This window comes from Bradyrhizobium sp. P5_C12 (assembly GCF_054049735.1).
The window spans coordinates 1-56,047 of sequence record NZ_JBFULU010000028.1 but is presented as its reverse complement, the minus strand read 5'-3'; the positions used below and the strand labels follow the sequence as shown (position 1 = coordinate 56,047).

The 56,047-nt window shown below is 65.0% G+C and carries 55 protein-coding genes and 1 pseudogene (1 of these 56 cut by a window edge); 30 read left to right on the top strand and 26 right to left on the bottom strand.

The annotated features are described in order from the left end of the window. The 3 genes from ACXJMY_RS23725 to ACXJMY_RS23715 all read left to right on the top strand — a co-directional run. Positions 1–170, top strand: the final stretch of a protein-coding gene (locus ACXJMY_RS23725; RefSeq protein WP_456621764.1) for an ABC transporter permease. It extends 1,009 nt beyond the left edge of the window; only the last 170 of its 1,179 coding nucleotides appear in the window; the start codon falls outside the window, past its left edge; the stop codon is at positions 168–170. Between the two features lie 3 nt (positions 171–173). Further along, entirely contained in the window at positions 174–1,811 is a 1,638-nt protein-coding gene (locus ACXJMY_RS23720) for an ABC transporter ATP-binding protein (protein WP_456621763.1), read from the top strand. Positions 1,812–2,212: 401 nt separating this feature from the next. Further along, positions 2,213–2,953, top strand: a complete 741-nt coding sequence (locus ACXJMY_RS23715; RefSeq protein WP_456621762.1) for a Crp/Fnr family transcriptional regulator — start codon at positions 2,213–2,215, stop codon at positions 2,951–2,953. 41 nt (positions 2,954–2,994) lie between these two features. Here ACXJMY_RS23715 and ACXJMY_RS23710 read toward each other — a convergent pair whose 3' ends face one another. After that, entirely contained in the window at positions 2,995–3,849 is an 855-nt protein-coding gene (locus ACXJMY_RS23710) for a C40 family peptidase (RefSeq protein ID WP_456621761.1), read from the bottom strand. After that, positions 3,842–5,218 (bottom strand): leucyl aminopeptidase family protein, encoded by a 1,377-nt coding sequence (locus tag ACXJMY_RS23705; RefSeq protein WP_456621760.1) that lies wholly within the window; start codon positions 5,216–5,218, stop codon positions 3,842–3,844. The genes ACXJMY_RS23710 and ACXJMY_RS23705 overlap by 8 nt, the downstream gene beginning before the upstream one ends. Positions 5,219–5,438: 220 nt before the next feature. Between ACXJMY_RS23705 and ACXJMY_RS23700 the strand changes: the two genes are divergently transcribed. The 3 genes from ACXJMY_RS23700 (at position 5,439) to ACXJMY_RS23690 (ending at position 8,329) form a co-directional block, all read left to right on the top strand. Then, the gene (locus ACXJMY_RS23700; RefSeq protein ID WP_183247077.1) at positions 5,439–5,642 is read left to right on the top strand and encodes a hypothetical protein; all 204 of its coding nucleotides are present in this window, start codon (positions 5,439–5,441) and stop codon (positions 5,640–5,642) included. 275 nt (positions 5,643–5,917) lie between these two features. Then, positions 5,918–7,420, top strand: coding sequence for a metallophosphoesterase family protein (locus tag ACXJMY_RS23695; RefSeq protein WP_456621759.1), 1,503 nt, complete (start codon positions 5,918–5,920; stop codon positions 7,418–7,420). A 93-nt stretch (positions 7,421–7,513) separates the two neighbouring features. Further along, positions 7,514–8,329, top strand: coding sequence for a tetratricopeptide repeat protein (locus tag ACXJMY_RS23690; protein WP_456621758.1), 816 nt, complete (start codon positions 7,514–7,516; stop codon positions 8,327–8,329). A gap of 62 nt (positions 8,330–8,391) precedes the next feature. On the opposite strand, the gene ACXJMY_RS23685 is transcribed toward ACXJMY_RS23690, so the two are convergent. The 10 genes from ACXJMY_RS23685 to ACXJMY_RS23640 all read right to left on the bottom strand — a co-directional run bounded on the left by ACXJMY_RS23685 (position 8,392) and on the right by ACXJMY_RS23640 (position 17,329). Then, a complete protein-coding gene (locus ACXJMY_RS23685) occupies positions 8,392–9,366 on the bottom strand; it encodes a type II secretion system F family protein (RefSeq protein ID WP_456621757.1) in 975 nt (324 codons plus the stop codon). A 9-nt stretch (positions 9,367–9,375) separates the two neighbouring features. Continuing rightward, the gene (locus ACXJMY_RS23680) at positions 9,376–10,353 is read right to left on the bottom strand and encodes a type II secretion system F family protein (RefSeq protein WP_456621756.1); all 978 of its coding nucleotides are present in this window, start codon (positions 10,351–10,353) and stop codon (positions 9,376–9,378) included. Positions 10,354–10,369: 16 nt separating this feature from the next. Then, on the bottom strand, positions 10,370–11,839 hold the full coding sequence (locus tag ACXJMY_RS23675; protein WP_456621755.1) for a CpaF family protein: 1,470 nt from the start codon (positions 11,837–11,839) through the stop codon (positions 10,370–10,372). Positions 11,840–11,860: 21 nt separating this feature from the next. Beyond that, positions 11,861–13,129, bottom strand: coding sequence for an AAA family ATPase (locus ACXJMY_RS23670; protein WP_456621754.1), 1,269 nt, complete (start codon positions 13,127–13,129; stop codon positions 11,861–11,863). Next, complete coding sequence (locus ACXJMY_RS23665; RefSeq protein ID WP_456621753.1) at positions 13,126–13,860, bottom strand: CpaD family pilus assembly protein; 735 nt, start codon at positions 13,858–13,860, stop codon at positions 13,126–13,128. Before ACXJMY_RS23665 ends, ACXJMY_RS23670 begins: the two co-directional genes overlap by 4 nt. Before the next feature lie 20 nt (positions 13,861–13,880). After that, a complete protein-coding gene (locus tag ACXJMY_RS23660) occupies positions 13,881–15,356 on the bottom strand; it encodes a type II and III secretion system protein family protein (protein WP_456621801.1) in 1,476 nt (491 codons plus the stop codon). An 11-nt stretch (positions 15,357–15,367) separates the two neighbouring features. Next, a complete protein-coding gene (cpaB, locus tag ACXJMY_RS23655; protein ID WP_456621752.1) occupies positions 15,368–16,171 on the bottom strand; it encodes a Flp pilus assembly protein CpaB in 804 nt (267 codons plus the stop codon). A 127-nt stretch (positions 16,172–16,298) separates the two neighbouring features. Beyond that, on the bottom strand, positions 16,299–16,823 hold the full coding sequence (locus ACXJMY_RS23650) for an A24 family peptidase (protein ID WP_456621751.1): 525 nt from the start codon (positions 16,821–16,823) through the stop codon (positions 16,299–16,301). Positions 16,824–16,946: 123 nt separating this feature from the next. Beyond that, positions 16,947–17,087, bottom strand: a complete 141-nt coding sequence (locus ACXJMY_RS23645) for a hypothetical protein (protein ID WP_456621804.1) — start codon at positions 17,085–17,087, stop codon at positions 16,947–16,949. Between the two features lie 77 nt (positions 17,088–17,164). Further along, positions 17,165–17,329, bottom strand: coding sequence for a Flp family type IVb pilin (locus ACXJMY_RS23640; RefSeq protein WP_008131913.1), 165 nt, complete (start codon positions 17,327–17,329; stop codon positions 17,165–17,167). A 269-nt stretch (positions 17,330–17,598) separates the two neighbouring features. Here ACXJMY_RS23640 and ACXJMY_RS23635 point away from each other — a divergent pair, with 269 nt between their 5' ends. Further along, a complete protein-coding gene (locus ACXJMY_RS23635) occupies positions 17,599–18,426 on the top strand; it encodes a sterol desaturase family protein (RefSeq protein ID WP_456621750.1) in 828 nt (275 codons plus the stop codon). A 148-nt stretch (positions 18,427–18,574) separates the two neighbouring features. After that, positions 18,575–19,066: a pilus assembly protein N-terminal domain-containing protein gene (locus ACXJMY_RS23630; RefSeq protein ID WP_456621749.1), complete on the top strand. Its 492-nt coding sequence runs from the start codon at positions 18,575–18,577 to the stop codon at positions 19,064–19,066. Positions 19,067–19,183: 117 nt separating this feature from the next. On the opposite strand, the gene ACXJMY_RS23625 is transcribed toward ACXJMY_RS23630, so the two are convergent. The 3 genes from ACXJMY_RS23625 to ACXJMY_RS23615 all read right to left on the bottom strand — a co-directional run bounded on the left by ACXJMY_RS23625 (position 19,184) and on the right by ACXJMY_RS23615 (position 21,578). Then, positions 19,184–19,396, bottom strand: a complete 213-nt coding sequence (locus ACXJMY_RS23625) for a cold-shock protein (protein ID WP_007599788.1) — start codon at positions 19,394–19,396, stop codon at positions 19,184–19,186. 271 nt (positions 19,397–19,667) lie between these two features. Continuing rightward, a complete protein-coding gene (gene infA, locus ACXJMY_RS23620) occupies positions 19,668–19,955 on the bottom strand; it encodes a translation initiation factor IF-1 (RefSeq protein ID WP_456621748.1) in 288 nt (95 codons plus the stop codon). Positions 19,956–19,979: 24 nt separating this feature from the next. Continuing rightward, positions 19,980–21,578, bottom strand: coding sequence for a DEAD/DEAH box helicase (locus ACXJMY_RS23615; protein WP_456621747.1), 1,599 nt, complete (start codon positions 21,576–21,578; stop codon positions 19,980–19,982). A gap of 504 nt (positions 21,579–22,082) precedes the next feature. Here ACXJMY_RS23615 and urtA point away from each other — a divergent pair. The 16 genes from urtA (at position 22,083) to ACXJMY_RS23535 (ending at position 37,328) form a co-directional block, all read left to right on the top strand. Then, on the top strand, positions 22,083–23,405 hold the full coding sequence (urtA, locus tag ACXJMY_RS23610) for an urea ABC transporter substrate-binding protein (RefSeq protein ID WP_456621746.1): 1,323 nt from the start codon (positions 22,083–22,085) through the stop codon (positions 23,403–23,405). An 85-nt stretch (positions 23,406–23,490) separates the two neighbouring features. Then, a complete protein-coding gene (urtB, locus tag ACXJMY_RS23605) occupies positions 23,491–25,098 on the top strand; it encodes an urea ABC transporter permease subunit UrtB (protein ID WP_456621745.1) in 1,608 nt (535 codons plus the stop codon). Next, positions 25,095–26,264 carry an urea ABC transporter permease subunit UrtC gene (gene urtC / locus ACXJMY_RS23600; RefSeq protein WP_456621744.1) on the top strand — a complete coding sequence of 390 codons (1,170 nt, stop codon included), beginning with the start codon at positions 25,095–25,097 and terminating at the stop codon, positions 26,262–26,264. Before urtB ends, urtC begins: the two co-directional genes overlap by 4 nt. 6 nt (positions 26,265–26,270) lie before the next feature. Continuing rightward, a complete protein-coding gene (gene urtD / locus ACXJMY_RS23595; protein WP_456621743.1) occupies positions 26,271–27,032 on the top strand; it encodes an urea ABC transporter ATP-binding protein UrtD in 762 nt (253 codons plus the stop codon). A 3-nt stretch (positions 27,033–27,035) separates the two neighbouring features. Further along, positions 27,036–27,731: an urea ABC transporter ATP-binding subunit UrtE gene (urtE, locus tag ACXJMY_RS23590; RefSeq protein WP_456621742.1), complete on the top strand. Its 696-nt coding sequence runs from the start codon at positions 27,036–27,038 to the stop codon at positions 27,729–27,731. 34 nt (positions 27,732–27,765) lie between these two features. Next, the gene (locus ACXJMY_RS23585) at positions 27,766–28,596 is read left to right on the top strand and encodes an urease accessory protein UreD (RefSeq protein WP_456621741.1); all 831 of its coding nucleotides are present in this window, start codon (positions 27,766–27,768) and stop codon (positions 28,594–28,596) included. A gap of 24 nt (positions 28,597–28,620) precedes the next feature. After that, positions 28,621–28,923: an urease subunit gamma gene (locus tag ACXJMY_RS23580; protein ID WP_195802235.1), complete on the top strand. Its 303-nt coding sequence runs from the start codon at positions 28,621–28,623 to the stop codon at positions 28,921–28,923. Positions 28,924–29,035: 112 nt separating this feature from the next. Then, on the top strand, positions 29,036–29,341 hold the full coding sequence (locus tag ACXJMY_RS23575) for an urease subunit beta (RefSeq protein ID WP_456621740.1): 306 nt from the start codon (positions 29,036–29,038) through the stop codon (positions 29,339–29,341). A 12-nt stretch (positions 29,342–29,353) separates the two neighbouring features. Further along, entirely contained in the window at positions 29,354–30,481 is a 1,128-nt protein-coding gene (locus ACXJMY_RS23570) for a patatin-like phospholipase family protein (RefSeq protein ID WP_456621739.1), read from the top strand. A gap of 14 nt (positions 30,482–30,495) precedes the next feature. Continuing rightward, entirely contained in the window at positions 30,496–31,035 is a 540-nt protein-coding gene (locus ACXJMY_RS23565) for an HD domain-containing protein (protein WP_456621738.1), read from the top strand. Between the two features lie 37 nt (positions 31,036–31,072). Continuing rightward, on the top strand, positions 31,073–32,788 hold the full coding sequence (gene ureC, locus ACXJMY_RS23560) for an urease subunit alpha (RefSeq protein ID WP_456621737.1): 1,716 nt from the start codon (positions 31,073–31,075) through the stop codon (positions 32,786–32,788). Positions 32,789–32,929: 141 nt separating this feature from the next. After that, positions 32,930–33,229 carry a putative quinol monooxygenase gene (locus ACXJMY_RS23555; protein WP_148755265.1) on the top strand — a complete coding sequence of 100 codons (300 nt, stop codon included), beginning with the start codon at positions 32,930–32,932 and terminating at the stop codon, positions 33,227–33,229. 15 nt (positions 33,230–33,244) lie between these two features. Beyond that, positions 33,245–33,880, top strand: a complete 636-nt coding sequence (locus tag ACXJMY_RS23550; protein ID WP_456621736.1) for an urease accessory protein UreE — start codon at positions 33,245–33,247, stop codon at positions 33,878–33,880. Then, on the top strand, positions 33,861–34,589 hold the full coding sequence (locus ACXJMY_RS23545; protein WP_456621800.1) for an urease accessory protein UreF: 729 nt from the start codon (positions 33,861–33,863) through the stop codon (positions 34,587–34,589). Before ACXJMY_RS23550 ends, ACXJMY_RS23545 begins: the two co-directional genes overlap by 20 nt. Before the next feature lie 159 nt (positions 34,590–34,748). Then, a complete protein-coding gene (ureG, locus tag ACXJMY_RS23540) occupies positions 34,749–35,372 on the top strand; it encodes an urease accessory protein UreG (RefSeq protein ID WP_456621735.1) in 624 nt (207 codons plus the stop codon). Positions 35,373–35,669: 297 nt separating this feature from the next. After that, the gene (locus tag ACXJMY_RS23535) at positions 35,670–37,328 is read left to right on the top strand and encodes a CHASE domain-containing protein (protein ID WP_456621734.1); all 1,659 of its coding nucleotides are present in this window, start codon (positions 35,670–35,672) and stop codon (positions 37,326–37,328) included. 12 nt (positions 37,329–37,340) lie between these two features. Here the strand turns inward: ACXJMY_RS23535 and ACXJMY_RS23530 are convergent, their stop codons facing one another. The 3 genes from ACXJMY_RS23530 to ACXJMY_RS23520 all read right to left on the bottom strand — a co-directional run bounded on the left by ACXJMY_RS23530 (position 37,341) and on the right by ACXJMY_RS23520 (position 39,700). After that, entirely contained in the window at positions 37,341–37,700 is a 360-nt protein-coding gene (locus ACXJMY_RS23530) for a RidA family protein (protein ID WP_456621733.1), read from the bottom strand. 109 nt (positions 37,701–37,809) lie between these two features. Beyond that, complete coding sequence (locus tag ACXJMY_RS23525) at positions 37,810–38,418, bottom strand: TetR/AcrR family transcriptional regulator (RefSeq protein WP_456621799.1); 609 nt, start codon at positions 38,416–38,418, stop codon at positions 37,810–37,812. A gap of 139 nt (positions 38,419–38,557) precedes the next feature. After that, positions 38,558–39,700 carry an OpgC domain-containing protein gene (locus tag ACXJMY_RS23520; RefSeq protein ID WP_456621732.1) on the bottom strand — a complete coding sequence of 381 codons (1,143 nt, stop codon included), beginning with the start codon at positions 39,698–39,700 and terminating at the stop codon, positions 38,558–38,560. Positions 39,701–40,056: 356 nt separating this feature from the next. On the opposite strand from ACXJMY_RS23520, the gene ACXJMY_RS23515 reads away from it, so the two are divergent. The 3 genes from ACXJMY_RS23515 to ACXJMY_RS23505 are packed head-to-tail and all read left to right on the top strand — an operon-like array spanning position 40,057 to position 43,787. Next, positions 40,057–42,384, top strand: coding sequence for a TonB-dependent siderophore receptor (locus ACXJMY_RS23515; RefSeq protein WP_456621731.1), 2,328 nt, complete (start codon positions 40,057–40,059; stop codon positions 42,382–42,384). 9 nt (positions 42,385–42,393) lie between these two features. Then, the gene (locus ACXJMY_RS23510) at positions 42,394–43,608 is read left to right on the top strand and encodes a PepSY-associated TM helix domain-containing protein (RefSeq protein WP_456621730.1); all 1,215 of its coding nucleotides are present in this window, start codon (positions 42,394–42,396) and stop codon (positions 43,606–43,608) included. Then, positions 43,605–43,787, top strand: coding sequence for a hypothetical protein (locus ACXJMY_RS23505; RefSeq protein ID WP_456621729.1), 183 nt, complete (start codon positions 43,605–43,607; stop codon positions 43,785–43,787). The genes ACXJMY_RS23510 and ACXJMY_RS23505 overlap by 4 nt, the downstream gene beginning before the upstream one ends. Before the next feature lies 1 nt (position 43,788). Here the strand turns inward: ACXJMY_RS23505 and ACXJMY_RS23500 are convergent, their stop codons facing one another. From ACXJMY_RS23500 to ACXJMY_RS23490, 3 genes are all read right to left on the bottom strand, one after another. Beyond that, complete coding sequence (locus ACXJMY_RS23500; protein WP_456621728.1) at positions 43,789–44,244, bottom strand: hypothetical protein; 456 nt, start codon at positions 44,242–44,244, stop codon at positions 43,789–43,791. Positions 44,245–44,323: 79 nt separating this feature from the next. After that, positions 44,324–44,695, bottom strand: a complete 372-nt coding sequence (locus ACXJMY_RS23495; protein ID WP_456621727.1) for a DUF883 family protein — start codon at positions 44,693–44,695, stop codon at positions 44,324–44,326. Positions 44,696–44,771: 76 nt separating this feature from the next. Beyond that, positions 44,772–45,884, bottom strand: coding sequence for an AI-2E family transporter (locus tag ACXJMY_RS23490; protein WP_456621726.1), 1,113 nt, complete (start codon positions 45,882–45,884; stop codon positions 44,772–44,774). 208 nt (positions 45,885–46,092) lie between these two features. Here ACXJMY_RS23490 and ACXJMY_RS23485 point away from each other — a divergent pair, with 208 nt between their 5' ends. After that, on the top strand, positions 46,093–46,848 hold the full coding sequence (locus ACXJMY_RS23485) for a L,D-transpeptidase (protein ID WP_456621725.1): 756 nt from the start codon (positions 46,093–46,095) through the stop codon (positions 46,846–46,848). A gap of 8 nt (positions 46,849–46,856) precedes the next feature. Further along, a complete protein-coding gene (locus ACXJMY_RS23480) occupies positions 46,857–47,507 on the top strand; it encodes a DUF2865 domain-containing protein (protein WP_456621724.1) in 651 nt (216 codons plus the stop codon). Positions 47,508–47,623: 116 nt separating this feature from the next. Here the strand turns inward: ACXJMY_RS23480 and ACXJMY_RS23475 are convergent, their stop codons facing one another. Both ACXJMY_RS23475 and ACXJMY_RS23470 read right to left on the bottom strand, forming a co-directional pair. Continuing rightward, positions 47,624–49,717: a methyl-accepting chemotaxis protein gene (locus tag ACXJMY_RS23475; protein WP_456621723.1), complete on the bottom strand. Its 2,094-nt coding sequence runs from the start codon at positions 49,715–49,717 to the stop codon at positions 47,624–47,626. 395 nt (positions 49,718–50,112) lie between these two features. After that, a complete protein-coding gene (locus ACXJMY_RS23470) occupies positions 50,113–52,206 on the bottom strand; it encodes a methyl-accepting chemotaxis protein (protein ID WP_456621722.1) in 2,094 nt (697 codons plus the stop codon). A 273-nt stretch (positions 52,207–52,479) separates the two neighbouring features. Here ACXJMY_RS23470 and ACXJMY_RS23465 point away from each other — a divergent pair, with 273 nt between their 5' ends. After that, positions 52,480–52,635: a Thivi_2564 family membrane protein gene (locus ACXJMY_RS23465; RefSeq protein ID WP_254116026.1), complete on the top strand. Its 156-nt coding sequence runs from the start codon at positions 52,480–52,482 to the stop codon at positions 52,633–52,635. A gap of 199 nt (positions 52,636–52,834) precedes the next feature. Here ACXJMY_RS23465 and ACXJMY_RS23460 read toward each other — a convergent pair whose 3' ends face one another. The 3 genes and pseudogenes from ACXJMY_RS23460 to ACXJMY_RS23450 all read right to left on the bottom strand — a co-directional run. After that, positions 52,835–53,035 (bottom strand): CsbD family protein, encoded by a 201-nt coding sequence (locus ACXJMY_RS23460; RefSeq protein ID WP_456621721.1) that lies wholly within the window; start codon positions 53,033–53,035, stop codon positions 52,835–52,837. 268 nt (positions 53,036–53,303) lie between these two features. Continuing rightward, positions 53,304–55,469, bottom strand: coding sequence for a malate synthase G (locus ACXJMY_RS23455; protein ID WP_456621720.1), 2,166 nt, complete (start codon positions 55,467–55,469; stop codon positions 53,304–53,306). Between the two features lie 377 nt (positions 55,470–55,846). Further along, positions 55,847–56,047: pseudogene (locus tag ACXJMY_RS23450) on the bottom strand (adenylyl-sulfate kinase); the annotation flags it as partial.

Here is a 56,047-nt window from a genome sequence, read left to right as displayed (position 1 = left end):
CGCCCGGCTCGCCGTCGCTCGGCGAGTTGCTGTCGCAGGGCAAGTCCAACGTGCAGGCGCCCTGGCTCGGCTTCTCCGGTTTCTTCTCGGTCGCGATCATGCTGTCGCTTCTGATCTTCATCGGCGAAGCGGTGCGCGACGCCTTCGATCCGCGCAAAACCTTCAGGTAGCAGATGGACGCGATCAACCAGCCCCTGCTCAGCGTGCGCGACCTCTCGGTGGCCTTCCACCAGGGCGGCGCCACGACGCTTGCGGTCGACAAGGTCTCGTTCCAGATCAAGCGCGGCGAGTGCGTGGCGCTGGTCGGTGAATCCGGGTCCGGGAAGTCGGTCAGCGCGCTCTCGATCCTGAAGCTGCTGCCCTATCCGAACGCCTCGCATCCCTCGGGGAGCATCCGTTTCAAGGGGCGCGAGCTGATCGACCAGTCCGAACAGCAGATGCGCGGGATTCGCGGCAGCGACATCTCCATCATCTTCCAGGAGCCGATGACCTCGCTCAATCCGCTGCACACGATCGAGGCGCAGATCGGCGAGATCATCCAGCTGCACAATCCGACCAGCAATGCAGAGGTGCGCAAGCGGACGCTGGAATTGCTGACGCAGGTCGGTATTCCCGAGCCCGAGACGCGACTGAACAGCTACCCGCACCAGCTGTCCGGCGGCCAGCGCCAGCGCGTGATGATCGCGATGGCGCTCGCCAACGAGCCGGATCTGTTGATCGCGGACGAGCCTACCACCGCGCTCGACGTCACCGTGCAGGCGCAGATCCTGACGCTGCTCGCCGAAATCCGCGCCCGGCTCGGCATGAGCCTGCTCTTCATCACCCACGACCTCGGCATCGTGCGCCGCATCGCCGATACCGTCTGTGTCATGAAGGGCGGCGAGATCGTCGAGCAGGGGCCGGTCGAGCAGGTCTTCACCAGCCCGAAGCATCCCTATACGCGCGACCTGCTCGCCGCGGAGCCGAAGCCCGATCCGGCGCCGCCGCAGCCGGATGCGCCATTGGTGATGTCGGCCAATGATCTGAAAGTGTGGTTTCCGATCAGGCGCGGGCTGATGCGCAAGACGGTCGGCCACATCAAGGCCGTCGACGGTGTCAGCGTCGCCGTGCGCAAGGGCGAGACGCTCGGCGTCGTCGGCGAATCCGGTTCCGGCAAGACCACGCTGGGGCTGGCGCTGCTGCGGCTGATCTCGTCGAACGGGCGCATCGTGTTCCTGGGGAAGGACATCCAGGGCCTGCGCTTCAAGGAGATGCGTCCGTTCCGGCGCGACATGCAGATCGTGTTCCAGGATCCGTTCGGCTCGCTGAGCCCGCGCATGTCGGTCGCCGACATCATCGCGGAGGGCCTCTCCGTGCATCAGCCAAAACTGTCGCGCGAGGAGCGTGAGGCGCGCGTCGTCAAGGCGATCGAGGATGTCGGGCTGAAGCCGGACACCCGTTATCGCTATCCGCACGAGTTCTCGGGCGGCCAGCGCCAGCGCATCAGCATCGCGCGCGCGGTGGTGCTGGAGCCGGATTTCGTCGTGCTGGACGAGCCGACCAGCGCGCTCGACATGCTGATCCAGGCACAGATGGTCGATCTCCTGCGCGAGCTCCAGCGCAAGCGCGAGCTCACCTACATGTTTATCTCGCACGATCTGCGCGTCGTCGCCTCGCTCGCCAGCCATCTCATCGTGATGCGCGGCGGCAAGGTGGTCGAGGAAGGCCAGGCGGCCGAGCTCTTCAAGAACCCGAAGACCGACTACACGCGCGCGCTGTTCGCGGCGGCGTTCCGGCTGGAGACGGCGGGCAATGGATCGGTGGCGACGTAGGTCTGCCAGACCCTAAGCGGCAGAGCGCCGTCGCAGCAGGAACGAGATTTACGAGAATCTACCATCATTCGTGGCATGTGCGTGCCGATAAACTTGCGGGACGCCTCTATGGGAACCGGCGGATCCAAGGAGCCATGAACGGAACTCTCGCGGCGCCAGGCTGTACGGTGTTACCCATACCTGTTTTGCAATTGTTAATTCCGAACTGGGATTGCATCTATTTCCCGATTGAACGCGAGCGGAAATTACGCCTCGCAGTTTTGCTGTTGAGAGCGAGGGCGTTTTGTTGGTTGACGCGACCTTTGTGCGCGCAGCGAAGACAGATCCAGTCTCATGCTAAAGCCGCCGTTTCGTGCTGCTGGGAATGAGGAAGACGGATGCTTCGCGGCGGGTCACACGCAATGACGCGCGTCGGTGCAATTGGTAATCGCCTTTTGGCAGCGCTGCCGCCTGCGGATCTGGATCTGCTGGCGCCTGGGCTCGAGACGGTCGCGCTGCATGAGGACGCGGTGATCTCGCGGGAAGGCGACGAGGTCGATTGCGTCTTGTTCCCTCATAGCGGTGCCATCTCGCTGATGATCGACCTGGCGGACGGCCGGACCGTTGCGACCGCCGTCGTCGGTCGCGAGGGAGCGCTCGGTACCCTTTCTGTGCTCGGACCGTCAGCTTCGGCCCTTACCGGGATCGTCCGTGCGGCGGGCGTCGCCTCGCGCATCCCGGCGCCGCGATTTCTCGCCGCATATAACCGAAGCTCCGCGATCCGGCACGCGATCCAGATTCACATCAGGGCGATGCTGGTCCAGCTCCAGCGCGGCGGAGCCTGCAACGCCGTGCATCCGGTGCAAGCCCGGATGGCACGCTGGCTGCTCCAAATTTGCGATCGGACCGACGACGACGTCCTCCCGCTCACCCAGGAGGCGCTCTCGCAGATTCTAGGTGTGCGACGATCGACAGTGACGCTTCTGATGCGCAATCTGCGCGCGTCCGGGGCGATCAGGTCTGATCGCCGCGGCCACATCGAGATCGATCGAACCCGGCTCGCCGCRGCGGCGTGCGAATGTCACGACACCATGCGTCACGAAGTTGAGCGGATATTCTCGACGAAATACGGCACGATTTCGCGCAATGATCGTGCTGGGTGATGCAGCGGGTAATGCGCGCGCCCCGGAATGACAGCATGGGGCTACAGCCGCTTGACCGCAGCGACCTCGCTGCCGGCCGCCTTGATCCGCGCAAGCGCCGGTTCGATCGGCTCGATTACGGTTGCCATGTGATGCGCGTTGGCGTGGACCATGGTGTCGGCGTCGCGGACGATGGCGACGTGGCCTTTCCAGAAGATCAGATCGCCGCGCCGCAAGCTGCTTCGCTCACGCGGCTCCAGCGCGCGGCCCAGTCCCGCCTGCTGCATGTCGCTGTCGCGCGGGCACCCGACGCCCGCGGCGGTCAGCGACACTTGGACCAGGCCCGAGCAATCGATGCCAAGACTGCTCTTGCCGCCCCAGAGATAGGGCGTGCCGACGAAGCGCTCGGCGACCGCGACGAAGTCCGGCGCGCGGTGATCGAGCGGCGCGAGATGCGTCTTCGGCAGATACATGCCGTCATGCGTCACGGCGAAGCTGCCGTCCTCGCGCGCCACTGCCAGCCTGGATCCCAGCACGAGCGTGTCAGCCGGCGGCAGCTTGATCGAGGGGCCGGGGAAGGCAAAGGTGCGGAGCGCGCTGACCATGTGTGTCGGCGCGGCCGAGGGGCGCGTCAGGCCTGCGTCCGGAAGCCAGCCGACATAGCCGTCGCTGGCCAACTGGCCCCAGGCCCAGCCTTCGCCGTTGCGGTCGTAAACCGTCACGCGCTCGCCGCGTAGCGCCTCGGTCATCAGCATCGCGCTCGAGGACGGCTGCTCCCGCACCGGCGCGATCGGCTCGACCAATTCGAATTCCTCGCCGGTGACGAAGCGATCCGCCTGCACCTTGCCTTCGAGATATTTCGCGGCGAGGTCGCCCCGCGCCGGCGTCAGCCTTGGATCGTGTCCTGGATCATGCATAGCGCTCGCTCAGCAATGTGTAGAGGGCGCGTGCGGCCTGGCACTCGCCGCCTTCGGGCCGCGCGGGTTTTGCCGATGGCGTCCAGCCGTAGATGTCGACATGCAGCCAGCTCCTGGCCTGCTCGACGAAGCGTTGCAGGAACAGCGCGCAGGTGATCGAGCCCGCAAACCCGCCGGAGGGCGCATTGGTGATGGTGGCCGTCTTGGAGTCCAGCCACGCATCGTAAGCCGGCCACAGCGGCATGCGCCACAACGGATCGTTCTCCTTCATCGCGCAGCGCGCGACGTCGGCGGCAAGCGTCTCATCATTGGTGTAAAAGGGCGGTAAATCCGGCCCCAGCGCAACGCGGGCGGCGCCGGTCAGCGTGCCCAGATCGATCAGCAGGTCCGGCTTCTCCTCGTCGGCCAGCGCCAGCGCGTCCGCAAGCACCAGCCGCCCCTCCGCGTCGGTGTTGCCGATCTCGACGGTGACGCCTTTGCGCGAGGTAAAGATGTCGAGCGGGCGGAAGGCGTTGCCGGAGACGGCATTCTCCACCGCCGGGATCAGCACGCGCAGCCGGACCTTCAGCTTCGCATCCATCACCATGCGCGCCAGCGCCAGCACATTGGCGGCGCCACCCATGTCCTTCTTCATGATCAGCATGCCGCTCGAGGGCTTCAGATCGAGCCCGCCGGTGTCGAAGCAGACGCCCTTGCCGACCAGCGTCACCTTGGGATGCGAGGGATCGCCCCAACCGATGTCGATCAGGCGCGGGGCGCGGTCCGAGGCCATGCCGACCGCATGGATCAGCGGGAAATTCTGCGCCTTCAGGTCTTCGCCGACGATGCAGGCAAAGCTTGCCCCGAATTCGGCGGCGAGTCCTTGCGCGGCTGTGGCCAGCTCTTCCGGACCCATGTCGTTCGCCGGCGTGTTGATGAGGTCGCGTGCGAGCATCGCGGCATCCGCCATGCGGCTGACCTCGGCTGCGTCGATGCCGTCCGGCGGCACCAGCCGGACCTCGGGGCGGTCCGCCTTGCGATAGCGGGCGAAGCGGTAGCTGCCGAGCGCGAAGGCGAGCGCCGCCAGTCGCGCGTCGTGCGGTGCATTGGCAAAGCGATAGGTGCCCGGCGGCAACAGGCCCGGCAGGACGCCCGGCCGGAACAGGTCGCGCGATCTGGCGCCGTCATCCTCGATCCCGAACAAGATCTGCGCGATCGCACCGTCGGGCGCGGGCAGCGCCAGGTAGCCGCCCGGCTTGGCGGCAAAGGCGCTGGCGGTGGCGAACTGGCGCTGCGCCGGCGGCAGCGTTTCGCGCACGGCGTCCCAGCTCGATTTGGTGACGAAGGTGATCGGGATGGCGGTGGAGGACGTCTCGAAGACGGAAGGCATTGGCGGGTCCGGATCGTCAGATCAAGCAGGTCATGCGAACGGACGAGACTTCGCAGAGTTTCGCCGCGGCTGCAATCGGCTTTGCTGTCACCGTTCAGCGACCCGCTACTCGCCGCAAGGGGCCCATGCTAGGTTCCGGCAACGGCCGCCGGATCGACTGGGAAAACTGTGCAGGAGATGACCGGCGGGCGAAGACGAAGCCTGCCGGGAGGAAACTGCAATGGAATTTGTGTGGAGCGTGGTCACATTCATCGGCCAGGCCGTCGAGGCGATTTTTGGTTATGTCGAGCATCATCACTGGATCTTCGCATTCCTTGCCGGCGGTTACGTCTTCTATCTCCACGACCGCTCCGTCCACGCGCGGTTCGATGCGCTGGACAAGCGCGTCGATGAAATCCGCAAGCGCCTCGCCATCGAATATTGACCGGCCCGGCGAAACCATCTTCGGACGCTCCCGTATCTCAGTTGAGAACTGCCGTTCACGAGAGCGCAGCCGCAGGGCTTTACTAGCGCTGCGGTTGTGGCATTATCGACCGATATTTTAGATTGTGCCGTGCGGTTCTGCAGGTCTCGAGCGCAAGAAGACGGCGGCATATGCCGTCGATAGCTGGGTTGAACCGGCCCGAACCCGTTCGTCGAAGGCATTTCTCTTATCTCTTATCGTTTCGGCGGCGCAGCATTTGCGATGAGCGGCGCAAAATGGATAGATCATTCGTCATTGCGCATATTTCCGACCTGCACCTGGACGGGTCAGGCCGGCTGCTTGCGACGATCGAGGCACTCGGTGCCGCAATCCGCGAGAAGATGGCTGACTTCGCGGACATTCCCGACCGCATTCTGCTGATCACGGGCGACCTCGTGAACGATCCGACGCCGCGCGCGCTCGACGAAGCGCTCGCGGTCATCGCCTCGTTCCGGCAGACCGGCCTGTTCACCGATATCCAGGCGATCGCCGGCAACCACGATGTCAAGCGGCCGAGCCAGCGCGTCGGCCGCCACGATGCCTACGATTATCTGCATCTGCCGCGAACCTCGAAGAGCGTCTACTATCGCCAGGCCGGCCTCGATCTGGTGCTGCTGGATTCCAACAGCGCGAGCCTCACGGCGCTCGCGGGCGGCACTATCGATCAGAGCGCCTACAATGCCATGGTCGCAGATTCCGCCCGGCTCAGCGTCGAGCTCGCGGGCAGCCTTGGCTCGTCCGGACGCGCCGACTACGCCGAGCCGGTGGAAAATCTGGTGCGCGTGCTGGCGATGCACCATCATCCGCTGCCGCAGGCAACCGGCGAAGGGAAGCGGTTTCTCGGCGTCCCGGACGAGCCGCTGATGTATCTCGCTGCGCCCGCGACCTTTCTCGAGGCGGCCACTTCGCTCAACGTCAATCTGGTTCTGCACGGGCACCGGCACGTCGAGGGATTGACCCGCTATTCGATCCCCGATCCGCGTGCGACCTCGAGCGAGGGCGGTGAGGTGTTCTGGCGCACGATCTACGTGCTCTGCTGTCCGTCCTCGACCGGGCAGGCCGGCGACGACGCCGGCTTCAACATCATCCATTTCGGCCCGATGTCTGACGCCGGCCGTTCCGAGTACCGGTTCGCGATCGCCCGGTATTCGCGGCCGCGCAACACCGGTGCGTTCGGGCCGCTCGACTCGAACCTGCCGGGCGGTGTCATCAGGCTTCCGGCAGGGCGGGATTTTTCCCGCGATCCCGCCTTGCAGTCGGCGATCGAGATCGGCTCATGTGCGACGCTCAAGCGCGATCAGGTCGCGGCGCTGGCGCGCCTGCTGTTGACGCGCCGGGCCTTCTACGCTGACGGCAAGCAAGACTGGGCGAACACGCTCTACGCCTGTCTCGTCAGCTCGCAGGCGTGGGCGGATATCGACGGCAAGCTCGCGAAGTCGGAGCGCACGCATGACGTCGCGGCGGTGGCCGCGGTAAGGCTGTTGCTGAACCGATTGACCGAGCAATCCGCCGATGTGCTCGGCCTCGATCGCGCCGCGCTCGGCGAGCTGCGGGCGAAGCGTCTGATCAATCGTGAGGACCTCTTGCGAGAATTGCCGAGGACGCCGYGCGCGGGCATCGATGTTCAGGGGCAGACGCAACAGAAGCTGCAATTGCTGCGGGACCTGAATGAGCGGGTGAAGGCGCTTGGCCTCGATCTCGGCCTCGGCGGGGAGGTGCCGCCGCAGACGCCACCGTGAGGGGCAGGCAGGCTGACATTAACCGGCCGTTAGGGTTAACAGTCTATTGCTGGCGCATTCGGCTCGATCAATCGGCTCGAGAGTCAAAGCGTCATGCGTCAACGGTTCAGTCTTGCCCGGCTTCTTGCCTCCACCTCGCTGGTCGCGATGGTGGCCATGGGCCTTGGCGGCTGCGCGGCGATGTCAAAGCTCTCTGACGTCACCGGCTCGGTCGGGCCGCGCGCGGACGCCGCCACCCCCGCCGATCCCGCGCGCGCCATCGAAGCCTATGGCGAGCGCTATCGCGCCAATCCCAAGGACGCCGACGCCGCGCTTGCCTATGGCCAGGCGTTGCGCGCAAACGGTCAGCGCGCCCAGGCCGCCGCGGTGCTCGAGCAGGCGACCATCGCCAACCCAGGCAACAAGGCGTTGCTCGCCCAATACGGCCGTGCGCTCGCCGACAATGGCAATTTCCAGCAGGCCTTCGACGTGCTTGCGAAAGCGCATTCGCCCGACAATCCGGACTGGCGCCTGCTCTCGGTGCAGGGCACCGCGCTCGACCAGATGGGCCGTCACGGCGAGGCGCGCTCCTATTATGCGAGCGCGCTGAAGATCGCGCCGGGCGATCCCGGCGTGCTTTCCAATCTCGGCCTGTCCTACATGCTGTCGAAGGACCTGCCGAAGGCCGAAGAGGCGCTGCGGCAGGCCTATGCCTCGCCGCGTGCGAGCGCCCGGGTGCGGCAGAATCTCGGCCTCGTCGTCGGCCTTCAGGGGCGCTTTGCGGAAGCCGAGACCATCGTGAAGGCGGACCTGCCGCCGGATCAGGCGGCGGCCAATGTCGCCTATCTCAAGGACATGCTGAACCGCAACGACGCTCCGCGCGGCGCACCGAAGCGGACGCCGGTCGCCTCGCTCAGCCAGCCCGACTGATCAGACCGGATTCTTCCAGGCTTGGAGCCGCGCGGCGGACCGAGTGCGGTCCGTGGCTTGCTTCACTGCATCTCGCTGATCTTGATGCCGGTCGGTCCGAGAATGACGACGAACAGCACCGGCAGGAAGAACAGAATCATCGGCACGGTCAGCTTCGGCGGCAGCGCGGCGGCCTTCTTCTCGGCCTCGTTCATGCGCATGTCGCGGTTTTCCTGCGCCATGACGCGCAAGGAATGGCCGAGCGGCGTGCCGTAGCGTTCCGCCTGCTGAAGCGCAAGACAAACCGATTTGACGCCCTCGAGCCCGGTGCGGCGGGCCAGATTCTCATAGGCAACCTTGCGATCCTGCAAATAGGACAGCTCGGCCGTGGTCAGCGTGAACTCTTCCGACAGCGCGATCGACTGGCCCACGATCTCGGTGGCCACTTTCCGGAACGCCATCTCGACCGACATGCCGGATTCGATGCAGATCAGGAGCAGGTCGAGCGCGTCGGGGAAAGCGCGCTTGATCGAGAGCTGGCGCTTGGAGATCGCGTTCTTGAGGAACAACATCGGCGCCTGGAGGCCGAGATAGGCGGCGCCGACGCAGATGCCGATCTTGATCGGCATCGATTTCTCCATGTGCGCGATCGCGAACACGTACACGACCGAGCCGACGAACAGCACGAGCGGGGCCACCATGCGGGCAAACAGGAAGGTGATGTAGGGCGCCTGTCCGCGATAGCCCGCCATGATGAGCTTGTCGCGCGCAGCTTCCTGCGCGAGCCATTTTGTGAGGTTGAAGTCCTCGACGACCCGGGAGACCAGCTGCTTCGGCGTCTGGCGCAGCGTGACCTTTTCGTTCTTGTTGAGGCGCTCGCGCTCGCGTTGCCGGATGCGTTCGCGCTCGCTTGCCACCGCCTTCATGCGCTTGGAGAGGCCTTCGCCGGCAAACAGCGGCATCACCAGCGTATACACGGTGGCGCTGGCGGCGATGGCCGCCAGCATCATGGTCATGAAGCGGACGTCATGCAGTTTCGCAACGAGAAATTCGACCATACGGCACCGTCAGAAATCGAAGTTGATCATCTTCTTCATCACCATGATGCCGACCGACATCCAGACGACGCAGCCGACCAGCATGAGCTGACCGGTAGGATGGGTCCACAAAAGCGAGATGTAGTGCGGGGTCGTGAGATAGACCAGGAACATCACGATCGGCGGCAGCGAGCCGATGATGGCGGCCGAGGCCTTGGCTTCCATCGACATCGCCTGGATCTTTTCCCTCATCTTCTTGCGATCGCGCAGCACCTTTGAGAGGTTGCCGAGCGCTTCGGAGAGGTTGCCGCCGGACTTCTGCTGGATCGAGATGACGATGCCGAAGAAGTTGGCTTCCGGCAGCGGCATGCGGTCGTAGAGGCGCGAGCAGGCCTCGCCGAGCGGCATGCCGATCGCCTGCGTCTCGATGATGGCCAGGAACTCGCTGCGCAGCGGCTCCGGCGCGTCGGCGGCGACGACCTTGATCGATTCGAACAGCGGCAGGCCCGCCTTGATGCCGCGGACGATCACGTCGACCGCGTCGGGCAGCGCGGTCAGGAACTTGGTTTCGCGTCGCTTCTTCAGGAAGCTCAGCGCCCACCGCGGCAGGCCGAAGCCGCCGGCAAAGGCGAGGCCGGCGGCGCCGAGCATGCCGCCCCCGACGAACAGGGCGACCGCGAACAGCACGCCCGCCACGACGGCGGACACGATCCAGAATTTCTGCGGCGCCCAGTCGAGCCCTGCCTGCGACAGGCGCACGTTGAGCGGAACGCTCTTCTCCTGCTGGCGTCGCGCCTCGAGATCCTTGAGCGACGTCTCGACCTGCTCGCGGCGCGTTCGCTGGCTCTTCTCGGTCTGCTTGGCCGCGGGCGCATCGGCGCGCGAGATCGAGGCGCGACGGCTTTCCGCCTTTCGCTCGCCGGACAGGAGCGGATAAAGGAAGACCCAGGCGATGCCGCCGACGGCGGCGGTGGCGAGGAAGGCGAGGGCGAGGACCTGAATGTTCATGACTGTGCTGTCCTGCTCACGTCTTCGGCGCCACTTCCGCGGCGTCGAGCGCGGCGGCAAGGCGCTTCTCGTCGCCGTAATAGCGGGCGCGCTCCCAGAACTTCGGGCGGCCGATGCCGGTCGAGCGGTGCCGGCCGATGATCTTGCCGTTGGCGTCCTCGCCGACCATGTCGTAGAGGAAGATGTCCTGGGTGATGATGGTGTCGCCTTCCATGCCCATCACCTCGGTGATGTGGGTGATGCGGCGCGAGCCGTCGCGCAGACGCGCGGCCTGGACGATGACGTCGATCGAAGCGCAGATCATCTCGCGAATTGTTCGCGACGGAAGGGAAAAGCCGCCCATGGTGATCATGGATTCGCAGCGCGACAGGGCCTCGCGCGGATTGTTGGCGTGCAGCGTGCCCATCGAGCCGTCATGGCCGGTGTTCATGGCCTGGAGCAGGTCGAACGCCTCGGGTCCGCGGACTTCGCCGACGATGATGCGTTCGGGGCGCATACGCAGGCAGTTGCGCACCAGCTCGCGCATGGTGACCTGGCCTTCGCCCTCGATGTTGGGCGGGCGGGTCTCGAGTCGCACCACGTGCGGCTGCTGCAGTTGCAGCTCGGCGGCGTCCTCGCAGGTGATGACGCGCTCGTCGTGCTCGATATAGTTGGTCAGGCAGTTGAGCAGCGTGGTCTTGCCCGAGCCGGTGCCGCCGGAGATCAGCACGTTGCAGCGGACGCGGCCGATGATCTGGAGGATTTCCGCGCCCTCCGGCGAGATCGCGCCGAACTTGACCAGCTGATCCAGCGTCAGCTTGTCCTTCTTGAATTTGCGGATGGTGAGCGTCGGCCCGTCGATCGACAGCGGCGGCACGATGGCGTTGACGCGGGAGCCGTCGGCGAGGCGCGCGTCGCAGATCGGCGAGGATTCGTCGACGCGCCGGCCGACCTGGCTGACGATGCGCTGGCAGATGTTGAGGAGCTGCTGGTTGTCGCGGAAGCGGATGCCCGTGCGCTGGATCTTGCCGGCGACCTCGATGTAGACGGTGTTGGCGCCGTTGACCATGATGTCGGCGATATCGTCGCGCGACAGCAGCGGCTCGAGCGGGCCGTAACCGAGAACGTCGTTGCAGATGTCGTCGAGCAGCTCTTCCTGCTCGGCGATCGACATCACGATGTTCTTGATCGCGATGATCTCGTTGACGATGTCGCGGATTTCCTCGCGCGCCGACTCGGAGTCCAACTTGGCGAGCTGGGCGAGGTCGATTGCCTCGATCAGCGCACCGAAGATGGTCGCCTTGACCTCGTAGTAATTGTCCGAGCGCCGGCTCTCCATGGCCGGGGCCGGCGCGGGCCTAGTGGGGGCGAGCGGCGGCGAGGCGACGGTCGGCGGGGGCGGCGCGCGCGACACCGCGGGCGCCGGAGCCGGGGCAGGCTCTGGCGACGCTGCGCCGGGCTTCGGGGCCCGAGGGTCGGTGTCTGTTCCGCTACGCTTACCGAACACTTAACAACTCCATGCGGCGGCTTATTTTCCCCGCAACTTCTCAATCAGGGGTGAAAGGAAGGACGACTTTTGCTTCTTGGTCTCGCTGCGGCCGGTGAGGCGCTGGGCGATCTGAAGGAACATCTCGATCGATTTGTGGTTGGCCGAGATCTCCGCGATCATCTGACCGTTGTTGGCCGCCGAACCGAAGATCTGCGGCTCGAACGGGATCGAGACGACCGGCTGGCTCTCGATCGCCTTGGCGAATTCGGTCGCGGCGATCTCCGGCCGCTTCGGGACACCGACCTGGTTCAGGCAGTAGAGCGGCGGCCGGTCGTTGGGGCGCGAAGCCTTCAGGAGATCGAACAGGTTCTTGGTGTTGCGCAGATTGGCGAGATCGGGCGCCGCCACGATCAGGATGTCGTCGGCCCCGATCAAGGCGCGCTTGGTCCAGCCCGACCATTGGTGGGGAATGTCGAGCACGATGCAAGGCATGGTCGAGCGCAGCGTGTCGAACACGGAATCGAAGGCGTCGCTGCCGAAATCATAGACCCGGTCGAGCGTCGCCGGTGCCGCCAGCAGGCTCAAATGGTCGGTGCACTTCGACAGCAGGCGGTCGATGAAGGCGGTATCGACGCGGTCGGGCGAGAACACCGCGTCGGCGATGCCCTGCGGCGGATCCTGATTGTAGTCGAGCCCGGCTGTGCCGAAGGCAAGATCGAGATCGGCGACCACCGCGTCCATCGCGAGGTCGCGCGCGATCGCCCAGGCGACGTTGTGGGACACGGTGGAAGAACCGACGCCGCCCTTGGCGCCGACCACGGCGATGATGCGGCCGACCGCCTTGGCTTCCGGCGCCGAGAACAGGTTGCAGATCGAGCGCACGACGTCGATCGCGCCGACCGGTGAGAGCACGTAGTCGCTGACGCCGCGACGCACCAGCTCGCGGTAGAGCATGACGTCGTTGATGCGGCCGATCACGACCACGCGGGTGCCGGCGTCGCAGACGGTGGCGAGGTGGTCCAGGCCGGTCAGGAGGTCGTTGCGTCCGTCGCTTTCGAGCACGATCACGTTCGGCGTGGGCGCCGAGCGATAGGCTTCGATCGCAGCCGCCATGCCGCCCATCTGGATCTTCAGATGGGCCTTGCCGAGACGGCGATCCTCGCCGGCCGACTGCACGGCGGCGGCGGTCTCCACGGTTTCGCAGAAGGCCTGGACCGAGACGCGCGGCGCGGGCGCGATATGCTCCTCGGCCGGCGGAGGCGAGGTTTCCGGCTGCTCTTCCGGAGTCTGGCGAGCGTAGCTGATCATTTGCCGGTATCGCTGAGTTTGGCCTTGTCGGCTTCGGGATAGGGCACCGCCGTCGGAATCCCCTTGCGATACTTCTCGAAGGCGGCGGTGCGCCGTATCGTGTAGGAAGGTGTCTCAGGCCGCGGCTGCTCGAGGTCCGACGGATTGTCGACCATCGCCGCGAGGTTGCGCTGATAGGCGCAACCGTAATTGTAGTATTCCTTGTTCTCGAACCAGCTCTTGTTCTTCATCGAGGGGCCGATGTCCTCCGGCCACAGACCGCAGGGGCCCGCGACCGCGGCGATCCTGGAATAGGTCAGACGGATCGGCGGCAGGAAGCGCTTGTCTTCGGGCTGATAAGGGCGAGCCATGATGCCGCGCGGCGGAACGCCGGCCGCTACCAGCATCGCCTGGATCTCACGCATCGTATCCGCCACCGGACGCGCGTTGGGCGTGCCGGACGGTACGTCGATATGGATGGCGCCGGTGCCTTCGTGCAGCCAGGCCGACGCCACGCCCATCACGTCGGCGCGCTGGGCGGCGGTCAACCCGCCGCGGGCGTGGCCGACGAAGACGACGATCGAGCGGTTCTGCTCCTCGATCGCGATCGGGTGACGCTGCTTGTAGTCGTCGGGAATCGAGCCGGTGACCACTTCGTCATGCTGGCAGCCGCCGAGCGCAAGCGCGATACCGACGAGCGCGCCACCGAAGCCGATGGCGCGTTTGCGAATCTGGGGTGGTCTTGTGGTCATAGCGAAGTCCCCGTTCCGCCTCAGTCGGTGATGAAGCCGTAGGTGCCGCGGTAGTTGCGTGCCGGCTCGGTTCTGCCGGGCACGCCATAGATGCGGTTGATGTTGCCGATCAGCTCGGCCTGCGGATCCGAGGACGCCGCGAAGCCGTCATCCGGACGCGACAGGTCCTTCTGCGCCACCGCGCGCACGATATAGGGCGTCACGATCACGACCAGCTCGGTCGTGTTGTTGACGAAATCGCGGCTGCGGAACAGCGCGCCGAGGACCGGGAGCTGCGTCAGGCCCGGCAACCCGCTGACCGCCTGCTTGGTCTGCTGCTGGATCAGGCCCGCCATCGCCATCGCGCCGCCGGATGGAATTTCCAGCGAGGTCTCCGCGCGGCGGGTCTTGATCGAGGGCACGGTCAGCGAGTTCACCGAGCTCGATGTCACGGCCTGCGACAGCGTGATCGCATTTTCGTTGGACAATTCCGATACTTCCGTCATCACCCGCAGGCTGATCTTGCCTTCGCTCAGCACCACGGGCGTGAAGTTGAGCGAGATGCCGAACTTCTTGAAGCTGATCTGGGTGGTACAGACATGAGTCGTGGGATCGCACGCATAGCCCGCCGGTACCGGGAATTCGCCGCCGGCGATGAAAGTCGCCGACTCGCCCGAGATCGCGGTCAGGTTCGGCTCGGCCAGCGTCCGGATCACGCCGGCGGTCTCCATCGCCCGCAGCGTCGCCTGCACCGACGGCGCCGCGCCGAACTTCGTGGTCAGGCTGTTGCCGTCCACCAGATTCTTGCCAAGAGCGGTGAACGGGTTGGAATTGGTGAAGCTCACCACCGACGTGCCGTAGCTGAAGTTGGCGGAGAGGTCGATGCCGAGCTGCTTGACGATACTGCGCGCGACTTCGGCGACCGTCACCTTCAGCATGACCTGGTCGCGGCCGCGGACCACGATGGAGTTCAGCACCTTGTCGGCGCCGCCGGCGAGCCGCGCGGCGAGATCGTTGGCCTGCTGCGCTTCCAGCGGGTTCGCCGCCGAGCCGGTCAGGACGACGCCGTCGCCGAGGCCGTCGATCTGGATGTCGGAATTGGGCAGGACCTGCTTCAGCGCCGCCCGCACGCCGTTGAGATCGCGCTTGACCGCGATGTCATAGGCCGCGATCTGCTGGCCGGCGGAATCGAAGAACACGATGTTGGTCTGGCCGACCGAGGCGCCGATGATGTAGGCGCGCTGTGACGAGCGGACCACCGCATTGGCGATCTTGGGGTCCGCGACCAGCACGTCCTTGATGTCGCGCGGCAGGTCGATCACGATCGACTTGCCGATGCCGAGCGAGAGGAAGCGCGCGTTCATCTGGCCGTCGGCCGCGGCCGGCGCCACGGGGCGGTAGTCGGCGGCGATGACCGGAGCCAGCGCCGGATTGAGAGCTAGCGCGAGTGCGGCCGAAAACGACAGGGCGCGGACCATGGAGGTCCGCATCGTCGGCAAATTGGCCCCGCATTTCATATCGACTGTCCTCATCGTACCTTCGCCGTCTGGCTTGGGATGCCGTAGCGAATGACCGAGATGCCGTCTCCGCGCGGCTTTTGCGACTCGTCCAGCGTGTTGTCGCTCATCTTGACGTCGGCAATGCTGCGCAGCGCCAGTGACAGCGTGCCGCTCTGGCGGGCGGCGGAAAGGGTCGCGGTCTGCGCGGGATTGAGTTCGAGGGTGACGGTCTTGCCGACCACCGCGTTCTGACCGTCCTTCTCCCTCGGCGCCTGGTCGATGGCCAGCACGCGGATATTGACCAGGATGATCTCGGACGTGACGATGTCCGGGGCGCCGGCGCTCTGGTCCGGGTTCTTGAGACGGCGGGTCAGAAGCACGTCGACACGGTCGTTGGGCAGGATGAAGCCGCCGGCGCCGGTCTCGGGAGAGATTTCGGTGGAGACGGCGCGCATGCCGCTCGGCAGGATCGCGGCCATGAAGCCGGAGCCCTCCGCCTTGACCAGCTTCTGGTCGCGGATCGGCTCGCCCTGGATGAAGGGGGCGCGCGCGATCGAGCCGGTGACCTGGGTCACGCCCTCGGGACGCTCGTTGCGGCGGATGAAGGTGGCGCTGGCGGTCGCGGACGGCCAGGTCTGCCACTGCACGTCGTCCGGCTTCACGGTCTGGCCGAGGCCGATGTCGTTCTTGGCCACCAGCACGTCGACGGTTGGAAGCTGCGCGACAGGAGCCGCCGGAGGCGGCGCAGAATTGTCCGAGCCGCTCGCCAGATACGCGGCGACGCCGCCGGCGCAGATGGCGACCGTCAGGACGACAATGCGGGCCCTATTCATACGCTCACTTTCCAACTAAACGCCGCGACGGTTCCGCCGCCGTAATCGGCAGTTGACCAGCTATTCGTCAAAGCATGGTTAATGAGGCGTATCTAAATCAGCTTAACGCCGGGTTATCCCGCAGCGTTCAGCGCAGTGCGAGGTGAGCGAGGTCGATCGCTTTCACCCATTCGGTCTCCGGGTAGACCATCAGCGCGCTCAGCGCGAGCGCGATGCCGTAGGGGATGCCGCTCTCCTTGGCGTGCAGCCGCGCGAGCCAGGCCTGGCCCGCGAGCCCGTAGGGCAGCGGCCATTGCCGGAACTGGAGCAGGAACAGCGTCAGCGCACCGCCGAACAGCGAGGCGTAGAGCAGGAAGTTCATCAACTGTGCGAAGCCGAACCAGAGCCCGACGGAGGCCGCGACCTTCGCATCGCCGCCGCCGACCCAGCCCATCGCAAAGCAGGCGAAGGCCACGACCAGGACGAGCGCGCCGGCGCCGACATGGCTCAGCATGTCGTAAGGTGCCATGCCACCGGCAATGGCGAGCGCGAAGAAGCCCGCGACCAACACCAGYGAGACGCGGTTCGAGATCGTCATCGTGAAGAGATCGCTCGCGGCGGCAAACGCCATCAGGGCCGGGAAGAGCAGAAGGCGCGCGAGGTCGAGGATCATGGGCTGCGTCTTGAGGCCTGGGTGTGTCGCCGGATCGGGGCGTCGCCGCATGCTAGCCGGCAGTGCTAAACAAACCGACAACGGCAATGGCGACCCTGGGGTCGGAAGCCGCCGAGGGCGCTCTCACCAGAGGCTGGCAATGCGCGCGGCGAGCGCGACCATCGCAAGCAGCAGCGCAAGGCAGACCCAATAGGTCGGCGCCTCGGTCCGCGCCGCTTCCGCCTGGCCCGCCGCAAACGCGGCATCGGTTCTGAATTTACGCAACGCCACTGGAACTCGCCGTGTCCGAAAAAAACAAAGGCCCCGGAGATCCGGGGCGTTTGCCGTCGTGCGTCGGTCGCTTACTTCAGCGACGAGCTGATCGAACCGAACTTGGCGTTCAGCGTGGTGCCGAGATTGTTGACGACGGTGATGATGGCCAGCGCGATGCCGGCGGCGATCAGACCGTATTCGATGGCGGTGGCGCCGGATTCATCCTTCGCAAAACGCGCGATCAGGTTCTTCATGAACTAAACTCCATCTGGGGTGGGGTCGCCTCATCGGCGCTGCATTGACGCCATGACCATGAAAGCCGAGCTCTTTCGGTAGAGTTAATTCAGACGGTTAAAGCCGGCGCCTGCGCGATGCTTTTGGCCAGAGTGAATTTCACCTTAAGAGCGCCATTGAAAATTCACGCCTGGTCGAACTGCGCTGCATGCGCGCCGCCAACTTCATCCTCCCTTAAATTTCGCGGAGTAGGCCTAGAGCGGACCAGGACTTCGGAAGAGAGGCGACTATGTCGAGCCTACCCATGCAAGTCGCCCTGATGCTCGGCGAGACCATCGCGAAGGTAATCCCGATCACCTTCGCACTCGCGGTAGTCTTCACCGTTCTCGAACATTTCTGGGCCTGCAATCCCGGCGCGCCGTGGTGGCGCAAGCGGGAGATCGTGACCGACATCTGCTACTGGTTCTTCGTCCCCGTATTCGCCCGTACCATGCGGATCGGGCTCTTGATCGTCGGCGCGGGCGTGGTCTTCAACATCCACGATGCCGACGAGCTCATCGCCTTCTACGACAATGGCCACGGCCCGCTGTCGCAGTTGCCGCTCTGGGTGCAGGGTGCGCTGTTCCTGGTGCTGTCCGATTTCATGCTGTACTGGCTGCACCGGCTGTTTCACGGCGGCGGGTTCTGGAAGTACCACGCGATCCATCATTCCTCGGAGGAGCTGGGCTGGATTTCCGCGGCCCGCTTCCATCCCGTCAATCTCATGCTCGGCACCATCGGCGTCGACGTCGTGCTGCTGATGGCCGGCATTTCGCCGAACGTCATGATCTGGGTCGGCCCGTTCACCACCTTCCATTCGGCCTTCGTGCACGCCAACCTGAACTGGACCTTCGGCCCGTTCAAATATCTGCTGGCGACGCCGGTGTTCCACCGCTGGCACCACACCTCGCTCGAGGAGGGCGGCGATACCAATTTCGCCGGAACGTTCCCGATCTGGGACGTGCTGTTCGGCACCTTCCGCATGCCGGCGGGTGAACTCCCGCAGGATTACGGCAAGGACGAAGCGACCATGCCGAAGGAGATCGCGGGCCAGCTGGCCTATCCGTTCCGCCAGTAGGACGGGGGCCGGCAAAACGCCGGTCCGTTCAAACAATAGTCGGCGAATTTGCGGAACGTTCATGAATTGAGGGCAGGTTAGCCGTGTCGGGCGCCGGCTCCGCTTTCAGAATCGTTTCTGCCGGTTTGTGACGTCCCGGGGTAAGAGTATGCGTAAAGAGTTGCTGCGCCGTCATGCGCGCGTCTGTCTTCTGGTTGCGGCTGCGGTGCTGGCTTCGCCGGCCGCCGGCCTTGCCGAACCCACCGCCGATGCCATCGCCGTCAATGTCGACCAGGCCAAGCTGGTGCGGCTGCCCGGCAAGGTGGCGACCATCGTGGTCGGAAATCCCCTGATCGCCGACGTCACGCTCCAGCCCGGCGGCATGATCGTCGTGACCGGGAAGGGTTATGGCGCCACCAATTTCATCGCGCTCGACAGGGGCGGCGAGATACTGGTCGATCGCCAGATCCAGGTCGAAGGTCCGAGCGACCGGCTCGTCACCGTCTATCGCGGTATCGAGCGCGAATCCTACAGCTGCATGCCGATCTGCCAGCGCCGCGTGACGCTCGGCGACAGCGACACCTACTTCAACAACACGATGAGCCAGGCCGGCTCGCTGAGCAACACTGCCAGCGGCGGCGGGGCCGCCAAGACCAATTAACAAGACCAACGACGCGGACGGCGCAAACCGTCCTTCGCCTATGAAAAAAGGCCGTGCATGACGCACGGCCTTTTCCTTTGGCGTGTTCGCTCGATGCTGGCCGAAGGCCAGGCCGGCTCAGCCGGCGGAGCGGAGATTGTCGGCTGCCGACTTGCCGGACCGGCGATCGGCCACGATCTCGTACGAGATCTTCTGGCCTTCGCGCAGCGTACCGAGGCCGGCGCGCTCGACGGCGCTGATATGCACGAACACGTCCTGTCCGCCGTCGTCGGGCTGGATGAAGCCAAAGCCCTTGGTCGCGTTAAACCACTTCACGGTTCCCATGCTCACGGGGGTAGTTCCTTCTCAGATCACACAGTGTAAGAGCCCGCTCGCGCGGGCAGGTTAGATCGAATTTCTGGAAGGGTCGTCAGCGTGTCTGAACCGGCTGTACCGGTGGATGCTAATGTCGTCCGGCCGAAAATCGATTAGCTGATTTTATTGGAAATAAGGCCCCAAAACAATCCTGACATGCACGGTTTTTTGATCCGCCGTGATGGCTCACGGCGGATCAGCATACAGGTCGGAATTTTAATTCCGCGCTCGCGCGCGAACGGGCCGTTTAGCGGCGACGGAACTGGCCGCCGCGCGCCCCGCCCCGCGGCGGGCCGCCGGGCGTCGAGGGACGTTCGTCCTTGTGGCGGAAAATCAGCCGGCCCTTCTCGAGGTCGTAGGGCGACATCTCCACCGTCACGCGGTCGCCCGCCAGCGTCTTGATGCGGTTCTTCTTCATCTTGCCGGCGGTGTAGGCAACAATCTCGTGCCCGGCGTCGAGCTGCACACGGTAGCGCGCGTCGGGGAGGATTTCAGTGACCAGTCCTTCGAACTGGATCAGCTCTTCCTTAGCCATGAATTTCTCCAGGTCGATGGTCGGCTAATTCGAATAGGGTTTGCGGGTCGGTTGGCCCATCGGCCGACTCTCGCGGCGCAAAAAGGCCACGCCTTGTATCCCATCAGGCTTGCTGGCGCTATGCGCGGAACGCTGCTCAGGTCGGTCGGTTGGCGAAGAGTGCATCTTACCACCGGACCGGCGGCGGCGAGAACCCTTCGAGACCTTCTGGCTGCCGCCAGGCCGTCCGTCAACGTGCCTTCCTTCACCGTGCCGACCTTCGCCGGGCCTGCCGTCGCCCTGCTTGGCGGCGCCATGCCGTCCGTCAGCACGCCTTTCGTCAGCACGCCGTCCTTCACCCTGACGTCCCTCAGCATGCCTTCCCTCGCCATGCCTTCCCTCACCATGCCTTGCGCCTTGCGGGCGCTGGCCCGGGCGGCCCTGGCGGCCCTGCCGTTGCTGTGACGGGGGCGCGCCCGCATCGCTGCGGCCGGCGTCCGTGCGGTTATCTTCCCGCGGCAGCGTCACCTTGATCAGCCGCTCGATGTCGCGGAGATAGCCGAGTTCCTCGCCGCCTGCGACCAGCGAGATCGCGGTGCCTTCGGCGCCGGCGCGCGCGGTGCGGCCGATGCGGTGGACATAGGTCTCGGGCACATTCGGTATGTCGAAATTGATGACGTGGGTGATGCCGTCGACATCGATGCCGCGGGCGGCGATGTCGGTGGCGACCAGCGTGCGGATTTCACCGGAGCGGAACAGCGCCAGCGTCCGCTCGCGATGGTTCTGCGACTTGTTGCCATGGATGGCGCTGGCGGCGATGCCGGCCCTCTCGAGCGTCTTCACCACCTTGTCGGCGCCGTGCTTGGTACGGGTGAAAACCAGCGCGCGGTTGATCGGCTCGTTCTTCAGGAGCTTGGTCAGAACGGCGGGCTTCGCCGCGAAGTCGACCTGAAGGATGCGCTGGTTGATCCGCTCGGCCGTCGAGGAGACCGGGGTCACCGCGACGCGGGCGGGGTCACGCAGCATCGCGTCGGCGAGTTCGGCGATGTCTTTCGGCATCGTGGCCGAGAAGAACAGCGTCTGCCGCTTGATCGGCAGCTTGGCGACGATTTTACGGATGTCGTTGATGAAGCCCATGTCGAGCATGCGGTCGGCCTCGTCGAGCACGAGGAACTCGACGCTCGAAAGCTTCAGGCCGTTGCTCTGCACGAGGTCGAGCAGGCGGCCGGGGGTGGCCACCAGAACATCGACGCCCGGCATCAGCGCGCGGACCTGGCGACCCATCGGCACGCCGCCAATGGCGAGGGTCGAGCCCAGGCGGACGTGGCGGCCATAGGCGTTGAAGCTGTCCAGGATCTGGCCGGACAGCTCGCGGGTGGGCGAGAGCACCAGCACCCGGCAGGTCTTGGGCTGCGGCTTGATACGGTTCTCCAGCAGGCGGTGCAGGATCGGCAGCGCGAAGGACGCGGTCTTGCCGGTCCCGGTCTGGGCGATACCGACCACGTCGCGGCCGGTCAGCGCTATCGGGATGGTCTGGGCCTGGATGGGGGTGGGGGTGAGGTAGTTCTCTTCGGCGAGGGCGCGCGCGATGGGTTCGGCGAGGCCGAAGTCCTGAAAGGAAGTCAAAAGTTGGGTTCTTTCCATGTCGAAAGCGGGCGCCCGGCGCAATCAGCGGGGCACGCGCAATACGGGTGTCGAATAGACACCTGCGTGTTTGGGGTGTCGGATGGCTTGGTGAGATGGGGCAAGCCAGAGGCCCAGACGGGCTTAAGAACACGCGGCTCGCAACGACCACTTGATTCGCAAGAGGTCTCGACGACCATATGGAACATTGGCGAGGCGCTTTCAAGGCAGGCGCGTCCCGAGAACCGGTTGCGGTGCAAAAATAGTTATGCCGGAAATTTAGACAGAAGTGTCATTTTGCTCAAAAAATAACCTGTATGCCGCATTAGCATACATTTTATTTGCCCATTGTTTGGGCGATTGGACCGTGGCGAAACTTTGATTTTCGCCAATTTAATAAGTCATATCAATGGCTTAATTAGTGACAGGTCCATGGCATGGTTCTTGCGATTCCGTTAATCGCAGGCGGCCGTGGGGCCGTTTCGCAGCGTCTTTTCACGTCTGCGTCAGGGAGATGATACAATCATGCTTACCAAATCCACTCACGATATAGCGGCGTCATTTAGCCGCCGCGGCGTGCTCGCCGCGACCGCCGGACTGATGCTCGGTCTGGCTTCATTGACTGGCGCGAAGGCTGCCGACGACACCATCAAGGTCGGTGTGCTGCACTCCCTCTCCGGCACCATGGCCATCAGCGAAACCACGCTGAAGGACACGATCCTCTTCCTGATCGACGAGCAGAACAAGAAGGGCGGCGTGCTCGGCAAGAAGCTCGAGGCCGTCGTCGTCGATCCCGCCTCCAACTGGCCGCTGTTCGCGGAAAAGGCGCGCGAGCTGATCACCAAGGACAAGGTCTCGGTCGTGTTCGGCTGCTGGACCTCGGTGTCGCGCAAGTCGGTGCTCCCGGTGTTCAAGGAGCTGAACAACATCCTGTTCTACCCCGTGCAGTACGAGGGCGAGGAGAGCGAGCGCAACGTGTTCTACACGGGTGCTGCGCCGAACCAGCAGGCGATCCCCGCCGTCGACTATTTGATGAAGGACGAGAAAGTGAAGCGCTGGGTGCTCGCGGGCACCGACTACGTCTATCCGCGCACCACCAACAAGATCCTGGAAGCCTATCTGAAGTCGAAGGGTGTCGCCCAGGAAGACATCATGATCAACTACACGCCGTTCGGTCATTCCGACTGGCAGACGATCGTGGCCGACATCAAGAAGTTCGGCTCGGCCGGCAAGAAGACCGCGGTGGTCTCGACCATCAACGGCGACGCCAACGTTCCCTTCTACAAGGAGCTCGGCAACCAGGGCATCAAGGCCAAGGACATCCCGGTGGTCGCGTTCTCGGTGGGTGAGGAAGAGCTCGCCGGCATCGACACCAAGCCGCTGCTCGGCCATCTCGCGGCCTGGAACTACTTCCAGTCGATCAAGTCGCCGGAGAACGAGAAGTTCATCAAGGCGTGGCAGGCCTACACCAAGAATCCGAAGCGCGTGACCAACGATCCGATGGAAGCGCACGTGATCGGCTTCGACATGTGGGTCAAGGCGGTCGAGAAGGTGAAGTCGACCGATCCCGACAAGGTCATCGACGCTCTCCCGGGCATCGAAGCCAAGAACCTGACCGGCGGCACCTCCAAGATGCTCCCGAACCACCACATCACCAAGCCGGTGTTCATCGGCGAGATCAAGGCGAACGGTCAGTTCGACGTGGTCTGGAAGACGCCCGGTCTCGTTGCCGGCGATGCCTGGTCGAAGGAGCTGGAAGGCTCCAAGGACCTGGTCGGCGACTGGGTCGGCAAGAAGTGCGGCAACTTCAACACCAAGACCAACAAGTGCCTCGGTTCGGGCTCCTGATCCGGGTCTGACTGTCCAGCGTACGCGACCGGAGAAGGCGGCGATCCCGCCGCCTTCTCCACCATTTCTGCCGGGGTCATTCACAGTGCCAGCCAATTTGTCCGCCCGTCTCTGTTCGCTCCTGCTCTCGTTGCTTCTGATCGCGTTCGCACTGCCGGCCTTTGCCGGTCCGTTCGAGGATGCGGTCGCCAAATTCGCCAACGATGATTATTCCGACACCGAAGAGGCGATCGGCGTGGTCGCGAGCAGCGGCAATCCGCTGGCCTACCCCATCATCAGCGCGCTCCAGGACGGCCGCCTGATGGCCGATCCGGACAGCAAGAAGGTCTACGTCACCGGCACCGACGGCAAGTCGATCGATGCCGCGACCGGCCAGCCGGTCGCCAGCGTTCCCGACAGCGCGAGCGCGGTCCGCCTCAACAACCGCCTGCGCCGCAGCGTCGACGCCGCGGTCGGCAGCCTGACGCTGCAGTCGCCGGATCTCGGAGCGCGCCTCCAGGCCGCGCAATCCGTCTTCAAGTCGCATGAGGAGACGGCGCTCGAAGCCGTCGACGGCGCGCTCGCCAAGGAAACCAACCGATCCGTCAAGGCCGCGCTGGGCGACGCCCGTGCGGCGATCCTGCTGTTCAAGTCCGACGCCACCGAGGTCGAGAAGCTCGAGGCGGTCGCCACCCTCAAGGCGCGCGGCGACCAGGAGGCCTTGGCGCTGCTCACCGGCATGGGCGACCAGCCGGCCTCGGTGACCAAGGCGGCGGCGAGCGCGATCGGCTCGATCCAGTCTTCGCTCGCGGTCTGGTCCACGGTGCAGAATGCCTGGTACGGCCTCTCGCTCGGCTCGGTGCTGCTGCTCGCCGCGATCGGGCTCGCCATCACCTTCGGCGTCATGGGCGTCATCAACATGGCCCATGGCGAGATGGTGATGATCGGCGCCTACACCACCTTCGTGGTGCAGGAGGTGATCCGCACCCGCTATCCCGGCCTGTTCGACTATTCGCTGCTGATCGCGGTGCCGCTCGCCTTCCTCGTCGCCGGCGCGATCGGCGTCCTGATCGAGCGCAGCATCATCCGCTTCCTCTATGGCCGTCCGCTGGAGACGCTGCTCGCGACCTGGGGCCTGTCGCTGGTGCTCCAGCAGGCGGTGCGCACCATGTTCGGCCCGACCAACCGCGAGGTCGGCAACCCCTCCTGGATGAGCGGCGCCTTCGAGCTCGGCCAGATCACCATCACCTACAACCGGCTCTGGATCCTCTGCTTCACGCTCGCGGTGTTCGCGATCCTGCTCGCGATGCTGCGCTATACCGCGCTCGGGCTCGAGATGCGCGCGGTGACGCAGAACCGCCGCATGGCAGCCTCGATGGGCATCGCCACCTCGCGCGTCGATGCGCTGACCTTCGGCCTCGGCTCGGGCATTGCCGGCATCGCCGGCGTGGCGCTGTCGCAGATCGACAATGTCAGCCCCAATCTCGGCCAGAGCTACATCATCGACAGCTTCATGGTCGTGGTGTTCGGCGGTGTGGGTAATCTATGGGGAACCCTCGTGGGCGCCTTCACGCTCGGCATCGCCAACAAGTTCCTGGAGCCGGTCGCCGGCGCCGTGCTCGGCAAGATCGCCATCCTGGTGCTGATCATCCTGTTCATTCAAAAGCGCCCGCGCGGCCTGTTCGCGCTCAAGGGACGGGCGGTGGAAGCATGACGCCGCATATGCTCACGCGATCGCTGGACCGCGGCGCGACCATATTTCTGCTGGTCGTGGCCGCGCTGGGCGTGCTGATTCCGCTCTCCAATCTGCTGCTGCCCACGGGCTCCTTCTTTCAGGTGCCGACCTATCTGGTCGCGCTGTGGGGCAAATATGTCTGCTACGCCATCCTCGCGCTCTCGATCGACCTGATCTGGGGCTATTGCGGCATCCTCTCGCTCGGCCACGGTGCGTTCTTCGCGCTCGGCGGCTACGCCATGGGCATGTATCTGATGCGGCAGATCGGCACCCGCGGCGTCTACGGCAATCCGGTCCTGCCGGATTTCATGGTGTTCCTGAACTATTCCAAGCTGCCCTGGTACTGGTACGGCTTCGACATGTTCTGGTTTGCGGCGTTGATGGTGCTGTTCGTCCCCGGCCTGCTCGCCTTTTGCTTCGGCTGGCTCGCCTTCCGCTCCCGCGTCACCGGCGTCTATCTGTCGATCATCACGCAGGCGATGACCTATGCGCTGCTGCTCGCCTTCTTCCGCAACGATTTCGGCTTCGGCGGCAATAACGGCCTGACCGATTTCAAGGACATTCTGGGTTTCAACGTGCAAGCCGAAGGCACCCGCGCGGCACTGTTCGCGCTGAGCTGCCTGGCGCTGATTGTCGCCTTCCTGATCTGCCGCTCTGTCGTGTCCTCCAAGCTCGGCAAGGTGCTGATCGCAATCCGCGACGCGGAATCACGCAGCCGGTTCCTCGGTTACCGCGTCGAATCCTACAAGCTGTTCGTGTTCACACTCTCGGCCTGCATGGCCGGCGTCGCCGGCGCGCTCTATGTGCCGCAGGTCGGCATCATCAACCCGAGCGAATTCGCGCCGGGCAATTCGATCGAGGCGGTGATCTGGGTCGCGGTCGGCGGCCGCGGCACGCTGGTGGGGGCGGCGCTCGGCGCCGTCGTCGTCAACTACGCCAAGACGTTCTTCACCTCGGGCATGCTGGCGCCGTACTGGCTGTTCATGCTGGGCGCGCTGTTCATCCTGGTGACGCTGCTGCTGCCCAAGGGCATCGTCGGCACCTTCAATGCCTGGTGGGCTTCGTCGCAGGAAAAGGGCCTTGCCGAGACGACCGTGAGCGCCGCGGCCGAAGACGGCGTCAGCGAACCCAAGATGGCGGAGTAGGCGCAAATGAACGTCATGGACACCCGCGCGACCTCCGCGATGCTCTATCTCGACGGCGTGCACGTCTCGTTCGACGGCTTCCACGCCATCAACAACCTCTCGCTGACGCTCGCGCCCGGCGAGATGCGCGCCATCATCGGCCCGAACGGCGCCGGCAAGACCACGATGATGGACATCATCACCGGCAAGACCAAGCCGGACGAGGGCACGGTGCTGTTCGACGGCGTCACCGATCTCACGCGACTGGACGAGACCCGGATCGCCGAGCTCGGCATCGGCCGCAAATTCCAGAAGCCGACGGTGTTCGAGAGCCAGACCGTGCAGGACAATCTGCTGCTCGCGCTCAATGTCGATCACAGCGTCAGGGGCACGCTGTTCTGGCGCGGCAGCAAGGCGGAGTCGGAGCGCATCGACAAGGTGCTGGAGACGATCCGCCTCACCGAGTCGCGCAACCGCCTCGCCGGCAGCCTCAGCCACGGCCAGAAGCAGTGGCTCGAGATCGGCATGCTGCTGGCGCAGGATCCAAAGCTGCTTCTGGTCGACGAGCCCGTCGCCGGCATGACCGACGTCGAGACGCATCTCACGGCCGAGCTGCTCAAGGAAATCAACAAGACCCACACCGTGATGGTGGTCGAGCACGACATGACGTTCGTGCGCGAACTCGGCGTCAAGGTCACCTGCCTGCACGAAGGCACCGTGCTTGCGGAAGGCACCATCGACCAGGTCTCGTCCAACGACCGGGTCATCGAAGTGTATTTGGGGCGCTGAACCATGCTCGAGGTCAAGAACATCAACCTGTTCTACGGCGCGGCGCAGGCGTTGCGCGGCGTCTCGATCGCGGCCGAGCCCGGCAAGGTGACCTGCGTGCTCGGCCGCAACGGCGTCGGCAAGACCTCGCTGCTGCGCGCCATGGTCGGGCAGTATCCGATCTCGTCCGGCGCGATCGTGTTCGACGGCGATGACATCACCGCCCTGAAGCCCTATGAGCGGGCGCGCAAGGGCATCGGCTTCGTGCCGCAGGGCCGCGAGATCTTTCCGCTGCTGACGGTCGAGGAGAACCTCAAGACCGGCTTCGGCCCGCTCAAGCGCGAGGACAAGCACATTCCGGACGATGTCTTCTCGCTGTTCCCGGTGCTGCAATCCATGCTCGGCCGCCGCGGCGGCGACCTCTCCGGCGGCCAGCAGCAGCAGCTTGCGATCGGGCGTGCGCTGGTGATGCGGCCAAAGCTGCTGCTGCTCGACGAGCCGACCGAGGGCATCCAGCCCTCGATCATCAAGGACATCGGCCGGGCGATCTCGTACCTGCGCAACCTCGGCAATATCGCCATCGTGCTGGTCGAGCAATATCTCGACTTTGCCTGCGAACTCGGCGACAGTTTTGCGGTGATGGATCGCGGCGCGGTGAAATTCTCCTGCGACCGCACCAATCTCGACGCGAGCGAAATCAGCCGCCAGATGGCGCTGTAGGCCGGATTTCTGCCGCGACCGGCCGGGGAGACGGATGCGCAGCGAGCTATCAGCCACATCGTCTGTATTCGAGGCCAACCGTGCCCGCGGCGCGGTGCGGTTCGACGTCCACGCCCGCGACGGCGTGACACGACGCGGCGCCCTGCATGAATCGGGCTCCCTGCGCGTGCGCTTTCCCTCGCCGGAGGACGAAGGTCTGTCCGGCATGTTCGTCAACACGGCCGGCGGTGTCGCCGGCGGAGATCGTTTCGACGTCGAGATCGCGGTGGCCGAACGCGCCCGCCTGACGCTGACCACGGCGGCTGCGGAAAAGGTCTACCGCGCGCCGGGTCCCGCGGCGCAGCTCAGCATCGCGCTGAAGGTCGGCGCAGGCGCGCATCTCGCATGGCTGCCGCAGGAGACGATCCTGTTCGACCGGGCGCGGGTGCAACGCCGCTTCGATATCGAGCTCGATGAAACGGCCTCGCTCCTGCTGTGCGAGATCGTGGTGTTCGGCCGCGCCGCCATGGGCGAGCGGATGCAGCAGGGCGAGTTCGTCGACCGCTGGCGGCTCTCCCGTGGCGGCAAGCTGGTCTTTGCCGAGACCGTCAGGCTCGACGGCAATGTCGGCGCCAAGCTCGCGCGTGCCGCGGTCGCCAAGGGCGGCGCGGCGATCGGCACGGCCCTGATCGTTCCCGGCGACGAGGCGCTGGTCGAGCGGATTCGCGAGGCCTCGGAATCCTTCGCCGGCGAGGTCGGGATATCCGCCTGGAATGGCTTTGCAATGGCGCGGTTCTGTGCCCAAGATGCGGCCGCCTTGCGCGCCGACATGATGGCCGTGCTGGCGCGCACCGGCGCGGCCCTGCCGCGGCTGTGGCTGAATTGATGATGTGAATGGAAGAGATTTCGCATGAACCTGTCTCCTCGCGAAAAGGACAAGCTTCTGATCTCGATGGCGGCCATCGTGGCGCGGCGCAGGCTCGATCGCGGCGTCAAGCTCAACCATCCGGAGGCGATCGCGATCATCTCCGATTTCATTCTCGAAGGCGCGCGCGACGGCCGCACCGTTGCCGAGCTGATGCAGGCGGGCGCGCAGGTTCTGACCCGCGACCAGGTGATGCCCGGCATCCCCGAGATGATCCACGACATCCAGGTCGAGGCGACGTTTCCGGACGGCACCAAGCTCGTCACCGTGCACGAGCCGATCAGGTGATTCAAATTCGTCATTCCGGGGCGCCCGCAGGGCGAACCCTGAATCCAGAGATTGTTGATCGAGATTCCGGGTTCTCGCTCCGCGAGCCCCGGAATGACGGAGGAAGACAGACATGATCCCCGGTGAACTCTTCATCCAGGACGGCGAAATCGAGCTCAATGCCGGCCGCAAGACCGTGACGCTGACGGTCGCCAACACCGGCGACCGTCCGATCCAGGTCGGCTCGCACTACCATTTCTTCGAGACCAATCCGGCGCTGAAGTTCGAGCGCAAGAAGGCGCGCGGCATGCGCCTCGACATCGCCGCCGGCACCGCCGTCCGCTTCGAACCCGGCCAGACCCGCGACGTCCAGCTCGTGGCGGTGGCCGGCAAGAAGACCATCTACGGCTTTCGCGGTGACGTGATGGGGAAGCTGTAAGGCAGGCCTGCCATGGATACGGTTGCCAAGGACAAGGTCGAGATTGGACTCGTGCTCCAGGGCGGTGGCGCGCTTGGAGCCTATGAGTTCGGGGCGATCGAGGCGCTGCTGGAATTGATGGATGCCATCGATGCTCCGGGCAGGACCGTGACGCTGGTCGCGGTCACCGGCGTATCCATTGGCGCGATCAATGCGGCCTGCGTGGTCGGCGCCACGGACCGGGCCGATGCGAGAACGCGCCTGCAATCCCTGTGGTCCGAGCTTTCCCTGGAACCGCGAAACTACTGGTGGGGCATCGCCAACCGGGACCTCGCTTTGTTTGGCGTGCACGGCTTCTACAAGCCCCGTTACGATTACTGGAATGTGTTCGGCTGGACCAATTTCTACGATACCGGGCCGATGCTCGGGACGCTGAAGAAACACGTGGATTTCGCTGCGCTGAACAAAAGTCCGACCGCCTTTGTCGTCACCGCGGTCGATGTGTCATCCGGCGAGTTGATGCGCTTTCGGAACCATCCGCACAAGGACGAGCCGCGAACCGAGATCGGGCCTCAGCACGTCCTGGCAAGCGGCAGCCTTCCGCCCGGTTTTCCGGCGACGCCGATCGGCGGCGCGAATTTCTGGGACGGCGGCATCGTCGACAATACGCCACTCGGCGATGCCATCGATGCGTTTTCCGGATCGGACGATGTCGATCGCATTCTGGTCGTCATGAACCTTTTTCGAAGCAAGCGTGCTGCGCCGAAGAATATGATCGAGGCCAACGATCGCCTGAGTGAGCTGCGCTACGGCAATCGGCTTCGTCAGGACGGCGCAAACGCAGCGGTCATCAATGAACTGTTGCAGACCGTCGAGGCGCTCTACGCGGCTGTCCCCGAAGAGGCACGGGATCCGCAACTCGTCGGGCGGGTTTTGCGCGCGCAGCGTTTCAAGACACTGGGCGCGATCACCAACATCGACCTGGCCGATGCCAATATCATGAAGGAGGCCGGCCTTTCCCTGGAGTCCCAGGATTCCGGAGCTTTTCGCGATTTTTCGGCCGCAGGGATTGAGCGGCGTCGCAAGGCCGGACATCAACTTGCACAATTGAAGCTCCAGGAATTGTTCAAGATGCGCGGCCTGCTGCCGGCGCTTCATTGATCAGGAGTTCTCCGGTGATGTCTCCGATCCGCCTCGTCTCCGAAGCCGCCGAGCTGGCCGCGCGCCGGCATAACGGGATGGCGCGCAAGGGGCGGGGGAACGAGCCTTACATCAACCATCTCGCCGAGGTTGCGAACCTGCTCGCGGCTGCGACCGACGGTGCCGATGCCGAACTCGTGGCGGCTGGGTGGCTGCATGATACGATTGAGGACACCGAGACCACACGTGAAGAGCTTGCACAAAAGTTCTCGGACCGCGTCGCTTCCCTCGTGGTCGAATGCACCGACGACATGAGCCTGCCCAAGGCTGAACGGCGTCGCCGGCAGGTGGTCGATGCGCCAAAAAAATCGACCGGCGCCAAGCTGATCAAGATCGCTGACAAGGTCAGCAATATCGGTGCGCGCATTCATGCCGACCCGACCGCCGACGAGCGTGACGATTTGGTCGACTACACCGGCTGGGCCGAGCAGGTGGTCGCCGGCTGTCGCGGCGGCAATCAGTGGCTCGACACGACATTCGACAACATGGTGCGAACGGCGAGGGCATCGCTGTGAGCGCTGGCCAAACATTCAAACGCAAACGGGGCTTGTGATGTCCGTCAAAATCAAACGTTCCGTCTATGCCGACATGTTCGGCCCGACCACCGGCGACAAGGTGCGGCTGGCCGACACCGATCTCATCATCGAGGTCGAGAAGGATTTCACCACCTATGGCGAGGAGGTGAAGTTCGGAGGCGGCAAGGTGATCCGCGACGGCATGGGACAGTCGCAGGTCACCAACCGGCAGGGCGCGGCCGACACCGTCATCACCAACGCGCTGATCGTCGATCACTGGGGCATCGTAAAGGCCGACGTCGCGATCAAGGAGGGCATGATCTCCGCGATCGGCAAGGCCGGCAATCCCGACATCCAGCCGGGCGTCACCATCATCATCGGCCCCGGCACCGATGTGATCGCGGGCGAAGGCAAGATCCTCACCGCCGGCGGCTTCGACAGCCACATCCATTTCATCTGCCCGCAGCAGATCGAGCACGCGCTGATGGCGGGCGTCACCTCGATGCTCGGCGGCGGCACCGGTCCGTCGCACGGCACCTTTGCCACCACCTGCACGCCGGGCCCATGGCACATGGGGCGGATGATCCAGTCGTTCGACGCCTTCCCGGTCAATCTCGGCATCTCCGGCAAGGGCAACGCCTCGCGGCCCGCGGCCCTGGTCGAGATGATCAAGGGCGGCGCCTGCGCGCTGAAGCTGCACGAGGACTGGGGCACGACGCCGGCCGCGATCGACAATTGCCTGTCGGTCGCCGACGATTACGACGTCCAGGTCATGCTTCATTCCGACACGTTGAACGAATCCGGCTTCGTCGAGGACACCATCAAGGCCTTCAAGGGCCGCACCATCCACGCCTTCCACACCGAAGGCGCCGGCGGCGGCCATGCCCCCGACATCATCAAGGTCGCGGGCCTGAAGAACGTGCTGCCGTCATCGACCAACCCGACGCGGCCCTTCACCCGCAACACCATCGACGAGCATCTCGACATGCTGATGGTGTGCCACCATCTCGATCCCTCGATCGCGGAGGACCTGGCGTTCGCCGAGAGCCGCATCCGGAAAGAGACCATCGCGGCCGAGGACATTTTGCATGATCTCGGTGCGCTCTCGATGATGTCCTCGGACTCCCAGGCCATGGGCCGTCTGGGCGAAGTGATCATCCGCACCTGGCAGACCGCCGACAAGATGAAGAAGCAGCGCGGGTCGCTGCCGCAGGACAAGGGCAAGGACAACGACAATTTCCGCGTCAAGCGCTACATCGCCAAGTACACGATCAATCCCGCGATCGCCCATGGCGTGTCGAAGCTGATCGGCTCGGTCGAGAAGGGCAAGCTCGCCGACCTCGTGCTGTGGTCGCCGGCCTTCTTCGGCGTCAAGCCGGACTGCATCATCAAGGGCGGCTCGATCGTCGCAGCTCCCATGGGCGATCCCAACGCCTCGATCCCGACGCCGCAGCCGGTGCACTACCAGCCGATGTTCGCCGCCTTCGGCAAGGCGCGCACCGCGTCCTCCGTCGTGTTCACATCGAAGGCTGCGGTCACCGGCGGCCTGGCCCGCAAGCTCGGCATCGACAAGAAGCTCTATGCCGTCCAGAACACCCGCGGCAAGATCTCGAAAAAGAGCATGATCCACAACGACGCCACGCCCAACATCGAGGTCGATCCGGAGACCTACGAGGTGCGCGCCGACGGAGAGTTGCTCACCTGCGCGCCGGCCGAGGTGCTGCCGATGGCGCAGCGATATTTCATGTACTGAAATAGCGCCTCAACGCATGTCCCGAGATTATGTCCCGAGCGCAGGTCCGGGGGCGGCTTTTTCCGGTTTTGCGTTCGATCCCGCATGGTCTAAGGTCCCGCCCGGTATCTTGCCTCAGAAGAAAAGCCGGGAGGATTTCTCGTGATCTACGTCGTTGCCACCCTGACCATCAAGCCCGAGACGCGCGCCGAATTCATTGCAGCCGCCACCGCCTGCATCAAGGAGACGCGGAAAGAGCCCGGCAATATCGCCTATGACCTGCATGAGAGCGTCACCGATCCGACCAAGATGGTGTTCGTCGAGCAGTGGGAGAATGCCGAGGCGCTGGTGCCGCATCGCGGCCAGGAGCACATGAAGACGTTCGGCCGCGTGGCGGTAAAGTGCTTCACGGCGCCGCCGAAGATCGAAGTGATCACGCCCGAGAAGGTCGAGACACGGTAACAGGACGACAGCAGCATGATCCGGGCGACACAGGTCAGGGGACAGCACCGCTTCACGGAAGCACCAGTGGATACGGTCGTGCTCGATTTCGACGATCGGCACCGCCGCCGCATGGCGATGACGGGGACGCGGGGCCTCGAGTTTCTGCTCGACCTGGAAAACGCCGTCGCGTTGCGCGGCGGTGATGCGCTGGTGCTGGAAGATGGCCGGCTGGTCGAAGTGGTCGCGGCGCCCGAGCCGCTCCTGGAGATCCGCGGCCACGATCCGCACCACCTGATCCGCGTCGGCTGGCATCTCGGCAACCGCCATCTGCCGACGCAGATCATGGCCAAGGGCCTGCGCATCCGCCGGGATCACGTCATCGAGGCGATGGTGAAGGGACTCGGCGCGCGCGTGATCGAGATCGAGGCGCCGTTCGATCCCGAAGGCGGCGCCTACGCCGATGCCGGTCACGCCCACGGCCATGACGACCATGCCCATGATCACGGGCATCACGATCATGGTCACGATCACCATGATCATCACGGCCATGATCACCACCATCATGATCACGCCGCGCATGACCATCACGGGCACGACCACCACCATGATGAGCATTGCGACCACCCCGACCATGATCACGGCCACAGCCATGCTCATGACCGCAAATGAGCCGGTCGACGCCCGTCGCCTCACCGAGGGTGAGGCGGCGGCGCTGTACCGGCTCATGACCTGGCTGTCGCCGGCGTTCCCTGTCGGCGGCTTCTCCTACTCGAGCGGCATCGAATGGGCAGTCGAGGCCGGCGACATCGTCGACACCGCGACGCTCGCCGACTGGCTCGATGCGATGCTGGTTGACGGCTCGGGCTTTTGCGATGCGACGTTTCTGGTCCATGCCTATCGGGCCGCCGAGGCAGGCGAGGATGCCGCTTTGCGCGACATCGCGGAGCTTGCCGCGGCCTTCGTGCCGTCGCGCGAGCGGCAGCTCGAGACGGCCTCGCAGGGACGCGCCTTCATCGAGATCGCGCGGGCGGCGTGGGATGCCGACGGGCTGGATGCCATGGTCGCGGCGTGCCGCACGCCGCTGATTTATCCCGTCGCCGTCGGCGTGGTCGCCGCGATGCACGGCGTGCCGCTGGCTGCGACCTTGCACGCCTTCTTGCACGCGGTGGTCTCGAACTGGATCTCGGCGGCAAGCCGGCTCATTCCGCTCGGCCAGACCGACAGCCAGCGCGTTCTGGTGACGATGGAAGCCGCCGTCGCCGCAACCGCCAATCGTGCGCTGATTGCGTCACTGGACGATCTCGGCAGCGCGACGTTCCGCGCCGATCTCGCCAGCCTGCGGCACGAGACGCAATACACGCGGCTGTTCCGGTCATGAGTGCGAGGCGGCACACTCCGCCGTCGTCCTGGCGAAAGCCAGGACCCATAACCACGAATGCTTGTGGTTATGGATGGCCGTGGCCACAGCTTGCCGCGACAACCGGGTTCAGTGGTAATGGGTCCTGGCTTTCGCCAGGACGACGATAGGAAAGAATCAATGGCTACGTCTCACGGCCCCTTGCGTGTGGGCATTGGCGGCCCGGTCGGGTCGGGCAAGACCGCGCTGATGGACCTGCTCTGCAAGACCATGCGCGAGCGTTATGACATCGCCGCGATCACCAACGACATCTACACCAAATGGGATGCCGAATTCCTGGTGCGCTCGGGCTCGCTGACGCCTGACCGCATCGCCGGGGTCGAGACCGGCGGTTGCCCGCACACCGCGATCCGCGAGGACGCCTCGATGAACCTGGCCGCGGTGGCGGACATGCGCGCGAAATTTCCCGGGCTCGACCTCGTGCTGATCGAATCCGGCGGCGACAATCTGGCTGCCACTTTTTCCCCGGAGCTGGCCGACCTCACCATCTACGTCATCGACGTGGCCGCGGGCGACAAGATCCCGTCCAAGGGCGGCCCCGGCATCACCCGGTCCGACCTTCTGGTCATCAACAAGATCGACCTCGCGCCTCATGTCGGCGCCTCCCTGGAGAAGATGGAAACCGATGCCAAGCGCATGCGCGGCGCGCGCCCCTTTGTCATGACCAACCTGAAGAAGAGCGAGGGGCTCGACCGCATCGTCGGCTTCATTGAGGCCAAGGGCGGATTGCAACGGGCGAGCTGACCAGCGCGACGACATGGCGCAGGGGGCGCCGCCGTTAACGCCTGTGGCAGCGCGGTAACCGCGGAACAAATTTCGGACACGGCGATTGACTACCTCCGGTACCCGGGGCCAGTCCATCCCGGCCGGACGATCGGCCGGGCGGATTAAGCTTTTCAGGCGACCCAAGTTGCGTACTGATGCCTCCTCCTTCATTATCTCCGTCACTGGGGTCCACTCTGTTACGGCACATAGCCGTTCGAGCGGCATTCATATGCTCCGTGCTTATTGCCGACCTCCTGCTTTCGCCTGAGTAATCGCGTGGTCCGGCTGGGTTTTATCATCGGCTTCATTGCTCTGCTCGGAGCCCTGCTCTCCGGGCTTGCGGCCTATCGCGTCCACGACCAGGAGCTGGCGCTCGACCGAATCGCGCTGGCGCGCGCGATCGACGTTCATGCGAGCCTGGTCCAGGACCGGCTGACCGAGCGCGAACTGCTCGCGCGTGTCGCCTCCGGCCTGTTCCGTGCGCCGTCGGTGATCAAGCCGAACATGCTGGAGCCGCTGCGCTCGGCGATCTACGCCTTCAAGACCGATTTCGTGGTGGCCGGCTGGGTCGCCCGGCTGAAGCCGAACGAGCTGGCGGCAGCGCAGGCCGCCATCGCGGGCGCCGGCTTCCCGAATCCGCGAATCCGCGCCTACGACGACAGGCCGATCGATCCGGCGAGCGTCACCCAGCCGATCGACGTGCTGATGGATCTCGAGCCCCGCAGCGACGAAACCAAGGCGCTGCCCGGCCGCAGCTACGACCAGGATCCGGTTCGCAGCGCGATGCTGACCCGCGCCAGGCTGGAGAAGAGATCGGTTGCCTCCGATCCGGTTCCTCTGCTGCGCCCGAACGGGCCGATCGGCGTCATCGTGGCCGCTCCCGTCATTCCCGAGGGCGCGGTGGAGCCGGCCGGCTTCGTCACGTTTTCCTATGAGCTCGCTTCGCTCATGTTGACCAATGACGACATGTCGCTGTTCTCGGTCGCGCTCAAGGATCCGCGCAGGGAAGGTGGCGAACTGGTCGCCAACGACCAGGGCGTGGTCTCCGCGCGCATGGCCCAGCCCGACGGGCCGGTGCCGTCGGCGACGCGAACCGTGAGCTTCGGCGGCCGCGACTGGCAGCTCGGCTACTACGCGAAGACCAATTCGGCGCGGCGCGCGGAGCAGACCGCGATCATCGTGGCCGCGATCGGCTTCGCCATCACCGCCATGGTGTGCGGCCTGTTCGGCTACGTCGCCTACAACAATTTGCGGCTCAGCCGCGAAATCCAGGTGCGGATCGGCTTCGAGCGGCGGCTGACGGCGGTGATCGACGAGCTCAATCACCGGGTCAAGAACATCCTGGCCGTGATCCAGTCGATCGTGACGCGGACGCTGCGCCATGGCTCCGACATCGACGTCGCCCGCGAGCTCCTGATCGGCCGCATCCACGCCATGTCCAACGTGGTCTCGCTACTCAGCGAGAGCCAGTGGCAGGGCGTCAAGCTGAAGGGCCTGTTCGAGGCGCGCGCCATTCCGCATGCCGACCGCATCGCCGTCAGCGGCCCGGACATCGCGGTCAGCGCGCGCGCCGCGCAGAGCCTGTCGCTGCTGTTCTTCGAACTCGCCTCGCACTCCGACGAGGGCCTGTCGCTGGTGGGCAAGCATCCGCACATCACCGCGAACTGGACGGTGACGGGTGAGGCGGGCGACGAGGTCTTCCAATTCCGCTGGGAGGAGTTCAACACCAGCGAGGCGACGCGCCGCCCCGATTCCGATTTCGGCCTGATCCTGCTCGACCGCGTCGCGCCCGAAGCGCTCGGCGGCACCGCCAAGCGGTTCTTCACCGAGGCCTCCTATGTCTACGAGCTGACCGCGCCGATGGAGACGGTCGTCGACATGACCGAGCGCGATCGCACCGAGAAGCTTTCGCAGCCGGTGAAGCCGGTGCGGTAAGCCTCGCGCACTTCAACTCGAGGTCAGTCGGGCAGCGATCGCGGTCATCTCGAGCTTGACGCCTGAACCGAGATCGGCCACGCCGACGACGGCGCGTGCCGGCAGATGGGCTTCGGCAAAGTGCGCTTTCCAAGCCGCATTGAACGCAGCCTTTTCGCCAAGATTCGTGACGAAGATGGTCACCTGCAACACGCTGGCCGGGTCGGATCCAAGAGTCTTCAGCAGACGCGACAATTGGCCAAGCACATCGTTTGCCTGACCCGACATGTCGAGGCTCGTGTCCTCGGCGACGATTCCGCCGATGTAAAGCACGCCGCCATGCTCGACCACTTCGTGGAGCAATCCTTCGTATGGCAAGATGCGTTTGATCATGATGAGACTGATGCTCCTGTGGGGAAAGACGTGAGATGTCCGCGCATTCTTGTCGCCAAGGCATGGACCTCGAGTCGGCGGCGGACGGCGGGCATTTTCAGCGCCTGATCTAGCCCTTCGGCCGCAGCACGAGGTCGACCAGATTGCGCGCGTAGCCAGGCGTGATCGGCGCGATGCCGAAGACGTAGCGGTAGAACAGGCTGCCATAGATCGCGTCGTAGAGATCCTCGGGCGGACCCTCGGCCAGGATGCTGCCGTCCTCTTGGCCCGCCGCGATCATCTCCACCAGCGCGTCGCGGCGCAATTGCAGATAGCGTGCATAGAACAGCTCCGCCGAGCCGGTCCTGGAGATGCACTCGGAGATGACGGCGAGTTGCACTTTGCCGAACTCGCCCTGGAGCGCGTCGGCATAGGCCGCAGCATGACGACGCGCGCGCGCCGCGGGCGTGCCGGAACTCGCCGGCGGCAGCGGCAGCATCTGCGCGGCATGGTGGAGAAAGGCGTCGATCAGCAGCGCTTCCCGCGACGGCCACCATTTGTAGATCGTCATCTTGGAGACGTTGGAGTGGCGCGCGACTGCGTCGATCGTGGTCGCGGCGAGGCCGGTGGCGGCCATCAGCGCGTAGGCGCTTTCGAGAATGGCGTGGGTGGTCTCGATCGACCGCGGCCGGCCGCGCCGCGGCGCGCTGTCGGCCCCTTCACCCTCGCCTTTCGCCATCACCACGCCCGGTCTCCTCGCGCAGACACCACCTTGGCCCGGCATAGCGCAGCCGCAGCCCTCGGCCTAGCGGAATCGAGGCGTCCGGGCGGTCAGAGCACGAACCGGACCCGACGGTTCATCCCGATGTCGTCGCGCCTTAGCCCTGCTGCCGCAAGGCCGCGGGCAGGTCCTGCCGCTTCGACCAGGAGATGTAATAAGCGACCGCGGTCATCGCCGCGAAGCCGACGAGGCTCACGACGATCTGCATCACCACCAGGTTGGGTCCGGTGATCAGGATGAGATGGCCGGCGAACGACAGGAACACGGCGGCGCAGAACACGGCGAGCCATTCCTCGCCGCATGCGATCACGGCCTGAAGCGGTCTCCATTGCAGGCCGGGATGATCGGCCGGAATGAGGTGGGTCGCAAGGAAGGCGAGCGCGAGGAAGTGGACCACGCGATAGGGCGCGAGGTTTTCCTTGTCGGTCGGCGCGATGCTGTTGAGGATGACGTCAGGCAGGTAGACGGAAAGCGCCGGCGCGTGGCGCATCAGCGTGATCGCCATCGCGAACACGAGATAGGCGCCCGCGAGCACGCGCAGCCAGGACATGCCGTGCAGCGCGCGGCCCGACGCGCCGGTCACCGCGAACCAGCCGCCCAGCACCATCAGCATCTGCCAGCAGAACGGGTTGAAGGTCCATTCCTGATCCGGATAGACCCGGAAATTCCACTCGAACCAGCGCGCGGCAAAGTACAGGGCGACGGATGCTGCCAACGTCAGGTTCGGACCCCGCAACAACCCCCACAGCGCAAACGGAAAGAACGCCATCAGCGGGATCATCAGTTGCAGGAGATCGAGGTTCAGCGGCTCTTCCTGGAGCACCAGTCCGCGGACCAGGATGCGCAGCGGGTGCTCGAGGATGCCCGAGATGTTGTATTCGTGGATGATCTCCGGCGCCATCGATTGCGAGGCCACATAGGCGATGGTGTCGATATAGATCACGAACAGCACGACATAGGCGGCGTAGAGCCGCCAGACGCGGCGAAATATGCGCGTCGCCGCGACCACGTAACCGCGCTCCAGCGCCATCCTGCCGTGGATGATGGCAACGCCATAACCCACCACGAACACGAACAGGTCGGCAGCGCCGCTGAAGCCGAAGTTTCGCAGCGTCAGCAGGTTGACGACGTTGTTCGGGATGTGGTCGACGAAAACCGACCAGTTGGCGATGCCGAGCGTCAAATACAGCCTGGCGTCGTGATGGAATGCGGCGAGGTTCGCCTTGACGGACGGTTTCATCGCGGAAAATGACTTTTGGAATCAGGGGCGCCGCTTTTAGCGGCAACCGCCCGCCTATCCGAGTAGCGTTTGCGTGAATGGGCCCTGATCTGTCTCGGCCGACGAAAAATTGCGCCGGGCAGGCCGTCGAATTTCTGGAGGTCGGTTGATCCGACCCGCAACGCAACTTTCGGAAAGGAGACGGCGGCGCGCCTTCGCCCACCCTGCATGGCCTTGTTTCCGCTTGCAGCGCTTCTGGAGTCTGGAAATGGAAAACCTCCAGTCTGTAGGTCTTCTACCCCGCAGCGCCGAACCGCTGCGGTAATCCCTGATCCGGCAGCAGCAACGTGCGGCCGTTGGAAGTTGGGGAAGTTGTGGTGGGCGTCTGGGAAGTGCGGCGCTGGCGGCTGATGGGGGCCGTCAGCTCGGTCGTTTTGGTCATTGGTACGGGAGGGGCGGCGGCACAATCAGCGACGGCGGGGTCGCCCGGGGCCGGGGCCGCGACCCAGCTCAGCCCGATCGTGGTTCAGGGTGGCGAGGCGCCGAGGCGCGCCAGTGCATCACCCGCGCGCAGCCGCAGCGCGGCGCGGTCGCGAGCAACGGCACGCTCCAATGCGCCTGCAGGCGCCGCGGTCGCCGCCACGGCGGGAGCCGGGGCCAGCCACAAGGAGTCGGCCTTCGGCCATGTCGACGGCATGGTCGCCACCCGCAGCGGCACCGGCACCAAGACCGACGCGGCGCTGATCGAGACGCCGGCCGCGATCTCCGTCGTGACGCAGGACCAGATCCAGGCCCAGGGTGCGCAGAGCATCGCGCAGGCGGTGCGTTACACGTCGGGCGTGCGGACTGAGAATCTGGGCGCCGACGCGCGCTTCGACAACGTCTACATTCGGGGCTTCCTGGCCRACCAGTATCTGGACTCATTGCGGCTGCTCAATTTCGGCGTATTCGCCTATCCAATCATCGAGCCCTTCAACCTCGAGCGCGYCGAGATCTTGCACGGCCCGGCCTCGGTCCTCTACGGTCAGTCGTCGCCCGGCGGTATCGTCGATCTCGTCAGCAAACGTCCGACGCTCGAGCCCTATCACGAGATGTTCGTCTCGACCGGTAGTTATGGCCGCGCGCAAGCGGGCGTCGACCTCTCCGGTCCGATCGACAAGAACAAGGAGTTTCTCTACCGCTTCACGGCGTCTGGCTTCGACGTGGGCAGTCAGGTCGATCATGCCGATTACCAGCGCATCTCGATCGCGCCGTCGCTGACTTGGCGGCCGGATAACAACACCACGCTGACCGTGCTCGGAACCTATCAGCGTGATCCCAAGGCCGGCTTCTACAATCAGCTGCTGCCCAACGGTATCGGCACCATCACGCCCTACAAGGGTAGCTACATCCCGACGAGCTTCTATTCCGGCGAGCCGAACTTCGACAAGACGGACCGGACCCTCGGTACGGTCGGCTACCTGCTCGAACACAGCTTCAACAACAACGTCAAGGTCCGGCAGAACCTGCGCTACATGGACGTCAGCACCGATTTTGCGGTGGTGTCGCCCGGCGGCGGTCAGCTCGATCCGACCAAGCTGAGCCGCAGCGCCTTCACCACACAGGAGGTTATCCGCTCGTTCAACGTCGACAACCAGGCCGAAGCCAAATTCAACGCCGGTCCGTTCGAGCACACGGTGCTTGCCGGCCTCGACTATACCAACGCCACGGACAAGCGGCTCAACGGCATGCTCTCGGTTGCGCCGACGATCAACGCGTTCAATCCGGTCTACGGCGTGCCGTTCGGTCCGGTGCCCTACACGTCGAATGTTCGGCAGAAGATCGAGCAGCTCGGCGTCTATGCACAGGACCAGATCAAGTTCGACCGCTGGGTCGCGCTGCTCGGCATCCGCCACGATCTGGCGCAGTCCCGCACCGAGACCCTGACCTACGGGAGCGGCACCGCGATCGCACCGAAATCCGATACGGCGGTTACCAAGCGCGGCGCACTGCTCTACAAGTTCGACAACGGGATTGCGCCCTACATCCAGTACACCGAGTCATTTCAGCCGACCGCCGGCACGGATGCTCTTCTCCGCTCGTTTGCGCCGACGACCGGCCAGCAGGAGGAGGCGGGCATCAAGTACCAGCCCAACGCGAAATCGCTCTATACGCTCGCCGCGTTCAACCTGATCCAGCAGAACGTGCTGACGCCGGATACGGATCCGTCGCATCCCCCCGGCTCCCGCGTTCAGACCGGCGAGATCCGTTCGCGGGGCATCGAGCTGGAGGCCAAGACCGAGATCAGTCCCGAGCTGACGGTGTTGGCGTCCTACACCTATCTCGACAACATCGTGACGCGGACCAACACTCCGAGCCAGCTCGGCAAGCATCCGGTCATCGCTCCGATGAATTCGGCATCAGCCTGGGTCGATTACACCTTCCATGGCGGGCCGCTCGACGGCTTTGGCCTCTCCGGCGGCGTGCGCTATGTCGGCGAGACGGCCGGCAATACCGCGAACACGTTCTATGTCCCGGACGTCACGCTGTTCGATGCAGCGCTTCACTACGACTTCTCCGCGTTGGGGCCGCTGTTCAAGGGGTATTCGGCACAGGTCAACGCCACCAATATCTTCGACAAAACCTACGTGACGCTCTGTCAGGACATCGGCTGCTATTACGGCCTGCGCCGCAACGTGATTGCGACGCTGCGCTACCGTTGGTAGGGGAGGGGCATGGGCGAGCAGGCCACCTTCGACGGACGTGCGTACGAGCGGAAGGCCGCGCTTCGACGCTGGCTGTTCGTGCACAAATGGTCGAGCCTGATCTGCACGCTGTTCCTGCTCCTGATCTGCATCACCGGCCTGCCGCTGGTGTTGCGCGACGAGATCGACAATTTGCTCGACGACGCCTTGCCCTATGCGCAGGTGCCGGAGAGCACGCCCAATGTCAGCCTCGACCGAATCGTCGAGGCCGGGCGGAAGATGTATCCGGGCGAGACCGTCATCTCGGTGTTCGTCGATGACGACGAGCCCAAGATCATGATGTTCATGGCGAGCTCATGGGAGGCATTCAAGGCCAACCGCAGGTCGCTGCACTCGATCCGGTTCGATGCCCATACCGGTGACGTGCTGAAACAGACGAAACCGTTCGGCGAGGACGGCCTCACCTTCCTGCAACTGATGCTGTCCCTGCATCGCGATTTGTTCGCAGGGCTCGCGGGCGAGCTGTTCCTCGGCGCGATGGCGCTGCTGTTCATCGCGGCAATCGTCTCCGGGATCGCGATCTACGGGCCGTTCATGCGCAAGCTCGATTTCGGCACGGTGCGCGCGAGCCGTTCGCGGCGGCTGAAATGGCTCGACCTGCACAACCTGCTCGGCGTCGCCACGCTCGGTTGGGCGCTGGTGGTCGGCGCCACCGGCGTGATCAACGAGCTTTCGACGCCGCTGTTCGCGCTGTGGCAGCAGACCGACGTGCGCGCCATGCTGGCGCCGCTGCAAGGCAAGCCGGTGCCGCAGACGTCCGAACTGTCCTCGCCGCAAGCTGCGTACGACACCGTGAAGGCGGCGTTTCCGGACATGATCACGACCAGCGTGGTCTATCCGGGCGCCCCCTTCGGATCGCCGTTTCACTACGTGGTCTGGACCAAGGGCAAGCAGCCGCTGACCTCGCGCCTGTTCAGTCCCGTGCTGGTCGATGCCAGAAGCGGTGCGCTGGTGTCCGCGGTCACCATGCCCTGGTATCTGCGCGCGCTGGAGCTGTCGCGCCCGCTGCATTTCGGCGATTACGGCGGCATGCCGCTGAAGATCATCTGGGTGGTGCTCGACCTCGTCACCATTTTCATTCTCGGCAGCGGACTCTATCTCTGGTTCGCGCGATCGCCGGTCGCGAAGACGCAAGAACAACCGGCCGCGGTCATGCCGCTGGCTTCGCCGGGCGGCGCCGAATGACTGGCCGCCGTTCGATTGCCCTGATCTGGCGCTGGCCGGCGTTGCTCGCGGCCTTCAGCATTTTCGGCCTGCTTTCGGCACTGCTCGGCCAGACGGGGGTCTGGCTGCCATTGTCCTGGATCGCTCTGGCCACTCCGCTCGCGGTGGCCGCGATCTGCGTCAGCCGCAGCCGGGGATGATTTACTCGGCCGGTTCGGCCGAAGCCTCGTCGGGGGCACCGGCACGGCTCGCCATGATCCCGAGCGCGACGCCGCCGATCGCCAGGATCGGCAGCAGCCGCTTGATCCCGATGGCACGAACAATCTGGAGCCCCGTCGCGATCAGCACGGGGTCGGAGAGCATGCTCGTGGCCGCCGACTTCGCGGCGCGCTCGGCGGCGATCCGGGCGCGCTTCCGCGCCTCCCGCTTGTAGCCCCAATAGGTGCCCGCCGCGGCGAGCGTGAGCAGGAAGAAGATGCCGGCGCCCGCGAGGCAGGCCTGCACGGGTCCATATGTCTCCAGAACCGATATGAAGGCGGCGGCGCAGAGGAAGCTGGTGGTGATGAAGAGCGCGAATGCGGCGCCGGCCGCGAGCGACGTCAGCCGGACTGTCGTGCCCGTCGATGCGCTGATGCCGTCGATGATGCGTTGAAACATGGACTTGCTCCTCAAATCCCCACAAGCCGACAGCGGCGGCGCCGGAGCGCCGCCATCATCTCACGATCCCCCGCGCATCTCAGCGGCGCCACGCCACGCCGATCAGGAAGCCGATGCCGAGCGCGATGCCGACGGTCGCAAGCGGCCGCTGCGTGATGGCATCTTCCAGCGTTTCCTCGATCGACCCGTAAGCATCCTGCGCCGCGCCCATCATGGCGCTGCCGCGCTCCGACATGTCGTCGAGCGTCGAATCCACGTTCTCGCGGGCTTGCTTGTAACCACGCCGGGCCTGCTTGCCCGTCGCGTTGGCAAACGTATTGAGGGCATCGGTGATCTGTTCTGTGAGGGCGGCGATATCGCTTTTCACGGCTGCTACATCCTTCTCGAGGCGTTCCCTGGTGGCTTTGTCGGTCCAGTCTCTCATCCTGGTGTCGCCGTCGGTTGTTGACATCACAAGCTCCGAACTGTTGGCGGTGAGATGAGCGGAAAACGTTTCGTTGTGACGGAAGTTCCGTCATCGAAACCCCTCATCCTTGCGGCAGCTGCGGCGAATCCGCCGGCGCGAGATGCTCCTTGAGGATCAGCGCAACGATCAGCAGCGGAGAGGCGAGGAAGGCGCCCATCGGCCCCCACAGCCAGGTCCAGAAGGCGAGGGCGATGAAGACGGCCAGCGCATTCAACTCCAGCCTGCGGCCGATGATGGTCGGGGTCACGAAGTGCCCCTCCAGGAAGGTGATGCCGCCGAAGGCGAGCGCCGCCATCAATCCGCCGCCCAGGGTCGGGAAGGCGACGAGCCCCACCACGACCAGCACGGCGAACATCGCGACCGGCCCGATGATCGGGATGAAGTTGAGCGCGGCCGCGAGCGCGCCGAGTCCGGCTGGATTTGGCATGCCGGTCAGCGCACAGATCAGCCCTGTGACAATGCCGACGCCCACATTGATGACGGTCACCGTCAGCAGGTAATTGCCGAGATGGACCTCGATCTCGTTGAGGATCCGCAGCATCCGCAGCCGCGCGTCGCGGTCGCCGAAGGTCATGATCAGGCCGCGCCTGAGATCGCGCCAGCTCGCGATGAACAGGATCAGGGTGGCGAAGAACAGCAGGAATTCGGTGAATGTCGGCGACAGGAATTCCAGCGTCGGCTGGACCCATTCGAATTTCGGCAGTTGCAGGCTCGGCAGCGCCTCCGGACCGCCGACCATGATTTGCAGCTCCTGCCACAAGGCGAGCGGCCGATCGAACAAATGCAGCTTGTCCTTCAGCTTCGCACCGAGCTCGGGAAGGCGTGAGCTCCATTCCATCAACGGCGAGGCGATCAGCGCGACCACGAAGGCGACCACCGCCGTCACCGCGATCACGATCAGCACCGCGCCGACCGCGCGCGGCACCCGCCGGCGTTCCAGGAAGCCCGCGGCGGGCGACAGCATGGTGCCGGTGACGAACGCCATCACGACGGGCAGGAAGAATGGCTTGCCGACATAGAGCACTGCGACCACGGAGATCAGGAGCAGGCCAGCGAGCGCGAAGGCGACAAATTCGGCGCGGCGGATCACCGGCGGCAGGTCAGTCTTGCTGTCGGGGAGCGGCGTGCTTTCGCTGTTGTCGGAAGTCAGACGTTCACTGGGAAGGACGCGCACAATCTCTCTCCCGCACGGAAGCTTCCATCCGGGCGCCCGTTGACCAGGGGAGAACGTCGGGGGCCCGCTGCGGTTCCATCGCGGCTTCGTGAAGAATGGCTCGCTTGACTGTGACTTCGCAGCCGCACGTCGCCGTGGAACTTGAGTCGGTCCTGCCGCGTTTATCGGACGCGCATCACCCGGATGCACACATCCAATGGGGCAGCACATGACCAGGTTCTCTGTCCATCGCCGGCTTTCGCCGCGCACTTTCACTGGCTTTGCCGTTGCGACAGCGCTGCTGACGATGCCGTTCGCGGCACACGCCCAGACGCTCGGCTACGCGCCGTTGCAGCTGCACGGCTTTCCACAGGACCGGGCCTACGCCCCTGCGGACGCGCAAACGGCCGACGAGGACGCCGCGCTTCCCGATCGCCTGCGCCGGCAGATCGTGAGCTTCGATCGAAACGAGCCGGCCGGCACGATCGTCATCGATACCGCCAATACCTATCTCTACTACGTGCTCGGCCAGGGCCGTGCCATCCGCTATGGCGTCGGCGTCGGCCGTCAGGGCTTCACCTGGGCCGGCGTGCAAAGCGTGACGCGCAAGGCGGAGTGGCCGGACTGGCATCCGCCGGCCGAGATGATCGCGCGCCAGCCTTATCTGCCGCGCTTCGTGGCCGGCGGTCCCGGCAATCCGCTAGGCGCCCGGGCGATGTATCTCGGTTCGAGCGAGTACCGCATCCACGGCACCAACGATCCCACCACGATCGGCAAGTTCGTCTCCTCCGGCTGTATCCGCCTGACCAATGCGGATGTCACCGACCTTTTCAACCGCGTCAATGTCGGCGCCAAGGTGGTCGTGCTGCCTAAGAACGCCCCGTTGATGGCCAGGGACGGCGATCCCGTGCGCAAGCGCCCGGCGGTGACGACGCTGCCGACCGGCCGTCAGGCGCTGAACATCCCGACGTCGTCGGTCAACTAAGAGGTCACATGGGTATCCGCTCGATCAACAGGCTGGCCGGTGGCGCGGCGGCATTGTTCGCCGTCGCTTCCCTCGGCCTCGTACTGACGCCGCCGGCGCATGCGCAGGATTTCTTCTCGGCGCTGTTCGGCGCGTTCGGAGCACGGCCGCCGCAGATCCGGACGCCGTTTCCGGGCGACGACATGCCCCGCTACGATGCGCCGCGTGGCCGCATCGCCTATGGCGGCGGACTGGCCTATTGCGTGCGGGGCTGCGACGGCCGCTATTTCCCGGCCCAAGGCGCCGACAGCGAGAGCAAGGCGCAATCCTGCAAGAGCTTCTGTCCGGCCGCCGAAACGTCGCTGGTTTATGGCAGCAATATCGACAATGCGGCGACGGAGACCGGAAAGTCCTATTCCGACCTGCCGAACGCGTTCCGCTACCGCAACGAGATCGTCGCGGGCTGCACCTGCAACGGCAAGGATACGGTCGGGCTCGCGCCCGTGAAGGCCGAGGACGATCCCACCTTGCGCAGGGGCGACATCGTCGCCAGCGCGGGCGGCCTCGTTATCGCCAACCGCAATGCCAACGATCGCGGCGGCGTCGCGATGAACTTCTCGCCACTGCCGGAATCGGTGCGCGCAAGATTCCGCCAGGTGCCGGTGGTGGCCAAGGAGTAGGGGCGCGTCGCTTCGCATCTTCCCCAGGACGAGAATGATGCGAGGCCGGTGCCCCAATCACCGCCGTCGTCCCGGCCTTCGCCGGGACGACAGCGAGGGTGTAGCGCCAGCGTGCCTTATGCCGCGCGGATCCTGCCGAGGAAGTCGCTGACCTGCCGGCCGAGCTGCTGGCTCTGGGTCTCCAGCAGCTCGGAGGCCTGCTTGACGTTCTCCGCCGCGCCGGCCGCGGTGTCGGCGTCGGCCTTGACGCCGGTGATGTTGTCCGAGACGTTCTTGGTGCCCTGCGCCGCATATTGCGTGCTGCGGGTGATCTCCTGGGTCGCCGCGCCCTGCTCCTGGACGGCGGCGGCGATCGCGGTGGCGACCTCGTTGACCTCGCCGATGATGCCGCCGATCGCCTGGATCGCGTTGATGGCGTCGCCGGCGACCTTCTGGATGTCGGCGATCTGGCCGGAGATTTCCTCGGTGGCCTTCGCGGTCTGGCTGGCGAGCGACTTCACCTCGGAGGCGACCACGGCGAAGCCGCGGCCAGCTTCGCCGGCACGCGCCGCCTCGATCGTGGCGTTGAGCGCGAGCAGGTTGGTCTGTGCCGCGATGGTGTTGATCAGGCCGACCACCTCGCCGATGCGTCCTGCGGACTGCGCCAGCCCCTGGACGGTGCCGTCGGTCTCGCGCGCCTGGTTGACGGCGCGGCTGGCGATGCCCGCGGCATGCGCGGCCTGCTGGCTGATGTCGTTGATCGAGGCGCTGAGCTCCTCGGCGGCGGCGGCGACGCTGTCGACGCTCATCGAGGCGTCGTTTGAGGCCTTGCCCGCGACCTCGACGCGTTCGTTGGTCTGGCGCGACACGGCCGAAAGGTCGCCCGAGGTTTTCCGCATCTCGCTCGAGGCATCGCTCAATTCGCCGAGCGACCGGCGCACGACGCCCTCGAACTCGCCGACATAGGTCTCGATCGCGCGCTGGCGCGCGGCGGCGCCGGCGTTGCGTTCGCGCTCCTGGGCTTCGATCTTCAGCTTGTCGGTGGCCTGCTGCTTGAAGGTCTCCAGCGCGCCGGCGAGCGAGCCGATCTCGTCGTGGCGGTCGAGATAGCCGCTGTCGACGCCGAGATCGCCGCCGGCGACCTTCAGCATGGCGTCGCGGATCCGGTGCAGCGGCGTGATCACGCGGCGGCTGACGGCCATCATCGCCGCGCCGGTCAGGAGGATCGCGGCGGCGAGCAGCGCCGTATTGACGATCAGCGACTGCACTGCTGTCGCGCGCTGGGTCGCGGAGTGATCCTTGGCCGCGTCGAGCGCGGCGTCGGCGAGCTTGATCGCGCTCGCCATGCGGCCGACCGAATAAGGGCTCCACTGGTTGGCGGTCATTGACGGTTTCTCGCCCTTGGCGACCGCGGCGATGATGCCGTCGCGCGTGGTGGCGTATTGTGGGTCGAAATAGACGGCCTTGGCGTTCGCCATGGCCGCAGCGAGCGCCGGCGGCAATTGCATGCCCACCGTGGCGAGCTCGATCGCATTCCAGGCCGTATCGGTGCCGCCGACGAACTTCGTATAGGCGAGCTGAAGCTCAGGCGTGATCTTGCCGGTGCCGAGCGCATTGCCGACGATCAGCGAGGACTCGCCGGCGCTCAGGCGCAAGAGCCAGGCCATCTGCTTGAGCATCAGGAGCTGGTCGATGACCGGGTCCTGATGATTGACACTCGCGCTGAGCATCGGCGAGAGTTTTTCGAGGATCGCCATCAGCCCGTCCTCGGCGTCGGTATATTCCTTGGCGAGTGCTGCGCGGCGCGAAGCCTTGGGCTTGGCGACTTCGGTCCAGAATTCCGCCTGCTTCTCAAGCAACACCTTGTTCAGCCGGCCGAGGTCCGACACCATCGTCTCGCCCTGCGGCAAGTCGATGGAGGGAAGAATCTCGGTGGCGCGCGCCAGCGCCGGCATCAGGATGTCGCGGATTCCGCGGATATATTTTTCGATGTCCTGGTCCACCTGGACATCCGAGGTGAGCTGGCGGCTGCTGGTCGAGCGGTCGGCACGGATGTTCGCCATCGCCTTGAACACTTCTGCCGATGCGGCCGAGACCGCAACGATCCGGTTGGCGGCTTGCAGCCGGCCCCATGAGCTCCATGCACTGATCGAGAATCCGATGACGACGACGAGCGCGGTGGACAGGATCACTGCCTTCAGCAGCGCAGAAACGGTCAAGCGGTTCAGCATCGGACACCCCGGTAGGCATTTTCGAAGTTCGTGGCCCCGAGACGGCAGCCCCCCACGAACTTCGAAGAATCAAAGGGATGCGCGCATATGCGCTTGCCGGAGGCAGGCGCCCGGCGCATTTGGCCCGAAAAGAGTAAAAACTTAGACAGTGGCCCTGCCGTAAAATTACGGGACGGTCGGGGACGGGTATCGGGCCGCGCTTGCCGACAGCGTTTGAGGCGTGCTGCTCCTCAACGTCGTCCTGGCGAAGGCCAGGACCCATTACCCCGAGTGCCAGTGTGGTGCGACGCTGACGGCCACCAGCCTGCCCATTGCAGAGTGCGGTGGTAATGGGTCCTGGCTTTCGCCAGGACGACATCGGGATGCGTGGCTCGCCGCGTGCCAATAAACCGAGGCTACGCCGCGCGGATCTTGCCGAGGAAGCCGGAGACCTCCTGGCCGAGCTGGCGGCTCTGGGTCTCCAGCAGCTCGGAGGCGTGCTTCACATTCTCCGCGGCCGCCGCTGCGGCGTCCGCGTCGGCCTTGACGCCGGTGATGTTGTCCGAGACGTTCCTGGTGCCCTGCGCCGCATATTGCGTACTGCGGGTGATCTCCTGGGTTGCCGCACCCTGCTCCTGGACGGCGGCGGCAATCGCGGTCGCGACCTCGTTGACCTCGCCGATGATGCCGCCGATGGTCTGGATCGCGTCGATGGCCTCGCCGGCGACCTTCTGGATGTCGGCGATCTGCTCGGAGATTTCCTCCGTGGCCTTCGCCGTCTGGCTCGCCAGCGACTTCACCTCGGAGGCGACCACCGCGAAGCCGCGGCCGGCCTCGCCGGCGCGGGCTGCCTCGATGGTGGCGTTGAGCGCCAGCAGGTTGGTCTGCTGTGCGATGGTGTTGATCAGGCCGACCACCTCGCCGATGCGTCCTGCGGACTTCGCCAGCCCCTGAACGGTGCCGTCGGTCTCGCTCGCTTGCGTGACGGCGCGGCCGGCGATGCCCGCGGCATGCGCGGCCTGCTGGCTGATGTCGTTGATCGAGGCGCTGAGCTCCTCTGCGGCGGCCGCGACGCTGTCGACGCTCATGGAGGCGTCGTTCGAGGCCTTGCCGGCGACCTGGACACGGTCGTTGGTCTGCCGCGACACCGCGGAGAGATCGCCCGAGGTCTTGCGCATCGCGCCTGAGGCTTCGCTCAATTCGCCCAGCGTCTTGCGCACCGCGCCCTCGAATTCGCCGACATAGGCCTCGATCGCGCTCTGGCGCGCGATGGCGCCCGCATTGCGCTCGCGCTCGTGCTCTTCGATCTTGAGCTTGTCGGTCGCCTGCTGCTTGAAGGTCTCGAGCGCGCCGGCGAGCGCGCCGATCTCGTCTTTCCGGTCGAGATAGCCGCTGTCGACGCCGAGATCGCCGCCGGCGACCTTCAGCATGGCGTCACGGATGGTGTTGAGGGGCTGGATGACGCGGCGGCTGACCAGCATGATGGCGCCAATGGCGAGGCCGATGGCGAGCGTCAGCAGCGCGAGCTGCACGATCAGCGCGCGCTGCGCGCCACTGCGCTGCTCCAGCGTATGCGTCCTGGCGGCATCGAGGGCGGCTTCCGCCACCGCGACCGCGCTTGCCATGCGGCCTACCGTGACCGGGCTCCACTGGTTCGCGGTCATCTCGGGCTTCTCGCCCTTGACCAGCGTGTCCGCAAGGCGGTCACGCAAGGCCAGATATTGCGGCTCGAAATAGGCGGTCTTGATGGCCGCCATGGCGGAGGTGAGCGCCGGCGGCAGCTGCATGCCCGAGGTCGACAGTTCCAGCGCCTTCCACATCGCGGTCGTGCCGCCGACATATTGGGTATAGGCGTAGCGGCCTTCCGGCGTGATCTTGCCGGCGGCAAGCCCGGTCGAGACGATCAGCGAGGCCTCGCCCGCGGTGTTGCGGAGCAGCCAGGCGTTCTGCTTGATCGACAGCAGCTGGTCGATCACGGCATCCTGGTGGTTGACGGTGGCGGCCAGGACGTTCGAGAGCTTGTCGAGCGTCTCGAGCAGGCCCTGCGTCGTCTCCATGTATTCCTTCGGCAAGCCGGCACGGCGCTGGTCCTTCGGCTTCGCCACCTCCTCCCAGAACTGCTTCTGCTCTTCCGACAGCAGCTTGTAGAGGCGCGCGAGCTCCGGAACCAGCGTGCCCGATTGCGGGAAGTCCATGGTCGGCAGCAGGTCGAGCGCACGGGCCATCGCCGGCATCTGGGCGTCGCGCAGCGCGCGCAGATATTTCTCGATCTCCGGGTCCATCGGCTCGGTCGCATTCAGCAGCCGCGTCGTGGTCGAGCGGTCGGTGCGCAGATTGTGCATCGCCTTGAACAGGTCCGCGGAGGCGTCCGCGATCTGCGAGATGCGGCTGGCGGTCTTGAGGCGGTCCCAGGATTCGTAGGCGGTGAGCGAGAGCGCGATCACCACGCAGACCGACGTGATCGCGATCACCGCCTTCAGCAGCGCGGATACGGTCAGACGATTCAGCATCGAAGCCCCCAATTGCAAATTTCAAAAGTCGTCAGGGCGCCCCAGGCAACAACGAAAACAGGGAGGGGCGCGGCGTGGTCGGCAATCGCATGCCGCTGGCGGCGCACCCGCAAACGGTTTCCGCATCTGAGACGAAAAGGGTAAAGTTTTAGGCAGCCGGGAGGCTGGTAGAAGTACGCATTTACTAGAAGTTGCAATGAGTTGCCTGTGTGGAACCAGCGCGCGAGACAGGCGTTAGGACACTGTCAGCAATTTGCCTGAGGGGGCCTCGCGATGCTTGTCGGCGTACTCGTCACCTTTCTCGTCATCATTCTGGTGCTTTATCTCATCAACATGCTGCCGATGGACGGCCGCGCCAAGCAGATCGCGCGCGTCGTCGTGATCATCATTGGCGTCGTGTCGCTGCTGAAATATCTCACGGTGTTTTAGCGGGGCACGTGGTCGTAGCCCGGATGGAGCGAAGCGAAATCCGGGATCTTGCCCCAAGCCATGTCTGTCCCGGATTGCGCGGAGCCTGTCATCGGGCGGCGCTTCGCGCCGACCCGTTGGCTCCATCCGGGCTACGGATCCCAAAACAAAAAAGCCCCGGCGAGAGCCGGGGCTTTTGTCGTTCGTGACGAGACCAGCTCTAATGCAGCGACTTGAGCCAGGCATCGACATCCTGACGGATCTGATCCCGGGCCAAGCCATAGCGTTGCTGGAGCCGGCCTTCGAGCTGTTCGCGGCGACCCTCGATCACGTTGAGGTCGTCGTCGGTGAGCTTGCCCCACTTCTCCTTGGCGGAACCCTTGAACTGCTTCCAGTTTCCTTCGATCCGATTCCAGTCCATGACCATCTCCCGTTGGTTGATGGCCCGACAACGCGAGCGGCGCGCAGCCGTTCCTCCTCGCGCCGCGACGTTTCGCCCGCCGCGGGCGTAGCCCGGATGGAGCGAAGCGAAATCCGGGATCTTGCCCCAAGCACCGCCGGTCCTGGATTACGCGGAGCCTGTCATCGGGCGGCGCTTCGCGCCGACCCGTTGGCTCCATCCGGGCTACAGGCGCCCAACAAAAAAGTCCCGGCGCAGGCCGGGACTTTTGACATTCGTCGAACCAGGATTACCCCGCCGCCTTGGCCTCGCGGCGGCGGGCGGTGAGGATGTATTCGGTGTAGCCGTTCGGCTGCGTGCGGCCTTCGAAGACGAGGTCGCAGGCCGCCTTGAAGGCGACGCCGTCGAAGGACGGCGCCATCGGCTTGTAGAGCGCGTCGCCCGCGTTCTGCTTGTCGACGACGACGGCCATGCGCTTCAGGGATTCCATCACCTGCGCTTCGGTGATGACGCCCTGGTGCAGCCAGTTGGCGAGATGCTGGCTGGAGATGCGCAACGTCGCGCGGTCTTCCATCAGGCCGACATCGTGGATGTCGGGCACCTTGGAACAGCCGACGCCCTGGTCGATCCAGCGCACGACATAACCCAAAATGCCCTGGCAGTTGTTGTCGATCTCCTGCTTGACGTCGTCGGGCGCCCAGTTCGACTTCGACACCGGAATGGTGAGGATGTCGGACAGCTTTGCGCGCGGGCCGCCCTTGGCAAGCTCCTGCTGCCGCGCGATCACGTTGACCTGGTGGTAGTGCAGCGCGTGCAGCGTCGCTGCGGTCGGCGACGGCACCCAGGCGGTGGTGGCGCCGGCCTGCGGATGGGCAAGCTTCTGCGCAAGCATGTCCGCCATCTTGTCGGGCGCGGCCCACATGCCCTTGCCGATCTGGGCGTGGCCGGGCAGGCCGTCGATCAGGCCCATGTCGACGTTCCAGTCCTCATAGGCCTTGATCCAGGCTTGCGCCTTCATCTCGTTCTTGCGGATCATCGGCCCCGCTTCCATCGAGGTGTGGATCTCGTCGCCGGTGCGGTCGAGGAAGCCGGTGTTGATGAACATGATGCGCTTGGAGGCGCGCTGGATGCAGGCCTTGAGGTTGACGGTGGTGCGCCGCTCCTCGTCCATGATGCCGACCTTCATGGTGTTCTCGGCAAGCCCCAGCATCTTCTCGACGCGGTCGAAGATCTCGCAGGTCAGCGACACCTCGTCGGGGCCGTGCATCTTCGGCTTGACGATATAGGCAGATCCGGTGCGGCTGTTCCTGACCTTGGAATTGCCTTTGAGGTCATGGATCGCAAGCAGGCCCGAGACGGCGGCGTCGAGCAGGCCCTCCGGAATCTCCTCGCCCTTCTCGTCCAGCACCGCGTCGGTGAACATGTGATGGCCGACATTGCGCATCAGCAGCAGGCTGCGGCCGTGCAGCTTGACCTCGCCCTTGCCGTCCGGCGTCTTGTAGCTGCGGTCACTGTTGAGCGCGCGCGTCAGCGTCTTGCCGCCCTTCTCGAAATCGGCCGACAGCGTGCCGTTCATCAGGCCGAGCGTGTTGCGGTAGACCAGCACCTTGTCCTCGGCATCGACCGCCGCGACCGAGTCCTCCATGTCGAGGATGGTCGAGACCGCGGACTCCATGAGCATATCGGCGACGCCGGCCGGATCGTCCTTGCCGATGATGTTGCTGCGGTCGATCCTGACCTCGACGTGCAGGCCGTTGTTGACGAGCAGCACGGCGGAGGGCGCGGCGGCATCGCCCTGGAAGCCCGCGAACTGCGCGGCGTTCTTCAGCGCGGTGGCGTTGCCGCTCTTCAGCTTCACCGCGAGCTGGCCGGCGACCACGCTATAGGCGGTGACGTCGGTGTGGCTGCCGGTCGCGAGCGGCACGGCGGCATCGAGGAACGCCTTGGCCTTGGCGATCACCTTGTCGCCGCGTGCCTTGTTGTAGCCCTTGCCGGCGTCGCCCGCATCATGCGGGATCGCGTCGGTGCCGTAGAAGGCGTCATAGAGCGAGCCCCAGCGCGCATTCGCCGCGTTCAGCGCGTAGCGTGCGTTGGTGAGGGGCACGACGAGCTGCGGCCCGCAGATCTTGCCGATTTCTTCATCAACATTGGCGGTCTCGACGGTCTGCGTCGCCGGCTCGGGCAGGAGATAGCCGATCTCCTTCAGGAAGGCGGTATAGGCGTTGATGTCGAACGGCTTGCCCTTGCTGGCGCGGTGCCAGTCGTCGATCTTGGTCTGCAGCGTGTCGCGGACCGCGAGCAGCGCGCGGTTCTTCGGTCCGAGATCCCGGATGATGGCGGCGAGCCCGGCCCAGAACGCGTCGGGCGCGATTCCCGTCTTCGGGGCCGCTTCCTTGGCGATGAAATCGAACAGGACGGGGGCGATCTTCAGTCCGTGGGCGTCGACGCGTTTCATGATGGGCTTTCTTGTTGGAAATGGCTGTTTTTGGCTGCTTTTGACCCGACAGCAGCAAAATGCGCCCGCAAAGGGCAGCTTTCAGGGTCCTATTAGCCTCAAAATCGGGGCCGTGAGAAGGCCCCCGACGCCTGTCAAAATGTCAAGGCGAGGTGGGCGGGCCGGCGAGGACGGCATCTGGCGTCAAATGCCAAAGCAATGGGCGCGATCTCTCCCCGGCGTCGTCCCGGCGAAGGCCGGGACGCATAACCACAGGAAGTAGTTTGGCGAAGATTAGTAGTCCGGGACTCGCACCTCATCCCCACCGAAAGATCACGTGGTATGGGTCCGGGCCTTCGCCGGGACGACACCGATGATGTGGCGCGATAATCGGCGCCTCAAATATGTGCGGCGAGATCCACCCGCTCGTCGAACAGCACGCCGGACTCTTTCAGCATCTGTTCGATCTCATCGGCAGCCTCGGCAACCCTTCTCGTCGAGGTGTAGATCTCGAGTTCGGCGGCCTCGGGCCTCTCGTTGTCGTTGCCGATGACGGTGAACGACGCCAGCGCGCCGGCGCGGGCCTTCTTGTAATGGCC

What these genes read in the sequence shown, in the direction of transcription:
- ACXJMY_RS23720 (WP_456621763.1), top strand. Translation starts at nt 174, where the DNA reads ATGGACGCGATCAACCAGCCCCTGCTCAGCGTGCGCGACCTCTCGGTG.
- ACXJMY_RS23710 (WP_456621761.1), bottom strand. Translation starts at nt 3,849, where the DNA reads ATGCATGATCCAGGACACGATCCAAGGCTGACGCCGGCGCGGGGCGAC.
- ACXJMY_RS23705 (WP_456621760.1), bottom strand. Translation starts at nt 5,218, where the DNA reads ATGCCTTCCGTCTTCGAGACGTCCTCCACCGCCATCCCGATCACCTTC.
- ACXJMY_RS23700 (WP_183247077.1), top strand. Translation starts at nt 5,439, where the DNA reads ATGGAATTTGTGTGGAGCGTGGTCACATTCATCGGCCAGGCCGTCGAG.
- ACXJMY_RS23690 (WP_456621758.1), top strand. Translation starts at nt 7,514, where the DNA reads ATGCGTCAACGGTTCAGTCTTGCCCGGCTTCTTGCCTCCACCTCGCTG.
- ACXJMY_RS23685 (WP_456621757.1), bottom strand. Translation starts at nt 9,366, where the DNA reads ATGGTCGAATTTCTCGTTGCGAAACTGCATGACGTCCGCTTCATGACC.
- ACXJMY_RS23680 (WP_456621756.1), bottom strand. Translation starts at nt 10,353, where the DNA reads ATGAACATTCAGGTCCTCGCCCTCGCCTTCCTCGCCACCGCCGCCGTC.
- ACXJMY_RS23670 (WP_456621754.1), bottom strand. Translation starts at nt 13,129, where the DNA reads ATGATCAGCTACGCTCGCCAGACTCCGGAAGAGCAGCCGGAAACCTCG.
- ACXJMY_RS23665 (WP_456621753.1), bottom strand. Translation starts at nt 13,860, where the DNA reads ATGACCACAAGACCACCCCAGATTCGCAAACGCGCCATCGGCTTCGGT.
- ACXJMY_RS23660 (WP_456621801.1), bottom strand. Translation starts at nt 15,356, where the DNA reads ATGAAATGCGGGGCCAATTTGCCGACGATGCGGACCTCCATGGTCCGC.
- cpaB (WP_456621752.1), bottom strand. Translation starts at nt 16,171, where the DNA reads ATGAATAGGGCCCGCATTGTCGTCCTGACGGTCGCCATCTGCGCCGGC.
- ACXJMY_RS23640 (WP_008131913.1), bottom strand. Translation starts at nt 17,329, where the DNA reads ATGAAGAACCTGATCGCGCGTTTTGCGAAGGATGAATCCGGCGCCACC.
- ACXJMY_RS23635 (WP_456621750.1), top strand. Translation starts at nt 17,599, where the DNA reads ATGTCGAGCCTACCCATGCAAGTCGCCCTGATGCTCGGCGAGACCATC.
- ACXJMY_RS23630 (WP_456621749.1), top strand. Translation starts at nt 18,575, where the DNA reads ATGCGTAAAGAGTTGCTGCGCCGTCATGCGCGCGTCTGTCTTCTGGTT.
- infA (WP_456621748.1), bottom strand. Translation starts at nt 19,955, where the DNA reads ATGGCTAAGGAAGAGCTGATCCAGTTCGAAGGACTGGTCACTGAAATC.
- ACXJMY_RS23615 (WP_456621747.1), bottom strand. Translation starts at nt 21,578, where the DNA reads ATGGAAAGAACCCAACTTTTGACTTCCTTTCAGGACTTCGGCCTCGCC.
- urtA (WP_456621746.1), top strand. Translation starts at nt 22,083, where the DNA reads ATGCTTACCAAATCCACTCACGATATAGCGGCGTCATTTAGCCGCCGC.
- urtC (WP_456621744.1), top strand. Translation starts at nt 25,095, where the DNA reads ATGACGCCGCATATGCTCACGCGATCGCTGGACCGCGGCGCGACCATA.
- urtD (WP_456621743.1), top strand. Translation starts at nt 26,271, where the DNA reads ATGAACGTCATGGACACCCGCGCGACCTCCGCGATGCTCTATCTCGAC.
- urtE (WP_456621742.1), top strand. Translation starts at nt 27,036, where the DNA reads ATGCTCGAGGTCAAGAACATCAACCTGTTCTACGGCGCGGCGCAGGCG.
- ACXJMY_RS23585 (WP_456621741.1), top strand. Translation starts at nt 27,766, where the DNA reads ATGCGCAGCGAGCTATCAGCCACATCGTCTGTATTCGAGGCCAACCGT.
- ACXJMY_RS23580 (WP_195802235.1), top strand. Translation starts at nt 28,621, where the DNA reads ATGAACCTGTCTCCTCGCGAAAAGGACAAGCTTCTGATCTCGATGGCG.
- ACXJMY_RS23575 (WP_456621740.1), top strand. Translation starts at nt 29,036, where the DNA reads ATGATCCCCGGTGAACTCTTCATCCAGGACGGCGAAATCGAGCTCAAT.
- ACXJMY_RS23570 (WP_456621739.1), top strand. Translation starts at nt 29,354, where the DNA reads ATGGATACGGTTGCCAAGGACAAGGTCGAGATTGGACTCGTGCTCCAG.
- ureC (WP_456621737.1), top strand. Translation starts at nt 31,073, where the DNA reads ATGTCCGTCAAAATCAAACGTTCCGTCTATGCCGACATGTTCGGCCCG.
- ACXJMY_RS23550 (WP_456621736.1), top strand. Translation starts at nt 33,245, where the DNA reads ATGATCCGGGCGACACAGGTCAGGGGACAGCACCGCTTCACGGAAGCA.
- ACXJMY_RS23545 (WP_456621800.1), top strand. Translation starts at nt 33,861, where the DNA reads ATGCTCATGACCGCAAATGAGCCGGTCGACGCCCGTCGCCTCACCGAG.
- ureG (WP_456621735.1), top strand. Translation starts at nt 34,749, where the DNA reads ATGGCTACGTCTCACGGCCCCTTGCGTGTGGGCATTGGCGGCCCGGTC.
- ACXJMY_RS23530 (WP_456621733.1), bottom strand. Translation starts at nt 37,700, where the DNA reads ATGATCAAACGCATCTTGCCATACGAAGGATTGCTCCACGAAGTGGTC.
- ACXJMY_RS23525 (WP_456621799.1), bottom strand. Translation starts at nt 38,418, where the DNA reads ATGGCGAAAGGCGAGGGTGAAGGGGCCGACAGCGCGCCGCGGCGCGGC.
- ACXJMY_RS23520 (WP_456621732.1), bottom strand. Translation starts at nt 39,700, where the DNA reads ATGAAACCGTCCGTCAAGGCGAACCTCGCCGCATTCCATCACGACGCC.
- ACXJMY_RS23510 (WP_456621730.1), top strand. Translation starts at nt 42,394, where the DNA reads ATGGGCGAGCAGGCCACCTTCGACGGACGTGCGTACGAGCGGAAGGCC.
- ACXJMY_RS23505 (WP_456621729.1), top strand. Translation starts at nt 43,605, where the DNA reads ATGACTGGCCGCCGTTCGATTGCCCTGATCTGGCGCTGGCCGGCGTTG.
- ACXJMY_RS23500 (WP_456621728.1), bottom strand. Translation starts at nt 44,244, where the DNA reads ATGTTTCAACGCATCATCGACGGCATCAGCGCATCGACGGGCACGACA.
- ACXJMY_RS23495 (WP_456621727.1), bottom strand. Translation starts at nt 44,695, where the DNA reads ATGTCAACAACCGACGGCGACACCAGGATGAGAGACTGGACCGACAAA.
- ACXJMY_RS23485 (WP_456621725.1), top strand. Translation starts at nt 46,093, where the DNA reads ATGACCAGGTTCTCTGTCCATCGCCGGCTTTCGCCGCGCACTTTCACT.
- ACXJMY_RS23480 (WP_456621724.1), top strand. Translation starts at nt 46,857, where the DNA reads ATGGGTATCCGCTCGATCAACAGGCTGGCCGGTGGCGCGGCGGCATTG.
- ACXJMY_RS23475 (WP_456621723.1), bottom strand. Translation starts at nt 49,717, where the DNA reads ATGCTGAACCGCTTGACCGTTTCTGCGCTGCTGAAGGCAGTGATCCTG.
- ACXJMY_RS23470 (WP_456621722.1), bottom strand. Translation starts at nt 52,206, where the DNA reads ATGCTGAATCGTCTGACCGTATCCGCGCTGCTGAAGGCGGTGATCGCG.
- ACXJMY_RS23465 (WP_254116026.1), top strand. Translation starts at nt 52,480, where the DNA reads ATGCTTGTCGGCGTACTCGTCACCTTTCTCGTCATCATTCTGGTGCTT.
- ACXJMY_RS23460 (WP_456621721.1), bottom strand. Translation starts at nt 53,035, where the DNA reads ATGGACTGGAATCGGATCGAAGGAAACTGGAAGCAGTTCAAGGGTTCC.
- ACXJMY_RS23455 (WP_456621720.1), bottom strand. Translation starts at nt 55,469, where the DNA reads ATGAAACGCGTCGACGCCCACGGACTGAAGATCGCCCCCGTCCTGTTC.